This is a genomic window from Geodermatophilus sp. SYSU D01186 (assembly GCF_054050215.1).
Genome location: NZ_JBJGYW010000039.1, coordinates 1 through 41,203, shown reverse-complemented (window position 1 = coordinate 41,203; position 41,203 = coordinate 1). Strand labels below are relative to the sequence as shown.

The 41,203-nt window shown below is 75.4% G+C and carries 42 protein-coding genes; 17 read left to right on the top strand and 25 right to left on the bottom strand.

Features of this window, described 5'->3' with window-relative positions; all coding sequences use genetic code 11:
• Positions 1-72: 72 nt before the first annotated feature.
• The 6 genes from ACI784_RS22045 to ACI784_RS22020 all read right to left on the bottom strand — a co-directional run bounded on the left by ACI784_RS22045 (position 73) and on the right by ACI784_RS22020 (position 4,899).
• Complete coding sequence (locus ACI784_RS22045) at positions 73-2,367, bottom strand: heavy metal translocating P-type ATPase (RefSeq protein ID WP_457014910.1); 2,295 nt, start codon at positions 2,365-2,367, stop codon at positions 73-75.
• A gap of 11 nt (positions 2,368-2,378) precedes the next feature.
• Complete coding sequence (locus ACI784_RS22040) at positions 2,379-3,290, bottom strand: hypothetical protein (RefSeq protein ID WP_457014909.1); 912 nt, start codon at positions 3,288-3,290, stop codon at positions 2,379-2,381.
• Between the two features lie 25 nt (positions 3,291-3,315).
• Entirely contained in the window at positions 3,316-3,525 is a 210-nt protein-coding gene (locus ACI784_RS22035; protein WP_456924434.1) for a heavy-metal-associated domain-containing protein, read from the bottom strand.
• 25 nt (positions 3,526-3,550) lie between these two features.
• The gene (locus ACI784_RS22030) at positions 3,551-3,844 is read right to left on the bottom strand and encodes a metal-sensitive transcriptional regulator (protein WP_345771608.1); all 294 of its coding nucleotides are present in this window, start codon (positions 3,842-3,844) and stop codon (positions 3,551-3,553) included.
• A 55-nt stretch (positions 3,845-3,899) separates the two neighbouring features.
• A complete protein-coding gene (locus ACI784_RS22025; protein ID WP_457014908.1) occupies positions 3,900-4,310 on the bottom strand; it encodes a MerR family transcriptional regulator in 411 nt (136 codons plus the stop codon).
• 91 nt (positions 4,311-4,401) lie between these two features.
• Positions 4,402-4,899 carry an Hsp20/alpha crystallin family protein gene (locus tag ACI784_RS22020; RefSeq protein WP_456924432.1) on the bottom strand — a complete coding sequence of 166 codons (498 nt, stop codon included), beginning with the start codon at positions 4,897-4,899 and terminating at the stop codon, positions 4,402-4,404.
• A 200-nt stretch (positions 4,900-5,099) separates the two neighbouring features.
• On the opposite strand from ACI784_RS22020, the gene ACI784_RS22015 reads away from it, so the two are divergent.
• The 5 genes from ACI784_RS22015 to ACI784_RS21995 all read left to right on the top strand — a co-directional run bounded on the left by ACI784_RS22015 (position 5,100) and on the right by ACI784_RS21995 (position 8,213).
• Complete coding sequence (locus ACI784_RS22015; protein WP_456924431.1) at positions 5,100-5,465, top strand: STAS domain-containing protein; 366 nt, start codon at positions 5,100-5,102, stop codon at positions 5,463-5,465.
• Between the two features lie 126 nt (positions 5,466-5,591).
• Positions 5,592-6,782: a YibE/F family protein gene (locus ACI784_RS22010; protein ID WP_456924430.1), complete on the top strand. Its 1,191-nt coding sequence runs from the start codon at positions 5,592-5,594 to the stop codon at positions 6,780-6,782.
• A gap of 14 nt (positions 6,783-6,796) precedes the next feature.
• On the top strand, positions 6,797-7,414 hold the full coding sequence (locus ACI784_RS22005; RefSeq protein ID WP_457014907.1) for a class I SAM-dependent methyltransferase: 618 nt from the start codon (positions 6,797-6,799) through the stop codon (positions 7,412-7,414).
• Positions 7,404-7,748: a TraR/DksA family transcriptional regulator gene (locus tag ACI784_RS22000; RefSeq protein ID WP_457014906.1), complete on the top strand. Its 345-nt coding sequence runs from the start codon at positions 7,404-7,406 to the stop codon at positions 7,746-7,748. Before ACI784_RS22005 ends, ACI784_RS22000 begins: the two co-directional genes overlap by 11 nt.
• A gap of 81 nt (positions 7,749-7,829) precedes the next feature.
• Positions 7,830-8,213 carry a nuclear transport factor 2 family protein gene (locus ACI784_RS21995; protein WP_457014905.1) on the top strand — a complete coding sequence of 128 codons (384 nt, stop codon included), beginning with the start codon at positions 7,830-7,832 and terminating at the stop codon, positions 8,211-8,213.
• A 101-nt stretch (positions 8,214-8,314) separates the two neighbouring features.
• Here the strand turns inward: ACI784_RS21995 and ACI784_RS21990 are convergent, their stop codons facing one another.
• The 5 genes from ACI784_RS21990 to ACI784_RS21970 form a co-directional block, all read right to left on the bottom strand.
• Entirely contained in the window at positions 8,315-9,196 is an 882-nt protein-coding gene (locus ACI784_RS21990; protein WP_457014904.1) for a glycosyltransferase family 2 protein, read from the bottom strand.
• A gap of 104 nt (positions 9,197-9,300) precedes the next feature.
• Positions 9,301-10,173, bottom strand: a complete 873-nt coding sequence (locus ACI784_RS21985) for a glycosyltransferase family 2 protein (RefSeq protein WP_457014903.1) — start codon at positions 10,171-10,173, stop codon at positions 9,301-9,303.
• Positions 10,170-11,234: a prenyltransferase gene (locus ACI784_RS21980; protein WP_457014902.1), complete on the bottom strand. Its 1,065-nt coding sequence runs from the start codon at positions 11,232-11,234 to the stop codon at positions 10,170-10,172. The genes ACI784_RS21985 and ACI784_RS21980 overlap by 4 nt, the downstream gene beginning before the upstream one ends.
• 22 nt (positions 11,235-11,256) lie before the next feature.
• Positions 11,257-12,048 (bottom strand): class I SAM-dependent methyltransferase, encoded by a 792-nt coding sequence (locus ACI784_RS21975; RefSeq protein WP_457014901.1) that lies wholly within the window; start codon positions 12,046-12,048, stop codon positions 11,257-11,259.
• Positions 12,042-13,295, bottom strand: coding sequence for a glycosyltransferase family 4 protein (locus ACI784_RS21970; protein ID WP_457014900.1), 1,254 nt, complete (start codon positions 13,293-13,295; stop codon positions 12,042-12,044). Before ACI784_RS21970 ends, ACI784_RS21975 begins: the two co-directional genes overlap by 7 nt.
• Positions 13,296-13,383: 88 nt before the next feature.
• Between ACI784_RS21970 and ACI784_RS21965 the strand changes: the two genes are divergently transcribed.
• Together ACI784_RS21965 and ACI784_RS21960 are read left to right on the top strand one after the other, a co-directional pair.
• Entirely contained in the window at positions 13,384-13,677 is a 294-nt protein-coding gene (locus tag ACI784_RS21965; RefSeq protein WP_457014899.1) for a Dabb family protein, read from the top strand.
• Between the two features lie 119 nt (positions 13,678-13,796).
• Positions 13,797-14,885, top strand: coding sequence for a DUF4192 domain-containing protein (locus tag ACI784_RS21960; protein ID WP_457014898.1), 1,089 nt, complete (start codon positions 13,797-13,799; stop codon positions 14,883-14,885).
• Positions 14,886-14,891: 6 nt separating this feature from the next.
• On the opposite strand, the gene ACI784_RS21955 is transcribed toward ACI784_RS21960, so the two are convergent.
• Together ACI784_RS21955 and ACI784_RS21950 are read right to left on the bottom strand one after the other, a co-directional pair.
• On the bottom strand, positions 14,892-16,991 hold the full coding sequence (locus tag ACI784_RS21955; protein WP_456924419.1) for a S9 family peptidase: 2,100 nt from the start codon (positions 16,989-16,991) through the stop codon (positions 14,892-14,894).
• A 99-nt stretch (positions 16,992-17,090) separates the two neighbouring features.
• Positions 17,091-17,798: a metal-dependent transcriptional regulator gene (locus tag ACI784_RS21950; RefSeq protein ID WP_456924418.1), complete on the bottom strand. Its 708-nt coding sequence runs from the start codon at positions 17,796-17,798 to the stop codon at positions 17,091-17,093.
• Positions 17,799-17,967: 169 nt separating this feature from the next.
• On the opposite strand from ACI784_RS21950, the gene ACI784_RS21945 reads away from it, so the two are divergent.
• On the top strand, positions 17,968-19,149 hold the full coding sequence (locus tag ACI784_RS21945; protein WP_457014897.1) for an acetoin utilization protein AcuC: 1,182 nt from the start codon (positions 17,968-17,970) through the stop codon (positions 19,147-19,149).
• Entirely contained in the window at positions 19,142-21,850 is a 2,709-nt protein-coding gene (locus ACI784_RS21940) for a bifunctional acetate--CoA ligase family protein/GNAT family N-acetyltransferase (RefSeq protein WP_457014896.1), read from the top strand. Before ACI784_RS21945 ends, ACI784_RS21940 begins: the two co-directional genes overlap by 8 nt.
• Before the next feature lie 4 nt (positions 21,851-21,854).
• Here ACI784_RS21940 and ACI784_RS21935 read toward each other — a convergent pair whose 3' ends face one another.
• The 5 genes from ACI784_RS21935 to ACI784_RS21915 form a co-directional block, all read right to left on the bottom strand.
• Positions 21,855-22,670 carry a methyltransferase domain-containing protein gene (locus ACI784_RS21935; RefSeq protein ID WP_457014895.1) on the bottom strand — a complete coding sequence of 272 codons (816 nt, stop codon included), beginning with the start codon at positions 22,668-22,670 and terminating at the stop codon, positions 21,855-21,857.
• Between the two features lie 189 nt (positions 22,671-22,859).
• On the bottom strand, positions 22,860-23,852 hold the full coding sequence (gene sigB, locus ACI784_RS21930; RefSeq protein ID WP_456924414.1) for an RNA polymerase sigma factor SigB: 993 nt from the start codon (positions 23,850-23,852) through the stop codon (positions 22,860-22,862).
• A 253-nt stretch (positions 23,853-24,105) separates the two neighbouring features.
• Positions 24,106-24,537 (bottom strand): D-aminoacyl-tRNA deacylase, encoded by a 432-nt coding sequence (gene dtd, locus ACI784_RS21925; protein ID WP_457014894.1) that lies wholly within the window; start codon positions 24,535-24,537, stop codon positions 24,106-24,108.
• Positions 24,538-24,597: 60 nt separating this feature from the next.
• Positions 24,598-25,656, bottom strand: a complete 1,059-nt coding sequence (locus tag ACI784_RS21920) for a hypothetical protein (RefSeq protein ID WP_457014893.1) — start codon at positions 25,654-25,656, stop codon at positions 24,598-24,600.
• A complete protein-coding gene (locus ACI784_RS21915) occupies positions 25,653-26,501 on the bottom strand; it encodes a DUF4142 domain-containing protein (protein WP_457014892.1) in 849 nt (282 codons plus the stop codon). Before ACI784_RS21915 ends, ACI784_RS21920 begins: the two co-directional genes overlap by 4 nt.
• A gap of 609 nt (positions 26,502-27,110) precedes the next feature.
• On the opposite strand from ACI784_RS21915, the gene ACI784_RS21910 reads away from it, so the two are divergent.
• Positions 27,111-27,419, top strand: a complete 309-nt coding sequence (locus ACI784_RS21910; protein ID WP_456925823.1) for a hypothetical protein — start codon at positions 27,111-27,113, stop codon at positions 27,417-27,419.
• On the opposite strand, the gene ACI784_RS21905 is transcribed toward ACI784_RS21910, so the two are convergent.
• The gene (locus tag ACI784_RS21905; protein ID WP_457014891.1) at positions 27,392-27,895 is read right to left on the bottom strand and encodes an ANTAR domain-containing protein; all 504 of its coding nucleotides are present in this window, start codon (positions 27,893-27,895) and stop codon (positions 27,392-27,394) included. The two genes, ACI784_RS21910 and ACI784_RS21905, sit on opposite strands and share 28 nt — an antisense overlap.
• A 264-nt stretch (positions 27,896-28,159) precedes the next feature.
• Here ACI784_RS21905 and ACI784_RS21900 point away from each other — a divergent pair, with 264 nt between their 5' ends.
• Positions 28,160-28,810, top strand: coding sequence for a chemotaxis protein CheB (locus tag ACI784_RS21900; protein ID WP_457014890.1), 651 nt, complete (start codon positions 28,160-28,162; stop codon positions 28,808-28,810).
• A 73-nt stretch (positions 28,811-28,883) separates the two neighbouring features.
• Positions 28,884-29,612, top strand: coding sequence for a Crp/Fnr family transcriptional regulator (locus ACI784_RS21895; RefSeq protein WP_456925826.1), 729 nt, complete (start codon positions 28,884-28,886; stop codon positions 29,610-29,612).
• 219 nt (positions 29,613-29,831) lie between these two features.
• On the opposite strand, the gene ACI784_RS21890 is transcribed toward ACI784_RS21895, so the two are convergent.
• A complete protein-coding gene (locus ACI784_RS21890; RefSeq protein ID WP_457014889.1) occupies positions 29,832-30,713 on the bottom strand; it encodes a helix-turn-helix transcriptional regulator in 882 nt (293 codons plus the stop codon).
• Between the two features lie 133 nt (positions 30,714-30,846).
• On the opposite strand from ACI784_RS21890, the gene ACI784_RS21885 reads away from it, so the two are divergent.
• The 3 genes from ACI784_RS21885 (at position 30,847) to ACI784_RS21875 (ending at position 33,093) form a co-directional block, all read left to right on the top strand.
• Positions 30,847-31,869, top strand: coding sequence for a zinc-dependent alcohol dehydrogenase family protein (locus ACI784_RS21885; RefSeq protein ID WP_457014888.1), 1,023 nt, complete (start codon positions 30,847-30,849; stop codon positions 31,867-31,869).
• 132 nt (positions 31,870-32,001) lie between these two features.
• Positions 32,002-32,586 carry an HhH-GPD-type base excision DNA repair protein gene (locus tag ACI784_RS21880; protein WP_457014887.1) on the top strand — a complete coding sequence of 195 codons (585 nt, stop codon included), beginning with the start codon at positions 32,002-32,004 and terminating at the stop codon, positions 32,584-32,586.
• Positions 32,587-32,751: 165 nt separating this feature from the next.
• Positions 32,752-33,093 carry a DUF3099 domain-containing protein gene (locus ACI784_RS21875; protein ID WP_456925830.1) on the top strand — a complete coding sequence of 114 codons (342 nt, stop codon included), beginning with the start codon at positions 32,752-32,754 and terminating at the stop codon, positions 33,091-33,093.
• 95 nt (positions 33,094-33,188) lie between these two features.
• Here ACI784_RS21875 and ACI784_RS21870 read toward each other — a convergent pair whose 3' ends face one another.
• Both ACI784_RS21870 and ACI784_RS21865 read right to left on the bottom strand, forming a co-directional pair.
• Complete coding sequence (locus tag ACI784_RS21870) at positions 33,189-34,064, bottom strand: carbohydrate kinase family protein (RefSeq protein WP_457014886.1); 876 nt, start codon at positions 34,062-34,064, stop codon at positions 33,189-33,191.
• 7 nt (positions 34,065-34,071) lie between these two features.
• Positions 34,072-35,010, bottom strand: coding sequence for a pseudouridine-5'-phosphate glycosidase (locus ACI784_RS21865; RefSeq protein ID WP_457014885.1), 939 nt, complete (start codon positions 35,008-35,010; stop codon positions 34,072-34,074).
• A gap of 96 nt (positions 35,011-35,106) precedes the next feature.
• On the opposite strand from ACI784_RS21865, the gene ACI784_RS21860 reads away from it, so the two are divergent.
• A complete protein-coding gene (locus ACI784_RS21860) occupies positions 35,107-35,337 on the top strand; it encodes a DUF3039 domain-containing protein (protein ID WP_456925833.1) in 231 nt (76 codons plus the stop codon).
• 1 nt (position 35,338) lies between these two features.
• On the opposite strand, the gene ACI784_RS21855 is transcribed toward ACI784_RS21860, so the two are convergent.
• The 3 genes from ACI784_RS21855 to ACI784_RS21845 form a co-directional block, all read right to left on the bottom strand.
• Complete coding sequence (locus tag ACI784_RS21855) at positions 35,339-36,406, bottom strand: YihY/virulence factor BrkB family protein (RefSeq protein ID WP_457014884.1); 1,068 nt, start codon at positions 36,404-36,406, stop codon at positions 35,339-35,341.
• An 82-nt stretch (positions 36,407-36,488) separates the two neighbouring features.
• Positions 36,489-38,735, bottom strand: coding sequence for a VanW family protein (locus ACI784_RS21850; RefSeq protein WP_457014883.1), 2,247 nt, complete (start codon positions 38,733-38,735; stop codon positions 36,489-36,491).
• 143 nt (positions 38,736-38,878) lie between these two features.
• Positions 38,879-39,103: a DUF7455 domain-containing protein gene (locus ACI784_RS21845; RefSeq protein ID WP_097206314.1), complete on the bottom strand. Its 225-nt coding sequence runs from the start codon at positions 39,101-39,103 to the stop codon at positions 38,879-38,881.
• A 550-nt stretch (positions 39,104-39,653) separates the two neighbouring features.
• On the opposite strand from ACI784_RS21845, the gene ACI784_RS21840 reads away from it, so the two are divergent.
• Positions 39,654-41,075, top strand: a complete 1,422-nt coding sequence (locus ACI784_RS21840; protein ID WP_457014882.1) for an acyl-CoA dehydrogenase family protein — start codon at positions 39,654-39,656, stop codon at positions 41,073-41,075.
• The last annotated feature ends 128 nt before the right edge of the window (positions 41,076-41,203 follow it).

Genomic DNA, 41,203 nt, shown 5'->3' with positions numbered 1-41,203 from the left:
CCCCCCCGGCCCGCGCCCCCCCCCCCCCCCGGGGGGCCCCCCCCCCGCGCATCCGCAGGAAGGTGTCTCCGGTCAGGCGGCGACGGCCGCCCGGCGCCCGGCGGGGACGGCGGTGGTGCCGCCGTTTCCCGGCAGGGGGGCGAACCGGCGCAGCCGGAGGCTGTTGGTGACGACGAAGACCGAGCTCAGCGCCATCGCGGCGCCCGCGATCATGGGGTTGAGCAGCCCGGCCATGGCCAGCGGGATCGCCGCCACGTTGTAGGCGAACGCCCAGAACAGGTTGCCCTTGATGATCGCCAGCGTGCGGCGGGACAGCCGGATGGCATCGGCGGCCGCGCGCAGGTCGCCGCGCACCAGCGTGAGGTCGGAGGCCTGGATCGCGACGTCGGTGCCGGTGCCCATGGCCAGCCCCAGGTCGGCCTGGGCGAGGGCGGCGGCGTCGTTCACGCCGTCGCCGACCATCGCCACGACCCGGCCCTCGGCCTGCAGCCGGCGGACGACGTCCACCTTGTCCTGCGGCAGCACCTCGGCGACCACCTCGTCGATGCCGACCTCGGCGGCGACGGTCCGCGCGACCGCCTCGTTGTCGCCGGTCAGCAGGACCGGGTGCAGGCCGAGGTCGCGCAGCTGCGTCACGGCGGCGGCCGAGGTCGGCTTGACCGCGTCGGCGACGACCAGCAGGCCGACCGCCGCGCCGTCCACCGCGACGAGGACGGCGGTGCCCCCGCGGGTCTCGGCGTCGGCCTGCGCGGCGGCCAGGGGCGCCGGTACGGGCACCTGTCGCTCGGCCAGCAACCGGGGCCGCCCGACCAGCACCGCGGCGCCCTCCACGACGCCTTGCACGCCGAGCCCGGCGAGGCCGGCGAAGCCCTCGACCGCCGGCAACGGGCCGACCCGGTCGGCGGCCGCGGCGGCGACCGCGCGGGCGATCGGGTGCTCGGAGCCGTGCTCGAGTGCGCCGGCCAGCCGCAGCACCCGGCCGGCGTCCTCGCCGGGCGCGGGGGCGACGTCGGTGAGGGTCATCCGCCCGGTGGTCACCGTGCCGGTCTTGTCGAGCACCACGGTGTCGACGGCGCGGGTGGACTCCAGCACCTCCGGGCCCTTGATGAGGACGCCGAGCTGCGCGCCGCGGCCGGTGCCGACCATGAGGGCGGTCGGCGTGGCCAGCCCGAGCGCGCACGGGCAGGCGATGATCAGCACGGCCACCGCGGCGGTGAAGGCGGCCGGCAGCCCGGCGCCGGCGCCGATCCAGAAGCCGAGGGTGGCGACGGCGAGGGCCAGCACGACCGGCACGAAGGCGCCGGAGACCCGGTCGGCCAGCCGCTGCACCTGCGCCTTGCCGTTCTGCGCCTCCTCGACCAGCCGGGCCATCTGCGCCAGCTGGGTCTCCGCGCCGATCCGGGTGGCCCGCACGACCAGCCGGCCGCCGGCGTTCACCGTCGCGCCGACGACGGGGTCGCCCGGGCCCACCTCGACCGGCACCGACTCGCCGGTGAGCATCGAGGCGTCGACCGCGGAGGCCCCGTCGGTCACCTCGCCGTCCGCGGCGATCTTCTCGCCGGGCCGGACGACGAACAGGTCGCCGACGCCCAGCCGGCCGACCGGCACCCGGCGCTCCGTGCCGCCGCGCAGCACGGACACCTCCTTGGCGCCGAGCTCCAGCAGGGCCCGCAGGGCGGCGCCGGCCCGCCGCTTGGACCGGGCCTCGACGAACCGCCCGGCCAGCAGGAACGTGGTCACGCCGGCGGCGGCCTCGAGGTAGACGTTCGCGCTGCCGTCGCCGCGGGCGACGGTGAACTCGAACGGGTGCGTCATGCCGGGCTCGCCGGCGGTGCCGAGGAACAGCGCGTACAGCGACCACAGGAACGCCGCGCCGGTCCCGAGGGAGACCAGCGTGTCCATGGTGGCCGCGCCGTGGCGCAGGTTGGTCCAGGCGGCGCGGTGGAACGGCAGGCCGCCCCAGACGACCACCGGCGCGGCCAGGGTGAGCGACAGCCACTGCCAGTACGGGAACTGCAGCGCCGGGACCATCGCCATGGCCACCACCGGCACCGTCAGCAGGGTGGCGACGACCAGCCGGCGGCGCAGGGACAGGACCCCGTCCTCCTCGGCCGCCGGCTCGGGAGCGGCCGGCGGCTGCGGCAGGGTCGCGGTGTAGCCGGTCTTCTCGACGGTGGCGATCAGGTCGGCCGGGGTGACGGCGCCGCCGTAGCGCACCTTCGCCTTCTCGGTCGCGTAGTTCACCGTCGCGGTGACGCCGTCGAGCCGGTTGAGCTTCTTCTCGATGCGGGCGGCGCAGGAGGCGCAGGTCATGCCGCCGATGGCGAGCTCGACCTCGCCGGCCGGCGACTGGGTGGTGGCGCTCAACGCGGGTCTCCTCAGCCGCCGTGACCGTGGCCGGCCGGCTCGTCGGGGGCGCCGCCTTCCCTGCCCGGGGCGACCTGGACGGGGAAGGCGGCGGTGTGCACGGTGTCGCCGTGCCGGAAGTCGAGGAACAGCCGGTACGCGCCGGGGGACGGCGCCGTCGCGGCGAACGCCACGTGCGGACCGGGCGCCGGGGTGGTCCCGTCGGCCGGCTCGACCGGGTGCACGTGGAGGTATGCCAGGTCGCCCTCGCGCAGCGCGACCAGGTGGCCGTAGGCGCCGAGGTAGGGCTGCAGGTCGGTGACCGGCCGGCCGTCGCGGCTGACGCTGAGGGTCAGCTCCGACTCGCGGCCGGCGACGAGGTCCCCGGTCAGGACGACGGTGTAGCCGTCGGTCTCTGTCACCGCGGCGGGCTCGGGCGGTGGCTGCGGGTCGTAGTCGCCGGCCACCTCGACGTCGGTGCCGAGCACCAGGTCCTCGCCGAGCGCGGTCGGGGTGGTGTCGACGACGACCCGCCAGCTGCCCGCGGTGAGCGCGACCGGCGTCCGCCAGGTGCCGTCGGCGCCGAGCTCCGGGTGCAGGTGCTGGTAGCCGGTGAGGTCGCGGCGGACGGCGACGAGGTGCAGGTCCTCGTCGTGCTCCACCTCGTACGCGCGCACCGGGGCGCCGTCGGGGCCCAGCACGCGGAAGGCGAGGGTCGCCGTCCCGGCCGGCAGCTGCGGGTCCGGCACCTCCAGGCGGTACCCGGACTCGGCGACCGCGAGACCGCCGTAGGCGGGCCCGGCCGGGGCGGGCGCCGGGCTGCCGGCGCTCGCGTGCGACTCCGGCGCCGCGATCGGGCCCACCGCGGCACCGACGCCGACGGCGGCGCCGAAGACGGCGGCCAGGCCGAGGGCGACGACGGCCAGTCGCGCCGGCGTGTTCATGGCATCCCCTCGCGCGGTGCGCCGGTCAGCTGCCGGCGAGCTCGTAGCCGGCCTCCTCGACCGCGGCGCGCACGGCGCCGTCGTCGACCGGGTCGGTGCTGCTGACCGTCAGGCCGCCGGTGGCGAGGTCGACGTCGACGGTGGTGACGCCCGGGACGGCGGAGACCTCCTCGGTGACCGCGGTGACGCAGTGGCCGCAGGTCATGCCGACGACGGTGAAGGTGGCGGTGCTCATGGGGGTTCCTCTCGGGTGCTGGGGGTCAGGAGCGGACGAGCCGGGCGATCGCCTCGGACGCCTCACGGACCTTCTCGTCGGCCTCGCGGCCGCCGGCCTGGGCCGCCTGGACGACGCAGTGCGACATGTGCTCCTCGAGCAGGCCCAGGGCGACCGACTGCAGCGCCTTCGTCATCGCCGACACCTGGGTGAGGATGTCGATGCAGTACTTCTCGTCCTCGACCATCCGCTGCAGGCCGCGGGCCTGGCCCTCGATGCGCCGCAGGCGCTTGAGGTAGTCGTCCTTGCGGTGGATGTAGCCGTGCGGCGCGCTCTCCACGGGGGTCCTCCTGACGGCTCGTGCTCCGTTGCGGAGAACCATACCCCCCTAGGGTCTATTGCGCAGCGTCGGGGCGGGCGTCGCGGCGGCCCCGGCCGGCGTTCCCGGTACCGCCGGCGCGCAGCCGGTCGACGGTGGCCTGCAACCGCTCGCTGTCGGCCCGGGCGTCGGCGAGCTCGTCCTGGAGCCCGAGGATCACCTCGGCGGAGGCGAGGGTGTGTCCGTCGTCGAGGAGGCCGCGCAGTCGCGCGGCCAGGGTGAGCTGGTGGCGGGAGTAGCGGCGGTGCCCGCCGGGGGAGCGGTGCGGCTGGAGCACCCCCGCGGTGTCCAGGCTGCGCAGGAAGGCGGCCTGGACACCGAGCAGCTCCGCCGCCTGGCTCATCGAGAGCGCCGGGAAGTCGGGGTCGTCGAGCCGCCGGAGCGCCTCGCCACCCGGGTCGGGCTCCTCGCGGTGCCGCTCGCTCATGGCGCTCCTCTGCTCCCGACAGTGCGCAGGGGCCGGGCCCGTGCGGACCCGGCCCCTGCTGCGCGGCGGCCGCGTGCCGCCGGGTGGCCGATCAGCTCTCGACGGCCTTGGACTGGGACGACTCGCCCTCGATGGTGCGCCCCTCCACCGCGACCGGGGTGTCGGCGCGGGTGACCTGGATCTTGCGGGCCCGGGCCTTCTCGGCGACGGGGATGCTCACGGTGAGCACGCCGTCGTGGTAGCTGGCCTCGAGCCGGTCGGTGTCCAGGCTCCGGCCGAGCACGAGCTGCCGGGTGTAGCTGCCGTAGGGCCGCTCCGCGATGCTCCACTCGGCGTTCTCGAGCTGGGGCACCGTGCGCTCGGCGGTCACGGTCAGCGTCGCGCCCTCGACCGACAGGTCGATGGAGCCGGGGTCGACGCCGGGCAGGTCGAAGTGGGCGACGAAGTTGTCGCCGACCCGGTAGGCGTCCATCGGCATGCCGGACAGCGGGCGGGCGGTCATCCCGCCACCGCGGCCGGTGAGCTGGTCCAGTGCCCGGAAGGCGGCGGACGTGGCGGCGAACGGGTCGTAGGCGGTCAGCATCGCCATGGCTGTGCAACCTCCTGTGTGTGGTCCTGTCGAGTTCGCTGCCCGAGGTGAACCTCTAGTGGCAACTGGAGATTACCTCTGACACGCACTGGTGTAAACATCCATCCGGAGAATTTGTTCCCCGCTCGACCGGCCACGGCCTCGCCGGCGGGCGCTTGAGCATCGGCCGCACGGGGCAGTGCTCTGCCGTGGACGAGCGCATGGGTCCCCCAGCGCAGGGGGAGACGGGACACGAGCAGGCCGGCAGCGGGACGACGGAGGTGACCACCAGCCTGGCGGGCGACGTCGCCACCCTGACCGTCGTCGGGGAGCTGAGCGAGGAGGCGCGGCGCCCGCTGGTCCGGACCATGACCGACCTGCTGCTCGCCGAGCCGGGGCTGCACCGGGTGCGCCTGGACACCCGCGCGGTGACCTACGTGAACTCCGCGGGGATGGCGGTGCTGGTGCAGCTGCAGAAGCTGGGGCAGCCGCGCGGGGTGGAGCTGGTGCTGGTCGCCCCGCCGTCGACGGTGGCCCGCCCGCTGCAGCTGTCCGGTCTGTGGCGGCGGTTCCCCGTCGAGGAGTGAGCGCCCATCGGCACCTCCTAGCCTGACCGGGTGCCGCCGAGCCACCCCCACAGTCACGGTCCCGACCCCGACGCGCCCCCGCCGAGTCCGGAGGTCCTCCTCCGCCGGCGCCGTGCGGTCCGGCTGATGCTCCTGCTGCTCGTGCCGGTCGGGCTGGCCACCGTCGTGGGGCTGGTCGTGCTGTGGCCCGGGGACGAGCCGTCGCGGGCGCAGCAGGCCGCCGAGCTGTACGTCCCGCCGGGGACCACGTACCACGACGCCCGGGTGTCGTCGGTGGAGCCGTTCGACTGCTCCTTGCCCGGCGGGGACGGGCAGCCGGCGCAGCAGCTCACCTGCGCCACGGTGGTGACCGAGGTGCTCGACGGGCCCGACGAGGGCGACTTCGTGCAGGTCGACCTGCCGGCGGAGGTGTTCGCGGCCGGGGTCGCCGAGGGCGACGTCCTCGTCCTCACCCGGGACGGCGGCGCCGAGGGAGCCGCGTCGTACGCGTTCTTCGACTACGACCGGGACGTGCCGATCGTCGTCCTGACGATCGCCTTCGCCGTGGTGGTGGGCCTGGTGGCCCGCCTGCGGGGGCTGGCCTCGCTGGTCGGGCTGGCGTTCGCCTTCTTCGTCCTCCTGCAGTTCGTGCTCCCGGCCCTGCTGACCGACCAGTCGCCGGTGCTGGTCAGCCTGGTCGGGTCGGCGGCGATCATGTTCGTCGTCCTGTACCTCGCCCACGGCTTCTCCGCCCGGACCACGACCGCGCTGGTCGGCACCCTGTTCGGCCTCACGCTGGTCGCCGTCCTCGGCGCGGTCGCCGTCGAGACCGCCCGGCTGACCGGGCTGACCAGCGAGGAGACCACGACCCTCCTGCAGTACGACCCGACGCTGGACTTCTCCGGCCTGGTGCTCGCCGGCGTGGTCGTCGCCGGGCTCGGCGTGCTCAACGACGTCACGATCACCCAGGCCTCGGCGATCTGGCAGCTCAACGAGGTCGACCCCGACATGAGCTGGCGGGACCTCTACCGCCGGGGCATGACGGTCGGCCGCGACCACATCGCCTCGACGGTGTACACGATCGTCTTCGCCTACGCCGGGGCCGCGTTGCCGCTGCTGCTGCTCTTCGAGCTCTACTCCCAGCCGTGGGACGTCGTCCTCACCAGCTCGGCGATGGCGGAGGAGGTGATCCGCACCCTCGTCGGCGCGATCGCCCTGGTCCTCGCCGTCCCGGTGACGACGGCGGCCGGCGCGTTCTTCGCCAAGGCCGCCGGCACCGAGGCAGGGGCCGCGACCGACCGGCGGATGACCGCCCTGCGCGCCCGGTTCGCCCGGTGAGCGGGGCGAGGACCGTGCCCGACCTGTTGCTCGCCGCCCGCGCCGCGCCCGGCTTCATGCCCGACGAGGAGGGGACGGCGCTGTACGAGGCCGCCCGCGCGGTCACCGTCCCCGGCCCGCTGCTGGAGGTCGGCACCTGGATGGGGAGGTCGGCGCTCTACCTGGCCGCCGCCGCCCGCGAGACCGGCCGGCAGGTGGTCACCGTCGACCACCACCGCGGCTCCGAGGAGCACCAGCCGGGCTGGGAGTACCACGACCCGTCGCTGGTCGACCCCGCCGTCGGGCTGCTCGACACCCTGCCCCGGTTCCGCCGGACCATCGCCGACGCCGGCGCGGAGGACGTCGTCATCGCCGTCGTCGCCCGGTCGGAGACCCTCGCGCCGCTGTGGACCACCCCGCTGGCGCTGCTGTTCCTCGACGGGAGCCACACCGAGGAGTCCGCCCGCCGCGACCAGGACGCCTGGGCGGCCAAGCTCGCCGTCGGCGGCACCCTGGCCATCCACGACGTCTTCCCGGACCCGGCCGACGGGGGTCAGGCGCCCTACGGGGTGTACCGGCGGGTGCTCGCGTCGGGGGAGTTCACCGAGCTGCCCGGCACCGGTTCCCTGAGGCTGCTCCGCCGTGAGCGCTGAGGCGGGCGGGGGCGGTGCGCTGGCGGCCGAGCGGGCCGCCGTCCTCGCCCAGATCGCGGCGCTGACGGCCGAGTTCGACGCCGTCGTCGCGGCGTCCCGGTCGTCCAACGCCGACGACGAGCACGACCCGGAGGGCGCGACCATCGCCTTCGAACGGCAGCAGGTCGTCGCCCTGCTCGACGCCGCCCGGCGCCGGCTGGCCGACGTCGACGCCGCGCTGGCCCGCCGTGCGGCCGGCGACTACGGCACCTGCGAGAGCTGCGGGCGGCCGATCGCCCCCGAGCGGCTGGAAGCGCGGCCCGCCGCGCGCACCTGCATCGACTGCGCCCGCTGAGCCTCCTCGACCGGGATCCCCGGTGGCATCCTGGCGGACGCGACGCGACGCGACGCGACGGGGCGTCGGCGAGGAGGCGCGATGACGCGATCGGATCAGCTGCGCGACTCGACCACCGAGGCGACCAGGGTGGTGGTGGAGCGCTTCCTCGACGCCTTCGGCCGGGGCGCCGTGGACGCGATCATGGCCGAGATGGCCGACGACGTCGTGTTCGAGTCCACCGAGCCGCCCGACGGACGCCGCCACGAGGGGCAGGCGGAGGTGCGGCGCGTCTGGGAGCAGCTGTTCGCGACCCCGGGTGCCCGGTTCACCACCGAGGACCTCCTGCCGCACGGCGAGCGGGCCGTGGCGCTGTGGCGGTACTCGTGGGGGACCGGGGAGGGCGGCGGCCACGTGCGCGGCGTGGACGTCATCACCGTCCGGGGCGGCAAGGTCGTGGAGAAGCTCTCGTACGTCAAGGGCTGACCGGTTCGGGCCCGCACCGCGCCCGGCCGGCGGTCTGCGCGCAGACCGTGGTCTCCCGGCCTGGCAGGGCACGTTGTGTGCACGAACCGTGGCAGGAGTGCTCAGCTGACGTAGCGGCGGGCGGTCGAGGTGCGCTGCGACTCCTCGAGCGCGGCGAAGCGGGCCTCGGCGTGCGGCGGCAGCACCCGGCGCTCCCGCAGCACCCAGGGCAGCCCGCGCACCGCGTCCAGGACGCCGAGCACGCTGAGCCGGTCCCGCGGCACGGTGCGCAACAGGTGCCGGGTGCGGCGCAGGGCCGGTCGCAGCGGGCGGCGCAGCCACGTCGTCCAGAGGGTGTTGCGGATGCCGTCGCGGCGGCGCTTGTGCGGATCGCGGGCGGTGCTGGCCTGGTGGTGCACGGTGAGCTCCGGCAGGTAGCACAGCTCCCAGCCGCGGGCGGCGAGGTCGCCGGCCATGAGCTCCTCCTCGCCGCCGAGCCACAGACGCTCGCAGAAGCCGCCCACCTCCTCGAAGGCCGCGCGCCGCAGCACCGACGCGCCCGCGAGGAAGGAGCCCAGCGCCGGGCCGGGCAGCCAGTCCGCGCCGCGGACGGGGGAGTCCCGCAGCTCCGAGACGATCGGGTCTTCGCGGCCGCCCGGCTCGACGAGGATCCGCGCGGTGACGACGGCCAGCCGCGGGTGGGTGTCGAAGGCGTCGGCGGCCGCGCGCAGCGAGCCGGGGTCCCACCAGGTGTCGTCGTCGCAGAAGGCCACGTAGGGGGTCGACACCCGGGCCACGCCGACGTTGCGGCCGACGGCGCCGAGGTTCTCCGGGCTGGCGACGAGCTCCACCTCGGGGAACCGCTCGGCGACCGCCGCCGCCGTCCCGTCGGTGGACCCGTTGTCGACCACGACCACGTGCGGCTGCTCGGGCAGGGCGCGCAGCCGGGCCAGCGCCCGGAGCACCTCGTCGCGGCGCTGGTGGGTGATGACGACGACGGCCACCCGCGGGTCGGTGTGGCCCTCCTGCAGGGGCCCGCCGCCAGCTTGCGAGTGGTGGGGGGCAGGAGAGTCCTCTCTCACGCGGCCGGGGGCGGCCTCGGTCGCCGTCACGCGGCGTCGCCGGCGAGCAGCCGGACGTCGGACCACACCGCGTCGGGCACCCGGTGGCGGCCCCGTAGCGCGGCCGGCACGTCCGGGACCGCGCGCAGCAGCCCCCGCAGCCCCGGGCGTCCGGCGCGGACGGCGGAGGCGAGCAGCGGCGGCAGCGCCGGGAGGGGGTGGCGCATGACGGCGGTGAGCACCCGGCTGCGCCAGATCGCGGCCTGCCGGCGGGCCGGGGCGTCCCGCCGCGGGGAGGGGTGGTGGTGGATGGTGACCTCGTCGACGTAGGCCAGTCCCCAGCCGGCGGCGGCGAGGTCGAGCGCCACCCGCTCCTCCTCGCCGGGGAAGCGGACCACCGCGTCGAACCCGCCGACGGCCGCGAACGCCTCGGTGCGCACCAGCGCCGCGCAGGCGACGAAGCCCAGCAGCGACGGGCCGGGCAGGTCGGGGGCGGTGCCCAGAGGGCTGTCGGCCATCTCGGCGCAGACCGGGTCCAGCCGCTCCTCCGGGCCGACGAGGATGCGGGCGTTGAGCAGCGCCAGCCGCGGGTGCGCGCGCATGATCTGCACCGCCCGTGCCAGGTCGCCGGGCGCCCACCACGAGTCGTCGTCGGCGAACGCGACGAACGGGGTGCCGGCCTGCTCGGCGCCCAGCGTCCGGGCCCGGGCGCCGAGGTTGTGCTCCAGGGGCAGCACCGTCACCTCGGGGTGGGCGGCCCGGACGGCGTCCACCGTGCCGTCGGTGGAGCCGTTGTCGACCAGCACCACCGGCGCCTCGTGCCGGGGCAGTGAGGCGAGCAGGTCCTCGCGGCGGTTGCGGCTGGCCACCACGACGGTGACGGGCGGTCCTGCGGCGGCGGGGGTGTCGGGCGGGGTCACGACAGCACCGTGCCCGCGCCTCCCGCGAGCCAATCCACCGCACCCTGTGACGCATCCGTGCCGGCAGCCGGCAGCGCCGCCGGATCGGTGAACAGCGCGCAGGCGGGGGTGGCGGCGGCCAGCGCGTCCGCGGCGAGGACGACCGCGGCCGCCGTCCAGGTGGTCCGCTCCACCGGCCAGCGGGCGTCGTCGGGGTACACGAAGCCGGTCCAGTAGGAGCCGTCGTCGTGGCGCAGGTGCTGCATCGCGGCCACCTGCTCGACCGCGGCGTCCCGCTGGCCGGCGGCGGCCAGCGCCAGCGCCAGCTCGCAGGTCTCCGCGCCGGTCACCCAGGGGCGGTCGGCGACGCAGCGGGCGCCGAGGCCGGGGACGACGAACCGGTCCCAGTCGGCGGCCAGCCGCTCGGTGGCCGCGAGCCCCGTCACGGCGCCGCCGAGCACCGGGTAGTACCAGTCCATCGAGTAGCGGGAGCGGTCGGCGAACGCCCCGGGGCGGGTGCGCAGGGCCGTGCCGAGGTCGTCGGCGGCCAGCTCCCAGTCCGGCTGCGGCTCCCCGGCGAGCGCGGCCAGCGCGACCCCGCAGCGCAGCGCCTGGAACAGGCTCGCGTTGCCGGTCAGCAGGGCGGTGCCGTCGGGCGTGCCGTCCGGTCGCAGGGCCCAGCCGACCGCCCCGCCCGGCAGCTGCATGCGGGTGACCAGGTCCAGCCCGCGGCGGACCACCGGCCACAGCGCGGTGACCAGCTCCTCGTCACCGGTGCACAGCCAGCTGTGCCACAGGCCGACGGCGAGGTAGCCGGCGTGGTTGCTCTCGGCTCCGGGAGCGGACTCCGCGCCGCCGCGGTACTCGGCGGCCCACGACCCGTCGGGTCGCTGCCGGGCGGCCAGCCAGCGGTAGGCGGCCCGGGCCCGGTCGTGCTCGCCGCCGACGTCGAGGGCCATCGCGGCCTCCACGGAGTCCCACGGGTCCAGCCGGCCGCCGCGGGACCACGGCAGCGCGCCGTCGGCCTCCTGCTCCGCGGCGATCGCCGCCACCGTCGCGCGCACCTGCTCCCCGCTGAGCACCCCGGGCAGCTCCGGCAGCAGCTCAGACAGCGGTCCGCTCCGGCTCGGTCCGCCCGGTCCGCCCGGTCTGTGCGGCGCGGGCCGGCGCCGGCTGGTCCGCAGCGGCGACCGGCTTGTCGGCGTAGACGACCAGGCTCTTGCCGAGCAGCGGGTCCAGCAGCCGTTCGGCGGTGCGGGTGGGCCACGGCCGCCGCATGAGGTCCCAGACGAGCAGCCGGTGGTAGGTGCGGACCGCGGCGGTGTCGCGGTCGACCCCGACGGCGCACTTCAGCCACCAGAAGGGTGCGTGCAGCGCGTGCGCGTGGTGCTGCCCGCCGGGCACCAGGCCCGCGGCGGCGAGCCGGGTGCGCAGCACGTCGCCGCGGTAGATGCGCACGTGGCCGCCCTCGTTGGCGTGGTAGGCGTCCGACAGCGCCCAGCAGATCCGCTCGGGCAGGTAGCGGGGGACGGTCACCGCGACCCGCCCGCCGGGCTTGAGCACGCGGGCGATCTCGGCCAGGGCGGTGACGTCGTCGGGGATGTGCTCGAGCACCTCGGAGGCGATCACCCGGTCCACGCTGGCGTCGGGCACCGGGAGTGCGCGCAGGTCGCCGCGGACCACCGCGTACCGGGCGCCGTTCCCGCCCTCGCCGGCCTCGGCGATCGCGCCCAGCCAGCGCCGCGTCGTCTCGACCTCGGGCACGCCCCAGTCGACCGCGACCACCCGCGCGCCCCGGCGGAAGGCCTCGAAGGCGTGCCGGCCCTCGCCGCAGCCGAGGTCGAGCACGGTCATGCCCGGCCGCAGGCCGAGCCGGTCGTAGTCGACGGTCAGCACGGGCGGCTCTTCCTCTCGAGCACCTGCGCGTACCACTCCGCCGTCCGTTCGGCCGTGGACCGCCACGTGTAGGACGCCAGCACCCGGCGCCGCCCGGCCCGGCCCAGCTGCTCGCCGAGGGAGGGCGAGTCGAGCACCAGTTGCAGCGCCGCGGTGAGCTCCCCGACGTCGCCGGCGGGCACCCGCAGGCCGGCCTTGCTGCCCACGACCTCGGGCAGCGCACCGGCGTCGGTGGTGACCAGTGGCGTGCCGCAGGCCATGGCCTCGATCGCGGGGAGGGAGAACCCCTCGTACAGCGACGGGATGGCGACGACGGCGGCGCCCTGCAGCAGCGCCACCAGGTCCGCCTCGGGCAGGGGGCCGGTGAAGCGGACCGCGTCGCGCAGGCCCAGCCGGTCCAGCGCCGCCTCGGCCGGCCCGCCCGGCCGGGCGGTGCCGACGACGGTCAGCCGCACCTGCCGCTCGGTGCGCAGCTTCGCGACCGCCTCCAGCAGGTGCACCAGGCCCTTGAGCGGCACGTCGGCGCTGGTGGTGACCACGATCGACGCGCGGTCCCGCGGGCGGCCGGGCGGGGGAGGGGTGAAGACGTCGGGGTCGATGCCCACCGGGATGACGTCGACTCCGGCCGCGGGCACGCCCAGGTGGGTCTCGATGTCGCGGCGCGAGCTCTCCGAGACGGTGGTGATGCCGTCCAGCCGCGGCGCCACGCGCGCCTGCATGCCGGTGAAGGCGTACCAGCGGCGCAGCGTCAGCCGGCGGCGGCGGGAGGGGGCGGCGGCCAGCTCCAGCGCGCGGTCGATGGCGACCGGGTGGTGGACCGTGGCCACCGTGGGCACGCCCGCGCGGACCAACCGCAGCAACCCGAGGCCCAGGCTCTGGTTGTCGTGGACGACGTCGAACTCGCCGGCCCGGGGGAGCAGCTCCCGGGCCGCGCGGAGGCTGAAGGTGAGCGGTTCCGGGAAGCCGGCGGTGCACATCAGGGCCCACTCGGTGAGGTCGACCCAGTCGCGGAACTCGCCCGGCCGCGGCGTGCGGAACGGGTCCGGCTCGCGGTAGAGGTCGAGACTGGGCACCCGCTCCAGCGGCACGCCGTCGTCCAGCTCCGGGTAGGGCTGGCCGCTGAACACCGTGACGGCGTGGCCGAGGGCGGTCAGCTCGCGGGACAGCGCGCGGACGTAGACGCCCTGGCCACCGCTGTGCGGCTTGCTCCGGTAGGACAGCAGTGCGACGCGCAACGACCGTCCCATGGTCGGCGACTCTAGTGTCCCGGTGTGACGCGCCGGTTCCGGTAGCCCCGGCTGTGGACGGCGGACCGGTGCTGAGAGGGTGGCGGTCATGCTGCGCCACGTCGTGCTCTTCACCTGGTCCGACGACGCCGACCCCGAGCGCCGGGCCACCACACTGGCCGCGCTCCGGCGGCTGCCCGAGGAGGTGGGCGGGATGACGTCGTTCCACGTCGGCCCCGACGCCGGGCTGCGGGAGGGCAACGCGCACACCGCGCTGGTCGCCGACTTCCCCGACGCCGAGGCCTGGCGGCGCTACGCCGAGCACCCGGTGCACCTGCAGGTGGTCGCCGAGCACGTGACCCCGTACCTCGCCTCGCGGAGCGCGGCCCAGTACGAGGTCTGAGACCCGCGCGCAGGCACGGGGCGGGGACATCCCGGCCGGCGTCCTCCACAGGCCCGGCCGCGGTCCACAGGTACCGCGCAGGCGCCCCACCCGGGCCTCCCGGCCCCGAGGGTCGGGGCATGGACGACACCCCACGGCCCGAGGTCCGCATCTCCGACACCGGTGAGGCGGCCGCGGCGCTGCCGCACCTGATCGGCTTCCACCCGCACGAGTCGGTGCTGCTGGTCGGCCTCGGCGGGCCCAGCGGCCGGCGGGTCGGGCTGACCGTGCGGGCCGACCTCCCGGCGCGGGCGGCGTCGGCGCCGGCCGCCCGGCTGCTGGCACGCAGCGTCGCCACCGACGACCCCTCGGGGGTGGTCGTGGCGGTGGTCTCGGAGTCGCCGGACGACCTCGAAGCCCTGCCCGGGCAGCCCTCCGGCGAGGTCGTGGCCGGGCTGCCGCACCGCGACGTCGTGCACGACGCGGTGGTCGCGCTCGCCGCGCTGGACATCCCGGTGGTCGACGCGATCCTGGTCCGCCGCGGCCGGTGGTGGTCCTACGACTGCCCGGAGCCCTGCTGCGCCCCCGGCGCCGGTACGCCGCTGCCGGCCGGGGTCTCCGAGCTGGCGGCCGCCTCCGTCGCCGGGGGCGTGGTCGTCGAGCGCGACCGCGCGGCGCTGGAGGCCCGGATCGCCCGCGTCGACGAGCCGGCCGCGGCGGCGATGGAGGCCCTCGCCTGGCGGGTGGGCGACCGCGCCGCGCGAGCGGTCCCGGCCGACCGGGACGTCGCGGCCCGCCGCGGCTGGGAGACCGTGGTCCGGGCGCTGCAGCGCTGCCGGCCGGGCGCTGCCGGCAGCGGCCGGCTCCCGGACTCCGACGTCGCGCACGTGCTGTGGGCGCTCGCCGACATCCGGGTGCGCGACCGTGCACTCACCCTCGCCCTCGGGGACGACGCCGCCGCGGCCGAGGCGCTGTGGACCGAGTGCACTCGCCGGGCACCGGTCCCGCTGGACGCCGCACCGGCCACCCTCCTCGCGGTGAGCGCGTGGCTGCGCGGCGACGGCGCGATGGCCAACGTCGCCCTCGAGCGGGCCCTGGCGAGCCGGCCGACCTACACCTTCGCCCAGCTGCTGGCCCAGGGGCTGACCGCGTGCCTGCCCCCGGGGGAGCTCCGGGCGATGATCACCGCGACGGCCGAGGAGCCCGACGAGGTCTGGGCCGCGGGATGAGGGTGCTCAGAGCAACTCCGGCCGCTGCCACTCCTCGCCCAGCACGTGCTCGGCGAGGAACGCCAGCACCGTCTCGTACCAGATCCGCGCGTTCCCCGGCGTCAGGACCCAGTGGTTCTCGTCGGGGAAGTAGAGGAACTTGGACGGCACGCCCCGCTTCTGCAGGTCGTACCAGAGGCGCAGCGCCTCCCCGATCGGCACGCGGTAGTCGTGGTCGCCGTGGATGACCAGCATCGGCGTCCGGATGGCGTCGGCGAACCGGTGCGGCGAGTTCTGCTCGTAGCGCTTGGGCTGCTGCAGCGGGTCGCCCCACTCCTGCTCCCAGAAGTACGCCGCGTCGGTGGTGCCGACGAAGGAGTCGATGTGCCAGAGGCTGGCGTGGGTGACGATCGCGCGGAACCGGTCGGTCTGGGTCGCGACCCAGTTGGCCATGTAACCGCCGAAGGAGCCGCCCATCGCCGCGGTGCGGGTGGCGTCGACCTCCGGCACCTGCTCCGCGGCGTCGACGGCCGCCATGAGGTCGGTGTAGGGCGCGTCCCCCCACGCGCCCCAGCCGCGGCGCACGAACTCCTGGCCGAAGCCCTGCGACAGGGCCGGGTTGGGCAGCAGGACGGCGTAGCCCCGGGCGGCCATGACCCAGGGGCACCAGCGCCACGACCACGAGTTCCAGCTCATCAGCGGGCCGCCGTGGATCCACAGCAGCAGCGGAGCCGGGCGGTCCGCCGACGCCCCCTCCGGCAGCACCAGCCACGACTGCACCCGGGTGCCGTCGGCGGCGGTCGCCGTCACCTCGTGCAGGGTGCCGGGCAGGGCGTCGAGGGCGCCGGGGTTGGGCAGGGGCGCGGGGTGCTGGCCGGGAGCCTCCGGGTCCAGCCGGACGGGGGCCGGCGGCTCGTCGTACGCCGAGCGCAGGGCGTACAGGGCGCTGCCGTCGCGGGCCACCTGCAGGTCGCTGTAGGCGCCGTCCGTGGTCAGGCGCACGGGCGTCCCGCCGTCGGCCGGCACCCGGAACAGCGCGTGCCGGCCGTCGTCGTCGGCGAGGAAGTACACCGCCGCGCCGTCCGCGGCGAACTGTGGGGCGCTGGGCCAGCGGTCGAGGTCGGGGGTGAGGTCGCGGACCGCCCCGGTGGCGACGTCGACGTGCAGGAGCGTGTAGTCCGGCGCGTCCTCGTACGTCGGCAGCGTCTCCCGCACGCAGACCACCGCGGTGCCGTCGGGGGAGAAGCGGGCGGAGTGGACGTCGGCCAGCGGGTCGTCGACCAGCACGCGGGCCTCGCCGGTGGCGGTCTCGAGGACGACGAGTCGGTCGCGGCGGCCGGCCGGACCGTGGGGCACCGGCTCGACGCGGACCACCAGCCGGCCGTCGGGGGAGAGCGCCGGGGAGTCCCCGGCCTCGTCGGGCGGGACGACGTCGGGCGTCAGGTCGCGCAGCGGACCCGGCTCGGCGGCGGCTCCTGCGGGTGGCTCCGCGGGCAGCCGGCCGAGCCAGAACAGGTGCGGTGCGGCCGGCCCGAGGTCGGAGTCCCAGTGCCGGACCGGGTAGGCCTCGTGGAGGATCGCGCTGATCCCCGCGTCCTTGCGTTGCTTGCGGCGCTCGGCGTCGGCCTCGGCGTCCGCGGCGCCGGGCATCGCCGAGGCCACGACCACCACGTCCCCGGAGTCCGCGGCCACCGCGAAGCCGCCGACGCCGCCGGGGTGGACCACCACGGGCCGGGCCTCGCCGCCGTCGGCCGGCAGGCTCCACAGCGCGGGCCGGGGGTCCTCACCGTCCCGCTTGGCGTCCGGGTCGGGGCGGGCGGAGGTGAACAGCAGCGACCCGTCGGGGGCGAAGGCCGGGGCCGACTCCCCGGGCGCGCTGCGGGTGAGCCGGCGGGCCGGGCGGCGTCCCTCCGGGTCGACGTCCCACAGCGCCGACTGCCACTTCGTGCGCTCGGGGTCCAGCGTCTGCACCGAGACCACCAGCCGCCGGCCGTCGGAGGAGAGCGCCAGCCCGGTGAGCCGGGGCAGCGCGACGAAGGCGGCCAGGTCGGCGAACGGCGAGGTGCCCGGGGTGGCGTCGTCCCCGGCGGGGGCGGACGGGTCGGTCGCGGCGGGAGGCTGGCTCACGCGGGGCCTTCTCTCGTGTCCGGTCGGAGCGGTCGGGCCCACCGTAGTGAGCCCGACCGCCGCGCCGTCCCCGCGTCGCGGGCCGGGCCCGCTCCCGGCTCAGAGCCGGGGCGCGGCCTCGACCGGGGTGAGGTCCTCGTCCAGTGCGCTGACGAACACGTGCTGGGACACGCCGGCGGGCAGCACCTCGCCGTCCACGGCCACCGTGCCGGCCACCAGCTGGGCCACCACGGTCGCGCCCGGCCGCAGCCCCTGGTCGGCCAGCGAGCGCATGAGTTCGGAGTCCTCCTGGAGCTGCTCGCTGATCCGCTTGACCTCCACGCGGCGCCCCTCGGGGGTGGCCGTCGTGGACAGGAGGGTCAGCGAGTCCAGCACCGCGGAGGTCTCGCCCCCGAGCGCGTCCAGCCCCGGGATGGGGTTGCCGAACGGCGAGACACTCGGGTTGCCCAGCAGGGTGAGCAGCTTGCGCTCGACGGCCTCGCTCATGACGTGCTCCCAGCGGCACGCCTCCTCGTGGACGTCGGCGTAGTCCAGGCCGATCACGTCGACCAGCAGGCACTCGGCGAGGCGGTGCTTGCGCATGACGGCGGTGGCCAGCTGGCGCCCCTGGTCGGACAGCTGCAGGTGCCGGTCACCCTCGACGGTCAGCAGACCGTCACGCTCCATCCGGGCGACCGTCTGGCTGACCGTGGGGCCGCTCTGGTGCAGCCGCTCGGCGATCCGGGCGCGGAGGGGGACGATCCCCTCCTCCTCCAGCTCGAAGATCGTCCGGAGGTACATCTCGGTGGTGTCGATGAGGTCGTTCACAGGTCTCCTCCGTGTCGCCCCCGATGGTACGGGCGGAGGCCTCGTGGGCGGGGTCACGCGGCGGTGCGTCCAGGGCTCGCGAACGGGTCGCCGGCGGTAGCGTCCCACCCGGAAGTGGTCCGGGGTCGTCGACGACCCCCTCCGTCCCGCCCGTCAGCGAGGAGAGCTGGTGAGTGACTCCGTTGCGGTCGTCTGGGACGACGCGCTGCTCGGCTACACGATGGGCGGGGACCACCCGCTGCACCCTGTCCGGCTCGACCTCACGATGCGGCTGGCGGACTCCCTCGGCGTCCTGACCTCCGACCGGCTGCAGGTGCTCCAGCCGACCGCTGCCGACACCGACCTGCTCACGCTCGTGCACGACCCGGCCTACCTCGACGCGGTGCGGCGCGCGCCGGCCGACCCCGACGTCGGGTTCGGCCTCGGCACGCCGGACAACCCGATCTTCGAGGGCATGTACGACGCCGCCGCGCTGATCACCGGCGGCAGCGTGCTCGCCGCCCAGCAGGTGCACGCGGGCACCGCCCAGCACGCGGTGAACATCTCCGGCGGCCTGCACCACGCCATGCGCGACCGGGCCTCGGGCTTCTGCGTCTTCAACGACGCCGCGGTGGCCATCGCCTGGCTGCTCGCGCAGGGCCACGAGCGGATCGCCTACGTCGACATCGACGTCCACCACGGGGACGGCGTGCAGGCGGCGTTCTACGACGACCCGCGGGTGCTCACCGTCAGCGTGCACCAGACGCCGCTCACCCTGTTCCCGGGGACCGGTTACCCCGAGGAGACCGGGGAGCCGGCCACGGCGCTGGGCAGCGCGGTCAACCTCGCCCTCCCCAACGGCACCGACGACTCCGGCTGGCTGCGTGCCTTCCACGCCGTCGTGCCGAGCGTCCTCAAGGCCTTCAAGCCGGAGATCCTCGTGACCCAGTGCGGCTGCGACGCCCACCACGAGGACCCTCTCGCCGACCTCTCGCTCACCGTCGACGGCCAGCGGGCCAGCTACCGGGCGCTGCACGACCTCGCGCACGAGGTCTGCGACGGCCGCTGGCTGGCCCTCGGCGGCGGCGGGTACGGCCTGGTCCGCTGCGTGCCCCGCGCCTGGACCCACCTCATCGCCGAGGCCGGCGGGGACCGGCTGGACCCGGCGACGGAGATCCCCCAGTCGTGGCGGGAGGACGTCGCCCGCCGCGGCCTGCGCGCCCGCCCACCGACACACATGACCGAGGGCGGCTACACCGGCTTCTCGCGCTGGGACCCGTTCACCGAGTCCCGCGTCGACCGCGCCATCTCCCGCACCCGCCGGGCCTCGTTCCCCTACTTCGGCCTCGACCCGGACGACCCCCGTGACTGACCAGCAGACCCAGACCGTCCCCGCCGACGAGGTCGGCACGCCCCCGGCGCACTGGGAGGCCGACATCATCGCCGCCGACGGCGGCACGCTGCACCTGCGACCGATCCGTCCCGACGACGGCGACGCGCTCGTCGGGCTGATGGAGCGCAGCTCCGACCAGACCCGCTACTACCGGTTCTTCGGCCCGATGAAGCGGCTGTCCGACCGGGACCTGCACCGGTTCACCCACGTCGACCACGACTCCCGGGTGGCGTTCGTGCTGGTGCTCGGCGACCAGGTGATCGGCGTCGGCCGCTACGACCGCTACCCCGACACCGCCGACGCCGAGGTCGCCTTCCTCATCGAGGACGCCCACCAGGGCCGCGGTCTGGGGTCGGTCCTGTTGGAGCACCTGGCCGCCGCGGCGCGGGAGCGCGGCATCGACCGCTTCGTCGCCGAGGTGCTGGCGCAGAACAACCGGATGGTGCGGGTCTTCCTCGACGCCGGCTACACCCCCGAGCGCACGTACGAGGAGGGCGTGGTCCACCTGACCTTCCCGATCGCGCCCACGGAGACGGCGCTGGCGGTGCTGTACGAGCGGGAGCAGCGCAGCGAGTCGCGGTCGATCGCCCGGCTGCTCACGCCGTCCTCGGTCGCGGTGGTGGGAGCCAGCAACGACGAGGAGAAGATCGGCCACGCCGTCCTGCGACACCTGCTCGACTACGGCTTCCGCGGTCCGGTCTACCCGGTGAACCCCGGTGCCCGGCACGTGCGGGGGGTGCCCGCCTACGCCTCCATCGAGGCGATCCCCGACGACGTCGACCTCGCGGTCCTCGCGGTGCCGGCCGACGAGGTCGCCGGCGTGGTGGAGGCCTGCCGGCGCAAGCGGGTCCGCGGCCTGGTGGTGATCTCCGGGGGGTTCGGGGAGTCCGGTCCCGAGGGGCGGGCCGCCGAGCGCGCGCTGGTCGCCGCCGCGCGGGCGTCGGGGATGCGGGTGGTCGGCCCCAACTGCCTGGGCATCGTGAACACCGACACCGCGGTGCGGCTGAACGCCAGCCTCGCGCCCCGGATCCCCGGGCGCGGCCGGGTCGGCTTCTTCGCGCAGTCCGGGGCGCTCGGGTCGGCGCTGCTGGAGCAGGCGCGCACCCGCAACATCGGGCTGTCCAGCTTCGTCTCGGCCGGCAACCGAGCCGACGTGAGCGGCAACGACCTGCTGCAGTACTGGGCCACCGACCCCGGCACCGAGGTCGTGATGCTGCATCTGGAGAGCTTCGGCAACCCGCGCAAGTTCGCCCGGCTGGCCCGCCGGGTGGGCCGCAGCAAGCCGGTGGTCGCGGTGAAGAGCGGCCGCCACGTCCGCATGACCGAGGGCCTGGCCGGCACGTCGGTGGCGGTGCCCGAGGAGTCGGTGGCGGCGCTGTTCGCCTCGGCCGGCGTCATCCGGGTGGAGACCCTCGCGCAGCTGTTCGACGTCGGCACGCTGCTGGCCCACCAGCCGCTGCCGGAGGGCGACCGGGTCGCCGTCGTCGGCAACTCCACCGCGATGGGCGTGCTGGTCGCCGACGCCGTCCTGGAGGAGGGGCTGGCGCTGGCCTGGGAGGCGCCCGCGGACATCGGCGCCGGGGGCACGGCAGAGGAGTTCCGCGCCGCGCTCCGGACGGCCGTCGACGACCCCGGGGTGGACGCGGTGGTCGCGGTGTTCCTGCCGCCGCTGAGCCGGGGGTCGGCCGAGTTCGGCCGGGTGCTGCGCGAGGTGGCCCAGGACGCCGGCAAGCCGGTCGTCGCGACGTTCCTGTCCACCGAGGGGATCCCGCCGGAGCTCGCCGTCCCCGGTGAGGACGGGACGCCGGACCGCGGCTCGGTGCCCTCCTACTCGACCCCGGAGCGCGCCGTCATCGCGCTGGCGAAGGTGGCGGAGTACGCGCGCTGGCGGCGTCGTCCGGTGGGCGAGGTGCCCGAGCTCGACGGGGTCGACGAGCGGGCCGCGCGCGAGGTCGTCCTGTCGGCGCTGGCCGCGGAGCCCGGCGGGCGAACGCTCACCGACGACGAGACGATCGCCCTGCTGGCCGCCTACGGCGTGCCGCTGCTGGGCACGCGCACGGTGACCGACGCCGAGGCGGCCGTCACCGCCGCGGAGGCGATCGGGTACCCGGTGGTGCTCAAGTCGACGGCGCCGTGGCTGCGGCACCGCTCCGACCTCGGCGGTGTGCGGCTGGACCTGGGCGACGCCGACGCCGTCCGGACCGCCTTCGCCGCCATCCCCGCCGGCGACCCGGTGATCGTGCAGGAGATGGCCGCCCCGGGCGTGGCCACCGTCGTGGGGGTCGTCGACGACCCGTCGTTCGGCGCGCTGGTGAGCTTCGGTCTCGGTGGCGTGGCCACCGACCTGCTCGGCGACCGCGCGTACCGCACCCTCCCGCTCACCGACCTCGACGCCGCCGAGCTGGTCCGCGCACCGCGGGCGTGGCCGCTGCTCAACGGCTACCGCGGCTCCGAGCCGGTCGACGTCGCCGCCCTGGAGGACCTCCTGCTGCGGGTCGCGCGGCTGGCCGACGACCTGCCCGAGGTGCTGCAGCTGCGGCTCGAACCGGTGATCGTCGGCCCGCCGAACCCGTGGCACGGCGGGCGCTCGCTGGTGGTCGCCGGAGCCGTGGTCCGGGTCGGGCCGCCGACCGCGCGGGTCGAGCCCGGCCCCCGGCGCATGCGCAGCCCCGGCGTGTGAGGGCTCACGCCGGCGTGCGGCCGGCGACCAGGTGCCCGCGCAGGGGAGCGGCCAGCGTGCCGTCCGGGGCGGTGAAGGGCGCCAGCACCTCCCGGGCGCCGGCGCGGATGCGCTCGTAGACCTCGGGGGTGATCCGCTGGGCCAGCGGTGACCCCTCGACCTCGGTGGTGGCCAGCGCGTCGGCGGAGTCGAAGGCGGCGGTGCCCAGGTGGGTCCGGGTGGCCACCACCGTGAGGCCGGCGGAGGTGAGGGTCGCGCGCAGCTGGTCCAGGTCGCCGCAGGCCCAGTACGCGCCGAGCAGCGACGCGGCGTCGGGGCCGGCGTGCGAGACGGCCATCTCGACGAAGGGGCCGTAGGCGGGCTGGTCGGCCAGGGCGGCCGGGACGCAGACGGCGACCACGCCGCCGGGACGGGTCACCCGTGCCGCCTCGCGCAACGCCGCCGTCCGGTCCGGGAAGAACATCAGCGCCATCTGGCACAGCACCGCGTCGAAGGCGGAGTCGGGGAACGGCAGGGCGGCGACGTCCCCCTGCCGCCACTCCAGGTCGGGCCGGACCCGGCGGGCCACGGCGAGCATGGCCTCGTTCAGGTCCACGCCCACGACCCGGCCGCGGCCACCCAGCCGGTCGGCGACGGTCCGCGCGACGATGCCCGTCCCGCAGGCGGCGTCGAGGACGTCTTGTCCGGGCCGGACGCCGGCGACGTCGGCCAGCAGGGGGGCCCACTGGGCGAAGATCGCCGGCACGAAGCGGGCCTCGTAGAGCTCGGCGGCCTCGGCGCCGATCTGGAAGGTCTCGGTCGCGGCTCGCGGTGTGGTCATGGCGCGCTCCCCGGGGGCGGTGCCCCCGCTGCCGTCCAGGGTCCCGCGGTGCGGGCGCGAGGTCACCGGGTCGCTGCGCGCGCCCCCGGGACGCCGAGAGCCGGCCACCCGGAGGTGACCGGCTCTCGAGCGGTGCCGGACGGTTCGGTGCCGGGGACGGCACCTGGCCGCGGTGACGTCCGGAGGACGTCAGGCGAGATAGTCGCGGAGGGCGTCGGCGCGCTCCGGGTCGCGGAGCTTGGCCATCGTCTCGCGCTCGATCTGGCGCACCCGCTCGCGGGAGAGGCCGAACTGCTTCCCGATCTGCTCCAGGGTCCGCGGCTGGCCGCCGTCCAGGCCGAAGCGGAGGACGACGACGTCGCGCTCGCGGTCCTCGAGCGTGGAGAGCACGTTGCGCACGTCGCCCTTCATCATCTGGAAGGCGACGGCGTCCTCGGCGACCGCGGCGTCGGCGTCCTCGATGAAGTCACCGAGGCGGGACTCCTCGTCGGCGCCGACGGTCTGGTCGAGGCTGACCAGGTCGCGGGAGTACTCGAGCAGCTCGGTGATCCGCTCGGGGGTCATGTCGAGCTCGAGACCGAGCTCCTCGGGGGTGGGCTCGCGCTCCAGCTCCTGGTGGATCCGGCGCCGGGTGCGCACCACCTTGTTGACCTGCTCGGCGAGGTGCACGGGCAGCCGGATGGTGCGGCCGGAGTCGGCCATGGCGCGGGTGATGGCCTGGCGGATCCACCACGTCGCGTACGTCGAGAACTTGAAGCCCTTGGTGTAGTCGAACTTCTCCACGGCGCGGATCAGGCCGACGTTGCCCTCCTGGATGAGGTCCAGGAACGTCATGCCGTGGCCGGTGTAGCGCTTGGCCACCGAGACGACCAGGCGCAGGTTGGCCTCCAGCAGGTGCCGCTTGGCGGCCTTGCCGTCGATGGCCAGCGCCTTGTAGTCCCGCTGGTAGCTGGGGGTGAGGCCCTGCTTCTCGGCGAGCAGCCGCTCGGCGTAGAGGCCGGCCTCGATCCGCTTGGCGAGCTCGACCTCCTGCTCGGCGGTGAGCAGCGCGGTCTTGCCGATGGTGTTGAGGTACACCCGCACGAGGTCGGTCGAGACCAGACCCGTGGTGTCGGGCTCGCGGCGCGTCGAGCGCGAGCGCACCTCGAGGGTGTCGGTGGGGGAAGACTGCAGCAGCGTCACGATCTGTCTTCGTCCTTGCCTTCGGTTCGGATGCGTGCCGCCGGTCGTCGGTGGCGGCGGCGCGCGTCCGGGCGTCGTGGGTGGGGGCCCGGTCGGCCGGTTCGTCAACCGGCCGCAGCCCTCGCTCGGGTGTCCGTTGTGGTACGCCCTGCACAACGGCCGCGACGGGCCTGCGTGTTCCACCGATGCCGGGTTCCCAGCAAACGCACAGGGCGTGTGTTGTGTCACCCTGCGGTACCCCGCGCTCGGCGGATCAGACCTCCAGCAGCAAGGTCATCGGCCCCTCGTTGACCGACGAGACGAGCATCCGGGCGCCGAAGACGCCGGTGGCCACCTCGCTGCCGCGCCGGCGCAGCTCCGCGACGACCTCGTCCATCAGCGGCGCGGCCAGCTCACCGGGGGCGGCGGCGTCCCAGGAGGGACGGCGGCCCTTGCGGGTGTCGGCGTAGAGGGTGAACTGGCTGACCACCAGCACGGGCAGGTCCAGGTCGGACACCGACCGGGCGCCGTCCTCGGTGGGGAAGACCCGCAGTTCGTGGATCTTGCGGGCCAGCACCCGGGCGCGCTCGGCGTCGTCGTCCCGGCCGACGCCGACGAGCGCCAGCAGCCCCCGGCCGATCTCGCCCACGACGACGCCGTCCACCGTGACCGCCGCCGTCCCGACCCTGCTCACCACCGCGCGCACCAGGCCATCCTCGGCCGGTCCAGAACGGCATCCCGCGTGAGGGGTTGCCGAGGGGCCCGGTCAGCGGCCGTTCGACGGGTCGCCGTCGCCGTCGGTGCGCGTGTCGGTGTCGGTCCCGCTCCGGCTCTCGGAGTCGACGTCGGCACCGGTGCGCTCCGGCTCCACGGTGCGCTGCGGGGTCTCGGCCGCCGGGCGCTCCGCGGTGGCCGACGCCTCCTCGGTGCGCTGCGCGGTGACAGACGCCTCCTCGGTGCGCTGCGGGGTCTCGGTCGGCTGGCCGGCGCCCGTGTCCGCCGCATCCGCGTTGCCCGGGGGAGCCGCCTCGGCCGCATCGTCCGCCGTGACCCGGATGCGGACCGAGTCGACAGCCGGCATCTGGTTGGCGAACACCATCATCGGGATCCGGTGGGAGCCGTCGCCGGCCCACGCCGAGCACTGGGCCTCGCCGGCGGTGAGCAGTCCCGGGATCTGGACCGTGACGGTGTCCGGCGTGGCGCCGCCCCCGCCGTCCTCGGTCGCGACGAACACGGCCTGACGCTCCGGCTGGGGCGCCTCGCCGGTGTCGCCCAGCACGCGGCAGGCCGTGTGGAAGTGGCCGCGGACCAGACCGTTCGCGTCCAGGGTGGAGGACTCGAGGTAGTAGCCGCCCTCCGCGGCGGGCAGGAAGCGGTCCCGGACGAGGTTGCGCGTCGACACCTCGATCGCGAACGGCTGGCCGACCGCCACCTCGCCCGGGGCGTCGGTGATCAGCAGCTGCGGGTTGTCCTCCGCCGCGCCGACCTCGCCGAACGGGGTCGGGACGCACGCGGGCCCAACCTGGTTGCCGTCGTGCGGCGGCAGGTCGGAGTCCTCGCAGCCCTGCGCCAGCGGCACGAGTGATGCCGCGGCGTCGGACGCCGCAGTCCCGTGGTCGTGCCCCGCGGCCCCCTCGCCGGCGGCCGAGGATGACGCCGCGGCCCCGTCGCCGGCGGCCGAGGATGACGCTGCGGCCGCCTCGCTGGACTGCGCGGACGCCGTCGCGAGGCTGCCCGTGCCGGCCACCACGGCGGCGCCGAGCACAGCCCCCACGGCCATGGCTGCGGCGACGGGGAGCGCCTGGTTGGTCCTGGACCTGCTCATGCTCTGCTCCTTGCGTGGTGTCCGCGGGCCCGTGTCCGCGGTGTGGTGGTCCGGTTCTCCCGCGGTCCGGCCAGCGTCTGCACGGTTCGAGCCAGCGCCCGGCCGAAGAGGACGAGCAGGACGACGAAGAGAGCGGTGACCAGGGTGTACAGGAGGAAGTCGAGGGTGTTCGCCAGCCAGTCGGGGTGGTCGACGTCGGACGTGCTGGGCAGCAGCTCGTAGTCCACGAGCCCGGTCGACTCGAGGTACTCGATGTGCCGCTGCACGAACGCCATCGCCTCGGTCGCGAACTCGCGGATCTCCGCGCTGCGCGTCGACACCCGGACCTGGGTCAGGAACGGCAGCACGTTGCCGTGTGCCTGCCGGAGCAGGAACACGGCGCGCTCGTCGAACGCGGCGCCCTGCTGCGCGTCGATCTCGCGCATCCAGCCCTGCTGCTCCGTCGTCGGGCCGGTCGGCAGCGCGACGCCCAGTCGGGCCGCGACCTCCTCGACGATCCCGTCGAGGACGTGGTGCTCGGCGGAGATCTTGCCGCCGACCTCGCGGACCAGCGGATCGACGGCTCGCTCGGTCAGCGATGTCCCGACCGGCATCTCCCACAGACCGGCTTGCTTCACCTTCTGCAGCACCTCGCGATCGGACACCGCGAGGGGCGCACCGTCGGCGTCCGACGGCTCGGCGGCTTCGGCAGCGGTCTGTTCGACGCGCTCCATGGGGACGCCGATGCCGGTCGTGTCGCCGCCCGCGTGGGCGAGCGGGGTGTCGGCGGACGCCTCCACGGCGTCGAGCGTGCGCGCGCTCTCGGCGGCTCCCTCCGGCGCGGGCGTGGTCAGCGTGACCGTCACCGCCACGAGGGCGACGACCGCGGAGACCGGGAGGCCCGCGCGGCGGCGTCCCTGGCGGGACCAGCGGAGCAGAAGGGGAACGAGACGATGCCCGGAGGGGCGGTGGTGCATGGGGAAGGGGCCCCTCGATCGGGTGAACGGGTGTGACTCACTGAGGTTAGACGTGAGCACAGCGTGATCGGAAGTCCGTGACGGAACAGTTCTACCGAGCGTCGCTCCACCGGTCGGGGGCCTCCTCCCGCGCGGGCCCTGATGCGCCCCGCACGGACGGGCTGAGCGCCACGACCAAAGGGCCGGTGAGCGGCCCGCGGCATCGCTCGCCCGCCCCAGCCCTCGGGCGCGTCGCTCCGTGCCACCCCGCCCGGCCGTCGTCGCCACGGTGACGGATCCATGCCGGAGGTCCGGCCGCCGTCCACGACGAGGGCGTGCCCCACGGGAACCGCCGAGCTCTGTGCACAGCCACAGCAGCGCCTAAGCGATCTCCTCGGGGCTACGGAGACCCGCCCTGCTCACCACCCGCGCGCACCGGTCGAGTCTCCCCGTGACCGCCCGGCGGTGCGGGGCTGCCCGGCCCTGTCGCGCCGGGTGCGGCGCGGACAGACTGTGCGGATGGGCGCGCCCGGCGTCGGTGCGGAGCGGAGCCGTCGCGCGTTCGACCGGGCGGTGGCGCGGGAGCGCGACGCCATCGCACTGCACGAGCGAGCCGCCGTCCTGCACGAGGGAGTCGCGGACGTACTCGAGCGGGCCGCCGCACGGCAGGCGAGCGGGGCGCGGACAGGGGTGCTCCGGGAGCGGGCGGAGGCCGAGCGCCGCCTCGCCGGCACGGCGCGGGAACGCGCCCGGACCGTGCGGGCGCGCCTCACCGGCGAGGGCGTCGAGCCCGCGCGGGATCAGCCGCCGGCGGTCCTGGGCCGCTGACGCGCTGCGGCCGGGCGGTCCGGACTGCGCGTGACCGGCGGCGTGGCCGATGACGGGGACGGGAACTCGAGGGAGCCGGTGTAGACGACCTCCTCGGCGAGCCGAACGAGCTTGACGTTCCGTCGGCTGCTCTGCTTCCGCAGCAGGTCGAACGCCTGGTCCTCGGTCAGCCGGTGGCCCGCCATGAGGATGCCGATGGCCATGCCGATGCGCCGGTTGCTGGTCAGCGCGATCTGCAGGTGCGCGACCCGGCTCTCGGCCTCGGTCACCCTGCGGTGCAGCTCCGTCGGATCGCTCACCACCGGATGGCGCGCCCCGGCGGCGAGGCGCCAGCCCGCGGCACGGGCGCGCATCTGCTCCGCCTGCTGGCGCTGCGCGCGCGCCATCTCGCGCCGCACCCGGGCCCAGCCCCGCACGTCGTGCTCCGCGTGCCAGGTGGCCGCGGGTCGTGTCCTCTGCTCCAACTCGACCGTCATGGTGCGCGTGTCCCCTCTGCCGGCGGGGCCCCGGCGGCGCGTGGCTGGACCACCGGGCAGGTCTCGCTCTCCGCCGCGGACAGGCCGGAGGTGGAGGGCCGCGGTCCGGGCCTGCGCCCGGAGCACCGCGATCGGTGCTCACCACAGCGCACGGGCGACGGCGGTGCAAGTCCCGCGTCGCTCACCGGCGCGCCCTCGTGTGCGGATGGAGGTCGCGCCGCGCGCCTTGTGTCAGGTGGCTGACACAAGGGCTACCCTGGTCTCGTGACGGCCAGCGAGCTGCCGGCTCCGGCGGGACCCTTCGACGTCGTGGTCCTGGTCGGCTCCACGGGAGGGGTCAAGGCACTCGGCGTGGTCGTCTCCGGCCTGCCGGCCTCCTTCCCGACGCCGGTCGTGGTGGTGCAGCACCGCTCCGGGGCCGCACCCGACGTGCTCAGTGGTCTGCTGGGGGCACGGGCCGCCCTGCCCGTCCGGACGGCGACCCCCGGAGTCCTGCAGCGTGGGGTGACCGTGCTGCCTCCCGCCACGACCGCGGAACTGGACCAGGCCGGCCGGCTGTCGCTGCTGCCCAGTCCCGCGCTGGGCAGCGCCGACGGGCTGCTCGCCGCGGCGGCCGGCGCCTTCGGGCCGCGCGTGCTGGCGGTGGTGCTGACCGGGCGGCTGTCCGACGGTGCCGCCGGCGTCCGTGCGGTCAAGCGGGCCGGCGGCCGGGTGCTGGTGCAGGACCCGGCCGACGCCGTGGCGCCCGGCATGCCCAGCGCTGCGCTGGCCACCGGGTGTGTGGAGCACGCGCTGCCGCTGCGGTTGATCGCGCCGGCGCTGGTGGCGTACACGATGGCGCCAGGTGGCGCCGACATGCTCGCCGTCCCGGTACCGCCCTGGGCCCGCTACGGGTCGCCGCCGGTCCCGGCATGACCCCACCCCCACGGGGGTAGCCGGGAGGCGCCGCCCGGAGCCGTCGGAACAGCCACGAGGCGAGAGGTGCCCGATGTCCGACCCGACCGGCCTCGAGCCGGACCCCCAGCGCAACCTGTTGCTCCAGGCGCTGCCGGCGGGGGAGTACGACCGCCTGCTGGCGCTGCTGGAGCCGGTGTCCCTCGACGTCCGCGACCCGGTGTTCGACCGCGGCAAGCCCATCGAGCACGTGTACTTCCCGGTCGACGCCGTCTTCTCCCTGCTCGCCACCACCGACGGCGAGGCGGCTATCGAGGTGGCCACCATCGGCTACGAGGGCATGGCCGGCCTGCCGGCCTTCCTCGGCACCGCGGAGAGCCCCAACGACTGCTTCTGCCAGGTCGCCGGCAGCGCCGTGCGCCTCCCCACGGGCGAGATGCGCCGGTTCCTGGCCTCCGACGGAGCCCTGCACGACCTGCTGCACCGCTACACCCAGGCGACGATGGTGCAACTCGCACAGAGCGTCGCGTGCAACCGGCTGCACACCACCGAGGAGCGCTGCGCCCGCTGGCTGCTGCAGACCCGCGACCGCGTGGGCGCCGACGAGTTCCTCCTCACCCAGGAGTTCCTGGCCCAGATGCTCGGGGTGCGCCGGGGCACCGTCTCGTTGACCGCCGGCGTGCTGCAGCAGGCCGGGCTGATCCGCTACACCCGCGGGCGGATCACCGTGCTCGACGCCGAGCGCCTGCACGAGGCCGCCTGCGAGTGCTACGACATCGTGCACCGGGAGTTCCGGCGGACCGTCGGCGGGCCCGAGGCCTGACCGGCGCCCAGGTCAGGGCTCGATCAGTGGGTGCGGTCGCGGATCTCCAGCGGCACGCCGTCGGCCCTCGCCGGCTCCGGGGTGCCGACGTCCAGCCCACCCGGCGCTCCGACACCGAGCGCCGCATCCTCGCCGTCCACCGCAGCGGCCGGCTGGCCCACTGGCCGGGCGACACGGGCACGTGCGCGGACAGCGCACCGCCGGGGCGTCCGGACCCGGTCAGGTGGTGTCGGTCGCGGGGGCGGCCGGGGCCCTGTGGGTGGCCGCCCAGCTGGCCAGGAGCGTGAGGCCGTCCTCGGACGGGCTGCCGGGTTCGGCGGTGTAGACGGTCAGCGCCAGCTTCCCGTGGTCCGGGCTGGGCAGGTCCAGGGTGTGGTAGAGCAGCTCGAGGTGGCCGACGGCGGGGTGGCGGAACTGCTTGGCCCCGGCGTGGTGGATGCGCACGTCGTGTGCGGCCCAGCGGCTGCGGAACTCCTCGCTGACCGTGGACAGCTCCCCGACCAGCTCGCGCAGGTCCCTGTCGTGGGGATCGCGGCCGGCCTCGGTGCGCAGCAGCGCGACGGTGGTGTTCCCCGCGCTCGCCCAGTCCTGGTGGTAGTCGCGCGCCCGCGGGTCGAGGAACTGGAAGCGCGCGAAGTTCGCCGGCCGCCTCGGGTCGTCGAACACCGGCGAGTGCAGCGCCCACCCCAGGGTGTTGGTCGCGAGGACGTCCAGCCGGCCGTTGGCGACGAAGGCGGCGGACCCGGTCATCAAGTCCAGCATCCACTGCACGCGCGGCTGGATCCGCGCCCGGCCGCGCCGCGGTGGGGTCCGGGTCGGCTTGGCGGCGCGGGCCAGGTTGAACAGGTGCAGACGCTCGGCCTCGTCCAGCTGGAGCGCCCGCGCGACGGCCTCCAGGACGTCCTCCGAGACGCCGGCGATGTGTCCCTTCTCCAGCCGCTCGTACCAGCCGGTGCTCACCCCGGCCAGCACGGCGACCTCCTCGCGGCGCAGCCCGGGCACCCGCCGCCGGCCCCCGCCGGGCAGCAGGCCGGCCTGCTCCGGGGTGATCCGGGCGCGGCGGCTGGCGAGGAAGTCGCGGATGTCGGAGCGGTTGTCCACGCGATCGACGCTACGACGGCCACGCGGGGCGAAAGGGGTGGAGCCGCTACCCCCACAGACCCGACTCCCCGCGCCCGCGCCCGGGGGCGTTCCCTGGAGCGGACAGCCCGACCACACCCGAAGGAGCACCGCCTTGCGAGGAGCCGTCCTGCACGCCCCCGGCGACGTCCGCGTCGAGGACCGCCCAGACCCGACCATCGAGCAGCCGACCGACGCCATCATCCGGCTGGCCGCGACCTGCGTGTGCGGCTCGGACCTGTGGCCCTACCGCGGCGTCGAGCCGGTGAACGGCCCGTCCCCGATGGGCCACGAGTACGTCGGCGTCGTCGAGGAGGTCGGCAGCGAGGTCACCACCGTGCGGCCCGGCCAGTTCGTCGTCGGCTCGTTCTTCGCCTCCGACAACACCTGCGAGATCTGCCGGGCCGGCTACCAGACCCACTGCCTCAACCGGCAGCCCGGCGCCGCCACCGGCGGGCAGGCCGAGTACACCCGGGTCCCGCTGGCCGACGGCACCCTCGTCGCCACCCCCGGGATGCCCGACGACGACCTGGTCCCGAGCCTGCTCGCCGCCTCCGACGTGCTCGGCACCGGCTGGTTCGCCGCGGTCGCCGCCGAGGTCGGGCCCGGCAGGACCGTCGCCGTCGTCGGCGACGGCGCGGTCGGCCTGCTCGGCGTCCTGGCCGCCCGGCAGCTCGGCGCCGAGCGCGTCATCGTCTTCAGCCGGCACGCGGACCGCCAGGAGCTGGCCCGCCAGTTCGGTGCCACCGACGTCGTGACCGAGCGCGGCGACGAGGGCGTCGCGCGCATCAAGGACCTGACCCACGGGCTCGGCGCGCACTCGGTGATCGAGGCCGTCGGCACCCAGGAGTCGATGATGCAGGCCATCCGTGCCACCCGCCCCGGCGGGCACGTCGGCTACGTCGGGGTCTCCCACGACGTCTCCCTGCCCGGCGAGGAGCTGTTCTTCTCCGGCGTCCACCTGCACGGCGGCCCCGCGCCGGTGCGCCGCTTCCTGCCCGACCTGATCAGCCTGATCTGCGACCGGACCATCGACCCGGGCAAGGTCTTCGACCTGGAACTGCCCCTCGACCAGGCCGCCGAGGGCTACCGGGCGATGGACGAGCGCCGTGCCATCAAGGCCCTGCTGCGCCCCTGACCGGACGACGAGGACGACGAGGACGACGAGGACGACGATGCAGATCACCCGCAGCTCGATCGACACGGCGGCGCGACTGACGACGGTGCTGCTCCCGGAACCTCCCGACGCAGGGTGCGGCAGGATCTCCCGGTGCCGATCATCCGCATCACCCAGGACGCCGCCGCCGACGACCTGCTCGGCCGGGACCCGCTCGCGCTGCTGCTCGGCATGCTGTTCGACCAGCAGTTCCCGATGGAGCGCGCCTTCTCCGGCCCGCGGCTGCTGGCCGAGCGGATGGGCGTCGCGACCCTCTCCGCCGCGGAGATCGCCGACGCCGACCCCGAGCAGATGACCGCCTGGTTTCAGGGCCCACCGGCGATCCACCGGTACCCGGGGTCGATGGCCGGCCGCGCCCAGGCGGTCTGCCGGCTGGTCGTCGAGCGCTACGACGGCCGCGCCGAGGCGCTGTGGGCCGACGCCCCCGACGGCGCCACCCTGCTCGAGCGGGTCGGCCGGCTGCCCGGGTTCGGCGCGCAGAAGGCGAAGATCTTCGTCGCGCTGCTGGGCAAGCAGTACGGCGTCACCCCGCCGGGCTGGCGGGAGGCCGCGGGCGAGTACGGCGAGGAGGGCTCCCGCCGGTCGGTCGCCGACATCACCGGCCCCGAGTCCCTGGCCGAGGTGCGGGCGTTCAAGCAGGCGCAGAAGCAGGCCGCGAAGGCCGCCGCGAACGGCTGAGAACCGGCGCGCCGGGGCGTCTGCACCCGCCCCGATCCGGTGGCACGATGGGCGGCGCACCCGGGCTGTGCAGGGGACCCGTCGCCGTCGGGACGCCGGGCGCCGTGGCCCGGGAAGGATTCTGCCGAGGGCCGCTGCCCGCGGTCGGCAGAGGGAAGGACATCCGTGGCCTCGAGCCAGCAGCCCGCGCGTCCCCACCGGTCGCAACCGGTCCTCATCACCGAGGCCCAGCCCAGCCGTGCCGAGCTGCACGCGGCGCGGAAGAAGCGCTACGTGCTGACGATGGCCGTCCGCGCGGTCGCCCTGATCCTGGCGGCGGTCTTCTACCAGACGCTGTGGCTGGCGCTGATCTTCGCGCTCCTGGGCACCGTCCTCCCGTGGATCGCGGTCATGATGGCCAACGACGAGCCGCCGAAGAAGAAGCTCGACGTCAACCGCTACACCGCACCCCGGCCCGACCGGATCCTGGAGAACCCCGACCGCCCCGGCCGGGTCATCGAGCACTGAAGCCTGCTCCCCACCGGGGGAGGACCCCGTCCTCCCCACCGCTCGCAGGCTCGCTGCGAGCCCCCGGCAGGGGCCGCGGGCCCCTGCCGGGGGCCTCAGCGCGCTCCTGGACGGGCGACGACCGCCGCCGCCCGCGCCAGACCCGCCGCCAGCGCCCGCGCGGGATCGCCGGCCGGATCGGCCAGCCAGACCGACAGCAGCCCCGCCGCGAACGCGTCGCCCGCGCCGGTGGTGTCCACGACCGGCCCCGGGTGCGCCGGGCGGTGCACGAGCGTGTCGCCGGAGGCCCACAGCGCGCCCTCGGCGCCCAGCGTCACCACCGCGACCCGGTGCCGGGCGGCGAGGGCGCGGGCCGCGCCGGCGGCGTCCCGGCACCCGGTGAGCAGCCGCGCCTCCTCCTCGTTCGGCAGCACCAGCGTGGCCGCCGCGGTGTCGGCCAGCCACCGGTCCACGCCGTACCGGGCGAGCGGGCCGGTCGAGGCCGGGTCGAGCGACACGGTGCAGCCGGCGGCGGCCGCCGCGGCCAGGGCGGCGAGTCCGGCGGCCCGGGGGCGCGGGTCGAGCAGCGTGTAGCCGGACAGGTGCAGGTGCCCGCCGGCCCGCAACGGTGGGACGTCGCCGGGCTGCAGGGCCAGGTTGGCGCTGCGGTCGGCCAGCATGCTGCGCTGCCCGTCCGGCTCCACCAGGCTGACGACCGTGCCGGTCGCGGCGTCCGGCACCGACCGCACGGCCGCAGTCACCCCCGCGGCGACGAGGTCCGCGACCAGCCCGGCGCCGGCCGCGTCGTCACCGGTGCAGCCGGCGAACACCACCGGGACGCCGAGCGCCGCCAGGTGGACGGCGACGTTGGCCCCGGCGCCGCCGCCACGGGTGGTGATGCGCGCCGGGCGGTCCGACGCCGGCGCCGCCTCGCCGTCGAGCACCACCACCACGTCGGTGGCGAGGTCCCCGACGACGACGACCGGGAGCACGCCGGCCTCAGCGGGGGAGCGCGGCGAGGGCGGCGGCGATCCGGCCGGCCAGCTCCGCGTTGCGCAGCACCAGGCGCACGTTGACCGCGAGGGTGGCGCCCGCGCTGGCCCGGTGCAGGTGGTCGAGGACGAACGGGGTGACGGCCTTGCCGCGCACGCCGGCCTCCTCCGCCGCGGCCAGCGCGTCCTTGATGACCCGGTCGTGCAGGTCGGGGTCGAGCTGCTCGTCGGCCGGCAGCGGGTTGGCGACGACCACCGCGCCCGGCGCGAGCTCCCGGCGGGCGGCGAACACCGCGGCGGCCTGCTCGGCGTCGTCCACGGACCAGTCGACCGTCGAGCCGGAGTCGGCGACGTAGAAGCCGGGGAAGGTCGTCGTCCGGTAGCCGACGACGGTGACCGACAGCGACTCCAGCCGTTCCAGCGTGGCCGGGACGTCGAGGATCGACTTCACCCCGGCGCAGACCACGACCAGGGAGGTGCGGGCCAGGGCCACGAGGTCGGCGGACTCGTCGAAGGTGTCGGTGGACTGCCGGTGCACCCCGCCGAGGCCGCCGGTGGCGAACACCCCGATCCCGGCCCGGGCGGCCAGCAGCGCGGTGCTGGACACGGTGGTCGCACCACCCCGGCGCAGCACCGCGGCGACCGGCAGGTCCCGGACGCCCAGCTTGGCGAGGTCGGCGTCGGCGCAGACGCGGTCCACCTGGTCGGCCGTCAGCCCCACGTGCGGCACACCGTCGAGGACGGCGATCGTCGCGGGCACCGCACCACCGGCGCGGACGGCGGCCTCCACCTCGTCGGCGGCGGCCCGGTTGTCCGGCCGGGGCAGCCCGTGGGCCAGCAGCGTGCTCTCCAGCGCGACGACCGGCCGGCCGGCGGCGAGCGCCTCGGCCACCTCGGGGGAGACGGTCGACGGCGGGACGGCGGACGGCGGGGCGGCGGCGGGCACCCTGACATCATGGTGGGCAGGGCGGTCGAACCGGTCCCGCCACCCGGCGGCCCGGGGACGCCCCGTCAGCCGTCCCGTGACCTGAGGGAGCACCGCGTGAGCAACACCGACCTCCTCGAGAAGCCCGACGTCCGCGAGGGCGACACCGGCAACGCCAACGAGGTCTTCCACTACGTCCGCAAGAACAAGATCGCCGAGAGCGCGGTCATGGGCACGATGGTCGAGGCCCTGTGCGGCGAGGTCTTCCCGGTGACGAAGAGCCCGAAGCCCGGCAGCCCGGTGTGCCCGGCCTGCAAGGAGATCTACGAGCAGCTCCGCAAGGACTGAGTCACAACAGGTCCAGGCGCCGGGCGCGCTCGAGCTTGGCGGCCCGGCGCTCCTGGCGGCGCCTCTGGTGCCGGCGCAGCGGCGCCGGCCAGCGGGCCTGGACGGTGGCGTTGAGCTCGGCGCCCAGCAGCACCGCCATGCCGAAGAGGAAGCAGAACAGCAGCGCCGCGATCGGCGTGGCCAGCGCGCCGTAGGGCAGCGTCGCGGTGAGGATGTCGGCCACGTAGGCCCGCAGCAGCAGCGCGGCCACGAGGAAGAACGCGACCGCCAGCAGGGTCCCCGGCAGGTGCCGCCGCCACGGCAGCCGGCGGGGCAGGACGACGTGGTAGAAGCTGGTCAGCGCCAGGACCAGGCCGACCAGCACCACCGGCCAGTAGACGGCGTTGACCAGCACGGTCGCCGTCCCACGCCAGTCCAGGGGCAGCAGCGACACCAGCACCGCGCGGCCCAGCACCAGCAGCGGCAGGGTGAGCACCGCCATCACCATGCCGACGACGAACAGCCACAGGGCCTTGAGCCGGGTGCGGATCGGGCCCCGCACGTCCCGCTGGTCGTAGGCGATCACGATCGTGTTCATGAACGTCGCGGTCGCCGAGGAGCCGGCCCACAGCGACAGCACGAAGCCGACGCTCACCAGGTCCAGCCGGCCGGAGCCGAGGATGTCGGCCAGGGTGGGCCGCACCAGGGAGTCGACGACGTCGGGGGTGAGCACCTCGGCGGAGGCGGTGAGCAGTTGGTCCTCGATCTGCGCCACGGACCGCTGACCGATGAAGCTGCCGAGGTAACCCAGCGAGCCCAGCAGCCCGATGAGCAGGGGCGGGACCGAGAGGATCTGCCAGAACGCGGCCTCCGCCGACAGACCCAGGATGCGGTCCTGCCAGGCCTTGGCGATGGTGCGGCCGAGCACCTGCAGCGGCACCCGGACCGGCGCCGGCCACCGGGCCAGCCGTTCCCGCCGGGGGAGCGCCGTCGAGGGGAGGACCGGCGCCGCGACGCCGGGAGCACCGGCGGAACCGTCCGGGCCGCTCCCCGCGGGGGCCGGTGACCCCCCGGGCAGGACGGTGCTCACCGGCCCAGTGTGCACGTCAGGGCTCCGGCGGGGGTCCGGGTGCGGCCGGTCGGCGCGGTTCCCCGCCCGATCGGGCGAGCGGTCAGGCCGCCGTCCGCCGGGGAGGGCGGCGGCCGCCCGGGGCCGGCGCGGACGCCGGCGCGGTGCCCTCGGGGGCGGGGGCGTCGGAGGCCGGGGCGGTGGGGACGCAGCGGATCACCGGCTCGGCGGCGTACCGGGTGCGGAAGTCCTCGCGGCGGATCTCCGCGCCGCTCTGCGGGTCCTTGAACACGCGGGTGACGGTGATGTCGAAGCCGGTCGAGCCGCCCTGGGGGCTGCAGCTGCCGTCGTCGGGCTTCTCCTGCACCACCGGCTGGCGCTGGTTGAACCGGTTGCTGCTGATCGACTCGATGTCGTAGCGCTTGGTCCCGTAGAAGGTGACCGTCAGCGAGCTCGGCGTCCACTGGGTGTCGATGTAGACGCCGGTGTCGGCGTCGTTGCGGAACTTCAGGTCGATCGAGTCGTAGTAGACCGTCGCCTCGCGGCCGGCCGGGTAGCGGCTGATGTAGTAGCTGTGCGGCTTGTGGTAGACGTCCTCGAGCCCGGCGAAGAAGACGGCGTTGAACAGCGTCGTGGCGACCTGGCTCATGCCGCCGCCGACGGCGGTCGTGAACTCGCCGTTGTTGATGACGCCGGCCTCGACGTAGCCCTGGGCGGTGCCGCGCGGGCCGGTGTGGCCGTTGAGGCTGAACGTCTCACCCGGCCGGACGATGGCGCCGTCGATCTCCGCGGCGCCCACGCGGATGTTCGTGCCACTGGCCGCGCTGGTGAAGTTCGTGGTGAAGGTGCTGATCTCCTCGCGGATGCCCAGCGCCTCGGCGTCGGCGGTGCTGAACTCGGCCTCGACCGGGCCGAGCTGCGCGGTCACGGTGCGCGGCGCGGGCTGCGGGAGCACCTCGAGCAGCTGCCCGGAGAGCGCGGCGGGGTCGACCCCCGTGCCGTCCACCGAGGGGACGACGGTCACCGCACCGCCGGACGGCTCGAACCGGGCGTCCTCGGCGGGCGTGCCGAACTCGGCGAAGTCGTCGCCCATCGCCTCCTGGAGTCGGGCGGGGTCGACGGCGACGGCGAGCTCGCCGCTGTCCTGCGGCGTGAAGGTGAGCGAGGCGGCGATCGCGGTCGGCGGGATCTCGACCGACGTCGCGCCGTCCGAGCTGCCGACGGTGACCGGCGCGGCCAGGCCCGGGGTGACGGTCGCGTCGAGCACCCGCTGGGCCTCGGCGGCGTCCACGGTGACCTCGGTGACGTCGACCGGCAGCTCGATCGGGGTGCTCGGGTCGCCGCCCGCGGCCAGGAAGTCGGTCACCGCCGCCGCGGCGCCCTCGCGGTCCAGCGTGCGGCCGTCCTGCGGGTCGACGACGCGGGGGGTCGTCCCCTCGATCGCGATGGTGGCGTCGACCGGTGCGCGGTCGACCTGCTCGGCGATCGCGTCGATCTGCGCGGCCAGCGCGGTCTCCTCGCCGGTCATCACCGGCGCGACCGCACGCTCGCCGAACAGCGACACGAGCCGCGTCCAGGGGTTCAGCGGCTGGTCGCCCGCGGCGTCCACGGTGCCGTCGACGTCCAGGGTGATGCCCGCGGTGGCGGGGGAGAGGGTCGCCTCCACGTCGTCGGCCACGACCACGTGGTCGGCGGTCACCCGCGGGGCGAGCTCGGCCTCGAGCCGCTCACCGGCGGCGGCGGTGGAGAGCCCGCCGATGTCCACGCCTGCGACCACCGTGTTGCGGGGCACGTCGCCGCCGGAGACGGCGACGTCGATGCCGTAGGCGGCCGCGAGGAGCCCCACGGCGGCGACGGGGGTGACCACGGCCGGACGGCGCCACCACGGCCGGCGCGGTGCGGCGTCGCCGGCCGGCGGCTCGCTCCCGTCGCCGGGGCCGTCGGCCGCGGCGCTCCCCGTGGTCGCGGCGTCCCGCGGGTCGTCCGCGGCGCTCTCCGTGGTCGCGGCGTCCCGCAGGTCGTCCGCGGCGCCGGCGGGGGACTCCGCGGTGGAGGGCAGGACGCCGGTCGCCGCGGCCTCGTCGGCCGCGGCCGGGGGCGGGAGCTGCCCGGGGGCCTCGCCGGGGGCGAAGCGGATGTCCTGGGTCTCGCCGTCCTCGACGGGCACCGCAGCGGCGGCCGGTGCGACGGCGGGGGTGTCGGTGGCCGGGGCGGGACCGGCGGCCGGAGGACGGGTGGCGGTCTCCGGGCCCACGGGGCCGCGGTCGCGCGGCACCGGGCGGGTGTCGTCGGAGAAGACCTCGGGTTCGATCCGGGCGGTCTCGTCCTGCGGGGTGGGGGACTGTGGCATCGGGGGATCTCCGGGTCGCCGTCGACCGGGGGATCCCGGGAACGACGGAGCCGCCGGCGCCCCGTCCGCCTCAGGCGGATCCGGGACGCCGGCGGCGGCGTCGGGTGAGGGGTTCATCGCTGTCGGCGACGATAACCCTTCGGTCAGGAGGTGATGCGCTGCTCGCCGTCGGTGTCGATGATGTCGACGGCGATGTCGCGCAGCTTGCCCTCGTACTCACGGGCGTGGTGCCCGCAGAACACGAGGTCGCTGCCGCTGGCGAGGACGACGCGCACCTTGGCCAGCGCACCACAGCGGTCACAGTGGAAGGGGACGACCAGGTCGTCGGCGGGCGGGGTCGTCGTCAGCGTCTGGGTCATCTGGGTCATCACTCGCTCTCTACCGCACGGACCCGCGGCTGCGGATCGGCCTCCTGCACAGCGCCAGGATGACCCCCTCTGTTCCCGATCCTGCCGATCCAACGGTCGGACGCGCCGAGGGCGGTGTGTCCGGGGTCGTCGAAGCGGATGGGGCGGGTCAGCAGGGACGTCACTGGGTGGTGCAGGTCTGTCGTCGTGGTGCTCGTAGTCGTCAGTTCCGTGCGCCGGTCGTCGTCCGGCTTGGTGGGTCCGCTGCTGTCTTGACGTCCCTCACGCTACGCCGCTTACCCGGACAGCGACGGCTCACACCGCCCCACCGGCTCATCGGGGTGAGATCGTGACCGTCCCGAGACGTGGCCGTCACCGGCGGCCGCCGGGCGCAACACGCCTGGAACGACCCGCCAGGACCGTCGGCGCCAGGTGGAGGCGTTGGTCCCTACTCGGTGGACGCCTCGGCCCGAGAGTGTGATGAACGACACGGTCCGTAACCCGTACCGGCCCCGTGTCACCGGTCCGCCCTCACGGCCGACCGGAGTCCCGTCTCGTGAGGAGGGTCGGCATGTCCATCGACTTCGCGCCGTCGAGCGGCATCAACTTCACGCCCAGTGGGGACCAGAAGAAGGTCCAGCTGGCGGCCCGCGACTTCGCGGAGAACGTGCTGGCGCCGATCGTCCGCGACGCGGACCGGGAACCGGACCCTCTGAAGGCCTTCCAGATGACCAAGCCGGCCTACGTCGAGGCCTACAAGCGGGGCATCGCCTTCGGGATGTTGCCGAAGGAGTACGGCGGGGGCGGGTTGACCAACGTGGAGCTCATCCTGGCCGCGGAGGAGTTGTGCGCCGTCGACCCCGGGTTCGCCTGCACGGTGCTGGTCAACGGTCTGGCGCTGATGCCGGTCTGGTACTGGGGGACCGAGGAGCAGAAGCGGCGGGTCATCGGGGCCGCCACCTCGGACCCGTCGGGGGAGTTCATCGCCGGCTACGCCGCCAGCGAGCCCCCGGGGACACCCGGCGGCACCGCGAACTTCGACACGCCGCTGCCCCATCCCGTGGGCATCGGGGTGACCGCCCGCCGGGACGGCGACTCCTACGTGCTCAACGGGCGCAAGTACTGGCCCTGCAACGTGGCGGGGTGGGACGGCGAGGGTGCGAACGTCAACCTGGTCGTCGTCCGCACGGACCCGGACAAGGGGGGCACGGAGGGCCTGTCGGCGATCCTGGTCGAGCGCGGGACCCCCGGCGTGACCTACTCCCTCATCGACACCTTCGGGCACCGCCTCACGCCCAACGCGGAGATCGTCTTCGAGGACGCCCGGGTGCCGGCCGACAACCTCGTGCAGGGGACGCTCGGGAACGGCGACCTGCTCATCAACCGCAACTTCGCCTGGTCCGGGCCGGTCGCCGGGATCGCGGCCGTCGGCGTCGCCCGCGCCGCGTACGAGGCCGCCCTGACGTGGGCCAAGACCTACACCGCCGGCAGCCCGCACCCGATGATCCAGTTCCAGAACGTGGGCTACGTGCTGGGCGACGTCGCCGCGCGCATCGAGGCCTGTCGCTACTTCTGCTGGAAGGCGGCGCACTACATCGACGAGCACGACTACCACGGCGAACTGATCGGGGCGCTGAACAAGACCTACTGCACCGAGACGCTCCTGGACAGCGTCTACAAGTGCATGCAGGTGGTCGGGGTCAACAGCGCGGACAAGAAGCACGCGTTCGAGAAGTACCTGCGGGAGGCCGCCATCTTCCCGATCTACGACGGTGGCAACTTCGGGATGCAGCGGCGCCGGGTCCACGGCGTGCTGGCCAGTCCGGACTTCAACCCCCGCGCCCTGATGGACAACGAGAACGTCGAGTTCACCAAGGGCATGGAGACCATCGACACCATCCAGCAGACCGACACCGGCAGGCCGCCGGCCGCGCCCACCCCGCGGCGGGCGCAGGACGAGGGCATCACCACGGCCCAGCACCCCGTCGCCTAGATGTACTGCCCATGAGCGTTGTTGACGGCGCCGAGGCCTGATCCAACGAGGAGACCTCCGAGCGAAGGTGTGGGTGCTGACGCCACGCCCGAATGCTCGGAGGTCTCGTGTCCCACGCTAACGCTCGC

What these genes read in the sequence shown, in the direction of transcription:
- ACI784_RS22035 (WP_456924434.1), bottom strand. Translation starts at nt 3,525, where the DNA reads ATGAGCACCGCCACCTTCACCGTCGTCGGCATGACCTGCGGCCACTGC.
- ACI784_RS21960 (WP_457014898.1), top strand. Translation starts at nt 13,797, where the DNA reads ATGGACGACACCCCACGGCCCGAGGTCCGCATCTCCGACACCGGTGAG.
- ACI784_RS21905 (WP_457014891.1), bottom strand. Translation starts at nt 27,895, where the DNA reads ATGACGGTCGAGTTGGAGCAGAGGACACGACCCGCGGCCACCTGGCAC.
- ACI784_RS22025 (WP_457014908.1), bottom strand. Translation starts at nt 4,310, where the DNA reads ATGAGCGAGCGGCACCGCGAGGAGCCCGACCCGGGTGGCGAGGCGCTC.
- ACI784_RS21895 (WP_456925826.1), top strand. Translation starts at nt 28,884, where the DNA reads ATGTCCGACCCGACCGGCCTCGAGCCGGACCCCCAGCGCAACCTGTTG.
- ACI784_RS21910 (WP_456925823.1), top strand. Translation starts at nt 27,111, where the DNA reads ATGGGCGCGCCCGGCGTCGGTGCGGAGCGGAGCCGTCGCGCGTTCGAC.
- ACI784_RS21935 (WP_457014895.1), bottom strand. Translation starts at nt 22,670, where the DNA reads ATGACCACACCGCGAGCCGCGACCGAGACCTTCCAGATCGGCGCCGAG.
- ACI784_RS22020 (WP_456924432.1), bottom strand. Translation starts at nt 4,899, where the DNA reads ATGGCGATGCTGACCGCCTACGACCCGTTCGCCGCCACGTCCGCCGCC.
- ACI784_RS21970 (WP_457014900.1), bottom strand. Translation starts at nt 13,295, where the DNA reads ATGGGACGGTCGTTGCGCGTCGCACTGCTGTCCTACCGGAGCAAGCCG.
- ACI784_RS21995 (WP_457014905.1), top strand. Translation starts at nt 7,830, where the DNA reads ATGACGCGATCGGATCAGCTGCGCGACTCGACCACCGAGGCGACCAGG.
- ACI784_RS22010 (WP_456924430.1), top strand. Translation starts at nt 5,592, where the DNA reads ATGCTCCTGCTGCTCGTGCCGGTCGGGCTGGCCACCGTCGTGGGGCTG.
- ACI784_RS22040 (WP_457014909.1), bottom strand. Translation starts at nt 3,290, where the DNA reads ATGAACACGCCGGCGCGACTGGCCGTCGTCGCCCTCGGCCTGGCCGCC.
- ACI784_RS21840 (WP_457014882.1), top strand. Translation starts at nt 39,654, where the DNA reads ATGTCCATCGACTTCGCGCCGTCGAGCGGCATCAACTTCACGCCCAGT.
- ACI784_RS21920 (WP_457014893.1), bottom strand. Translation starts at nt 25,656, where the DNA reads ATGAGCAGGTCCAGGACCAACCAGGCGCTCCCCGTCGCCGCAGCCATG.
- ACI784_RS21850 (WP_457014883.1), bottom strand. Translation starts at nt 38,735, where the DNA reads ATGCCACAGTCCCCCACCCCGCAGGACGAGACCGCCCGGATCGAACCC.
- ACI784_RS22015 (WP_456924431.1), top strand. Translation starts at nt 5,100, where the DNA reads ATGGGTCCCCCAGCGCAGGGGGAGACGGGACACGAGCAGGCCGGCAGC.
- ACI784_RS21965 (WP_457014899.1), top strand. Translation starts at nt 13,384, where the DNA reads ATGCTGCGCCACGTCGTGCTCTTCACCTGGTCCGACGACGCCGACCCC.
- ACI784_RS21845 (WP_097206314.1), bottom strand. Translation starts at nt 39,103, where the DNA reads ATGACCCAGATGACCCAGACGCTGACGACGACCCCGCCCGCCGACGAC.